General features: G+C 43.4%; 33 protein-coding genes and 1 pseudogene. 22 read left to right on the forward strand and 12 right to left on the reverse strand.

Going from position 1 to position 43,695, the window contains the following annotated elements:
• The 12 genes from AWV70_RS12635 to AWV70_RS12690 form a co-directional block, all read left to right on the forward strand.
• Positions 1-789, forward strand: a 789-nt coding sequence (locus tag AWV70_RS12635; RefSeq protein WP_235588649.1) for an ABC transporter permease, incomplete at its 5' end; no start/stop codon positions are given.
• A gap of 27 nt (positions 790-816) precedes the next feature.
• Positions 817-1,869, forward strand: a complete 1,053-nt coding sequence (locus tag AWV70_RS12640) for an ABC transporter ATP-binding protein (RefSeq protein WP_060207593.1) — start codon at positions 817-819, stop codon at positions 1,867-1,869.
• The gene (locus tag AWV70_RS12645; protein ID WP_060207595.1) at positions 1,814-2,845 is read left to right on the forward strand and encodes an ABC transporter ATP-binding protein; all 1,032 of its coding nucleotides are present in this window, start codon (positions 1,814-1,816) and stop codon (positions 2,843-2,845) included. The genes AWV70_RS12640 and AWV70_RS12645 overlap by 56 nt, the downstream gene beginning before the upstream one ends.
• Positions 2,846-3,134: 289 nt before the next feature.
• Positions 3,135-8,426: a SpaA isopeptide-forming pilin-related protein gene (locus tag AWV70_RS12650; RefSeq protein WP_060207598.1), complete on the forward strand. Its 5,292-nt coding sequence runs from the start codon at positions 3,135-3,137 to the stop codon at positions 8,424-8,426.
• 15 nt (positions 8,427-8,441) lie between these two features.
• A complete protein-coding gene (locus tag AWV70_RS12655) occupies positions 8,442-9,053 on the forward strand; it encodes a class D sortase (RefSeq protein ID WP_060207601.1) in 612 nt (203 codons plus the stop codon).
• A 165-nt stretch (positions 9,054-9,218) separates the two neighbouring features.
• A complete protein-coding gene (locus AWV70_RS23455; RefSeq protein WP_060207602.1) occupies positions 9,219-10,313 on the forward strand; it encodes a glycosyl hydrolase family 8 in 1,095 nt (364 codons plus the stop codon).
• Positions 10,294-11,157, forward strand: coding sequence for a GGDEF domain-containing protein (locus AWV70_RS12665; protein ID WP_060207605.1), 864 nt, complete (start codon positions 10,294-10,296; stop codon positions 11,155-11,157). Before AWV70_RS23455 ends, AWV70_RS12665 begins: the two co-directional genes overlap by 20 nt.
• Before the next feature lie 46 nt (positions 11,158-11,203).
• A complete protein-coding gene (locus AWV70_RS12670; protein WP_060207608.1) occupies positions 11,204-12,856 on the forward strand; it encodes a DUF2334 domain-containing protein in 1,653 nt (550 codons plus the stop codon).
• Positions 12,849-14,117, forward strand: coding sequence for a glycosyltransferase family 2 protein (locus tag AWV70_RS12675; RefSeq protein WP_060207611.1), 1,269 nt, complete (start codon positions 12,849-12,851; stop codon positions 14,115-14,117). Before AWV70_RS12670 ends, AWV70_RS12675 begins: the two co-directional genes overlap by 8 nt.
• The gene (locus AWV70_RS12680; RefSeq protein ID WP_060207614.1) at positions 14,114-16,234 is read left to right on the forward strand and encodes a cellulose biosynthesis cyclic di-GMP-binding regulatory protein BcsB; all 2,121 of its coding nucleotides are present in this window, start codon (positions 14,114-14,116) and stop codon (positions 16,232-16,234) included. The genes AWV70_RS12675 and AWV70_RS12680 overlap by 4 nt, the downstream gene beginning before the upstream one ends.
• Before the next feature lie 90 nt (positions 16,235-16,324).
• On the forward strand, positions 16,325-17,236 hold the full coding sequence (locus AWV70_RS12685; protein ID WP_060207617.1) for a sensor domain-containing diguanylate cyclase: 912 nt from the start codon (positions 16,325-16,327) through the stop codon (positions 17,234-17,236).
• A 1-nt stretch (position 17,237) separates the two neighbouring features.
• Positions 17,238-20,294 carry a hybrid sensor histidine kinase/response regulator gene (locus tag AWV70_RS12690; protein ID WP_060207619.1) on the forward strand — a complete coding sequence of 1,019 codons (3,057 nt, stop codon included), beginning with the start codon at positions 17,238-17,240 and terminating at the stop codon, positions 20,292-20,294.
• Between the two features lie 45 nt (positions 20,295-20,339).
• Here the strand turns inward: AWV70_RS12690 and AWV70_RS12695 are convergent, their stop codons facing one another.
• The 3 genes from AWV70_RS12695 to AWV70_RS12705 all read right to left on the reverse strand — a co-directional run bounded on the left by AWV70_RS12695 (position 20,340) and on the right by AWV70_RS12705 (position 24,755).
• The gene (locus tag AWV70_RS12695; RefSeq protein WP_060207621.1) at positions 20,340-21,467 is read right to left on the reverse strand and encodes a response regulator; all 1,128 of its coding nucleotides are present in this window, start codon (positions 21,465-21,467) and stop codon (positions 20,340-20,342) included.
• Positions 21,468-21,666: 199 nt separating this feature from the next.
• Complete coding sequence (locus tag AWV70_RS12700) at positions 21,667-23,445, reverse strand: methyl-accepting chemotaxis protein (protein WP_060207624.1); 1,779 nt, start codon at positions 23,443-23,445, stop codon at positions 21,667-21,669.
• A 299-nt stretch (positions 23,446-23,744) separates the two neighbouring features.
• Positions 23,745-24,755: a hypothetical protein gene (locus tag AWV70_RS12705; RefSeq protein ID WP_060207627.1), complete on the reverse strand. Its 1,011-nt coding sequence runs from the start codon at positions 24,753-24,755 to the stop codon at positions 23,745-23,747.
• 280 nt (positions 24,756-25,035) lie between these two features.
• Between AWV70_RS12705 and AWV70_RS12710 the strand changes: the two genes are divergently transcribed.
• Positions 25,036-25,755, forward strand: coding sequence for a GDSL-type esterase/lipase family protein (locus AWV70_RS12710; RefSeq protein WP_235588652.1), 720 nt, complete (start codon positions 25,036-25,038; stop codon positions 25,753-25,755).
• Between the two features lie 42 nt (positions 25,756-25,797).
• Here AWV70_RS12710 and AWV70_RS12715 read toward each other — a convergent pair whose 3' ends face one another.
• Positions 25,798-26,853 carry an acyltransferase family protein gene (locus AWV70_RS12715; protein WP_060207630.1) on the reverse strand — a complete coding sequence of 352 codons (1,056 nt, stop codon included), beginning with the start codon at positions 26,851-26,853 and terminating at the stop codon, positions 25,798-25,800.
• Positions 26,854-27,141: 288 nt separating this feature from the next.
• A complete protein-coding gene (locus tag AWV70_RS12720; RefSeq protein WP_235588653.1) occupies positions 27,142-29,100 on the reverse strand; it encodes a methyl-accepting chemotaxis protein in 1,959 nt (652 codons plus the stop codon).
• A gap of 263 nt (positions 29,101-29,363) precedes the next feature.
• Between AWV70_RS12720 and AWV70_RS12725 the strand changes: the two genes are divergently transcribed.
• Both AWV70_RS12725 and AWV70_RS12730 read left to right on the forward strand, forming a co-directional pair.
• Entirely contained in the window at positions 29,364-30,770 is a 1,407-nt protein-coding gene (locus tag AWV70_RS12725) for an alanine/glycine:cation symporter family protein (protein ID WP_060207633.1), read from the forward strand.
• 11 nt (positions 30,771-30,781) lie between these two features.
• Positions 30,782-31,843: an alanine/ornithine racemase family PLP-dependent enzyme gene (locus tag AWV70_RS12730; protein ID WP_082713609.1), complete on the forward strand. Its 1,062-nt coding sequence runs from the start codon at positions 30,782-30,784 to the stop codon at positions 31,841-31,843.
• A 290-nt stretch (positions 31,844-32,133) separates the two neighbouring features.
• On the opposite strand, the gene AWV70_RS12735 is transcribed toward AWV70_RS12730, so the two are convergent.
• Both AWV70_RS12735 and AWV70_RS24580 read right to left on the reverse strand, forming a co-directional pair.
• Positions 32,134-33,297, reverse strand: a complete 1,164-nt coding sequence (locus AWV70_RS12735; protein WP_060207637.1) for a hypothetical protein — start codon at positions 33,295-33,297, stop codon at positions 32,134-32,136.
• 505 nt (positions 33,298-33,802) lie between these two features.
• A complete protein-coding gene (locus AWV70_RS24580) occupies positions 33,803-34,222 on the reverse strand; it encodes a hypothetical protein (protein ID WP_235588654.1) in 420 nt (139 codons plus the stop codon).
• Between the two features lie 409 nt (positions 34,223-34,631).
• Here AWV70_RS24580 and AWV70_RS12745 point away from each other — a divergent pair, with 409 nt between their 5' ends.
• The 4 genes from AWV70_RS12745 (at position 34,632) to AWV70_RS12755 (ending at position 38,489) form a co-directional block, all read left to right on the forward strand.
• Positions 34,632-35,915 carry a helix-turn-helix domain-containing protein gene (locus AWV70_RS12745; RefSeq protein WP_060207640.1) on the forward strand — a complete coding sequence of 428 codons (1,284 nt, stop codon included), beginning with the start codon at positions 34,632-34,634 and terminating at the stop codon, positions 35,913-35,915.
• Complete coding sequence (locus tag AWV70_RS25110; RefSeq protein WP_268777842.1) at positions 35,912-36,046, forward strand: hypothetical protein; 135 nt, start codon at positions 35,912-35,914, stop codon at positions 36,044-36,046. Before AWV70_RS12745 ends, AWV70_RS25110 begins: the two co-directional genes overlap by 4 nt.
• A 228-nt stretch (positions 36,047-36,274) precedes the next feature.
• Complete coding sequence (locus AWV70_RS12750) at positions 36,275-37,090, forward strand: zinc ribbon domain-containing protein (RefSeq protein ID WP_060207643.1); 816 nt, start codon at positions 36,275-36,277, stop codon at positions 37,088-37,090.
• Between the two features lie 187 nt (positions 37,091-37,277).
• Positions 37,278-38,489, forward strand: a complete 1,212-nt coding sequence (locus AWV70_RS12755) for an acetyl-CoA C-acyltransferase (RefSeq protein ID WP_060207647.1) — start codon at positions 37,278-37,280, stop codon at positions 38,487-38,489.
• Positions 38,490-38,534: 45 nt separating this feature from the next.
• Here the strand turns inward: AWV70_RS12755 and AWV70_RS25115 are convergent, their stop codons facing one another.
• Together AWV70_RS25115 and AWV70_RS12760 are read right to left on the reverse strand one after the other, a co-directional pair.
• Complete coding sequence (locus AWV70_RS25115; RefSeq protein WP_268777845.1) at positions 38,535-38,669, reverse strand: hypothetical protein; 135 nt, start codon at positions 38,667-38,669, stop codon at positions 38,535-38,537.
• Positions 38,669-39,964, reverse strand: coding sequence for a tetratricopeptide repeat protein (locus AWV70_RS12760; protein WP_060207649.1), 1,296 nt, complete (start codon positions 39,962-39,964; stop codon positions 38,669-38,671). The genes AWV70_RS25115 and AWV70_RS12760 overlap by 1 nt, the downstream gene beginning before the upstream one ends.
• Before the next feature lie 226 nt (positions 39,965-40,190).
• Between AWV70_RS12760 and AWV70_RS23855 the strand changes: the two genes are divergently transcribed.
• Positions 40,191-40,355 (forward strand): hypothetical protein, encoded by a 165-nt coding sequence (locus AWV70_RS23855; RefSeq protein ID WP_160327660.1) that lies wholly within the window; start codon positions 40,191-40,193, stop codon positions 40,353-40,355.
• Positions 40,356-40,462: 107 nt separating this feature from the next.
• Here the strand turns inward: AWV70_RS23855 and AWV70_RS12765 are convergent, their stop codons facing one another.
• From AWV70_RS12765 to AWV70_RS12775, 3 genes are all read right to left on the reverse strand, one after another.
• Entirely contained in the window at positions 40,463-41,008 is a 546-nt protein-coding gene (locus tag AWV70_RS12765) for a manganese efflux pump MntP family protein (protein WP_060207653.1), read from the reverse strand.
• 112 nt (positions 41,009-41,120) lie between these two features.
• Complete coding sequence (locus tag AWV70_RS12770; protein ID WP_060207655.1) at positions 41,121-41,306, reverse strand: hypothetical protein; 186 nt, start codon at positions 41,304-41,306, stop codon at positions 41,121-41,123.
• A 290-nt stretch (positions 41,307-41,596) separates the two neighbouring features.
• A complete protein-coding gene (locus AWV70_RS12775) occupies positions 41,597-42,139 on the reverse strand; it encodes a GbsR/MarR family transcriptional regulator (RefSeq protein WP_060207658.1) in 543 nt (180 codons plus the stop codon).
• A 205-nt stretch (positions 42,140-42,344) separates the two neighbouring features.
• Between AWV70_RS12775 and AWV70_RS12780 the strand changes: the two genes are divergently transcribed.
• A complete protein-coding gene (locus tag AWV70_RS12780) occupies positions 42,345-43,613 on the forward strand; it encodes a quaternary amine ABC transporter ATP-binding protein (RefSeq protein ID WP_060207661.1) in 1,269 nt (422 codons plus the stop codon).
• Positions 43,606-43,695: pseudogene (locus AWV70_RS24585) on the forward strand (glycine/betaine ABC transporter); the annotation flags it as partial. The gene AWV70_RS12780 and the pseudogene AWV70_RS24585, both read left to right, overlap by 8 nt.

The following is a 43,695-nucleotide window of genomic DNA, read 5'->3' on the forward strand; positions in this document are numbered from 1 at the left end:
CGGGAGAAGCTTGGCTTGAATGAACCGGCGCCTGTGCAATACCTCAGTTATATGAAGAATGTTCTTCAGGGCGATCTTGGAAATTCGGTTCGCAGCGGCCGTGCCGTCACGGATGAAATAAAGGCACGGTTTTGGACAACTGTGGAGCTGTCCTTTTATGCAACGGTCCTCGCCGTGTTCCTTGGATTGATTGCCGGCATCATTTCGGCTGTCCGGCATTATACATGGTCCGACGTTTCAATAATGATTGTCGCGCTTTTCGGCTTATCGATGCCGAATTTCTGGTTTGGACTCATGCTCATCCAATGGTTCGCGATCGGTCCGGATTGGATGCCGGACTTCATGAAAATGCGTCCGTCCGGCTGGGGGGATGATTGGCGACAGTTGTTTCTGCCCGTCATCACGCTTGGAACTGGAGGGGCCGCGATCATTGCGCGGATGACGCGTTCATCGATGTTGGAAGTTATAGGACAGGACTACATTCGGACGGCAAGGGCGAAAGGGATGGGGGAGCGTGTCGTCATTTATCGCCATGCGCTGAAAAACGCAATGATTCCCGTCATTACGGTTGTCGGGCTTGAGTTCGGCGGTTTTCTTGGCGGAGCCGTATTGACGGAATCGGTTTTTGCAATAAACGGCATGGGGCAACTGACAATCAATGCAATCCGGACGAGGGACTTTCCGATCGTTCAGGGGGCTGTCCTCGTCATTTCCTTCCTGTTCGTGTTTGTGAATTTGCTCGTCGATATATCGTACCGCATGCTGAACAAGCGGATTGATTTGAACTGATTCCTGGTTGAAAGGGAGGTGTCCTGAATGAAAACGGAATTACTGGAAGTGCGGGATCTCCGCACATCTTTTTATACGGATGACGGTGAAGTGAAGGCGGTTGATGGCGTGAGTTTCACCCTTCCAGAAGGGAAGACGCTTGGAATTGTCGGAGAGTCGGGTTCAGGGAAGAGCATTACCGCACTTTCGATTTTGAAGCTTCTTGCGACGAATGGAAAAATAATAGGGGGAGAAGTCAGATTCAAAGGGGAGGATCTTCTTTCTTTCTCTGATAAGAAAATGCGGGATATCCGGGGAAATGCGATTTCAATGATCTTCCAGGAACCGATGACGTCGTTGAATCCTGTGTTCACGGTCGGCCAGCAGATCAGCGAGTCGCTAATGGAGCATCAGGATTTGTCGAAGAAAGCGGCATATGTGAAATCCGTCGAATTGTTGAAGCTCGTCGGAATTCCCTCACCGGACAAGCGCGTGAAGCAATATCCATACGAATTATCGGGTGGGATGCGGCAACGTGTCATGATTGCGATGGCGCTTGCCTGCAATCCGGAAATTTTGATTGCTGATGAGCCGACGACTGCGCTTGACGTCACGATCCAGGCACAAATCCTTAGGCTTATCCGCGATTTGCAGAAGCGACTCGGCATGTCAGTCATCATGATTACGCATGACCTCGGCGTCGTGGCGGAAACATGTGAAGAGGTCGTCGTCATGTATGCGGGGCAGGTCGTCGAATATTCGGATGTCGTGACTCTTTTCCAGAAGCCGAAGCATCCGTATACAATCGGTTTGATGAATTCATTGCCAAGACACGATGTAGAGCTTGAAAAACTGGAGTCAATCAGCGGGAACGTGCCAAATCCGAAAGAGATGCCGATTGGGTGTAGATTTGCCCCGAGGTGTCCTGTTGCGACTGATTTATGCAGAAATGTCATGCCGGATTTGCTGAAGGATGAGGAAGGAAACGATGTGCGCTGCTGGATTTATTCTGAAAAATGGGAAGGCGAATCGGAGGTGATTGTCTATGGCGAAAAAAGAATTGCTCAAAGTCGAGGGACTGAAACAATACTTTCCGATTAAAGGCGGAATGATGGGACGCACGATCAACCACGTAAAAGCGGTCGATGATATTAGTTTTACGATTTATGAAGGGGAAACGGTCAGCATTGTCGGGGAGTCCGGCTGTGGGAAATCGACGACGGGCCGTGCGATCCTCCGTCTGGAAGAGCCGACGGAAGGAGCCGTTACGTTTAACGGCCTGGAACTGACATCATTGTCGAAGCGGGAGATGCGGAAGCAGCGCAAGGATTTACAGATCATCTTCCAAGATCCATATGCGTCCATCAACCCGCGCCAAACTGTGGCGGATATCCTTGATGAAGCGATGGCGATCCAGAAAGTGTTGCCCCCGAAGGAAAGAAGAACCCGCATAATTGAACTGCTGGAAACAGTCGGGTTGAATGAATACCAAGCGGACCGGTACCCGCACGAATTTTCCGGCGGTCAGCGGCAGCGTATCGGTATTGCCCGGGCGTTGTCGGTCAATCCGAAGCTTATCATATGCGATGAGGCAGTTTCCGCACTCGACGTCTCCATTCAAGCGCAAGTGCTGAACTTATTGAAGGATTTGCAAAAGGAATTCAAATTGACCTATTTATTCATATCACATGACTTAGGCGTCGTCCGTCATATTTCGGACCGGGTCATCGTCATGTATGTCGGAAAGATTGTCGAAATCGGCGATAAATATTCGATTTTCGAAAATCCGAAGCATCCATACACGAAGGCGCTGCTTTCCGCTATCCCAGTCCCGGATCCGACACGCGAAAAAAAGCATATCGTCCTCACGGGGGATGTCCCTTCGCCGATCGACCCGCCGACAGGGTGCCGTTTCCATACACGCTGCCCGTTCGCACAGGAAAAGTGCAAAATCGACGTGCCGGCATTGCGTACGCATGAATCGATGATCGACGGGCATAAAGCCGCCTGCCATTATGTCGAGGAAATTGAAAATGGCGAGCTGCGAGTGAAAGGGTTTGAGGAAGCTGTGTTTTAAACTGAATTGGCCTGAAAATTATAAGCGATTTACTGAATATTGCAAAATGTGCCCTGTAGAAAGAATTCTTTCTGCGGGGCTTTTTGTCGTTTCAAAAAAGTAGTTTAAGAAAAGTGTAAGAATCCATTTAGTGATATGTAAGAGCAGTTCACTACGATGGGATTGGTGAAAAATAAAGTCGAAGGGGATGGATAAGTTACGGTCATCTCAAAATAAATGACGTTTGTCAATGTCGAAGCCACGTGAAAGACTATCAACTGTAATGCAAGAAATAGGGAAGGAGTACCGTATGAAAAAAGTATATGTATTTATGTTAATGCTGTTGCTAATTGGGCAGACAATCTTGGGGCCGATGGCGACGGTTAGTGCGAGTGAGATTGATCCGCCGATCACTAGTTCAGATGAAGATAATAATGAAAATCCAGTTGATGATGGAGATCCAGAATCCGAAATCACTGAAAAGCCCTTGAGGGACGCGTGCGGTGAAGAACAGCAGGGTGGTGGAGAAATTGTGAGCAGTGGAGATACTGCTGGAATTGAAATTGATGGTGATGAGCTGGTTGAGGGAGTGGAGGATTGTGAACAACCGACTTCTTTAATAATGATGTCGGATAATGATCCTGTGGTAGATCCTTCAGTTATTCACACAATAACTCCGTCCATAAATCTATCAGATCCGAGTTACCGTCCGAAAATGGGTGATGAACTTTCATTAGAACTACAATTCACTTTACCAAGCAATCATAATTATGGAGAAGGTTCCACATTAACTTACGAGTTGCCTGAACCGCTGAAGGCTGTGAGTGGATCAGGCGATTTATACAATGGAGAGTTTCCTCCTGTTACGTATGCATCATTTGTTGTAAGTAACGGGCAAGTAGTCATCACATTTAATGATGAAATTCGTTTCCAAGGTAAAGAGGGCTCCGGTGGAATTGAAACAACTGGATACTTTAACATTCAAGCGAAGTTTGAGTCGGATAATAAAGAATTAGAGCAAGACCTAATATTGCCTAATAATGGTGTTAACGAAACAAAAAAATTACACTTCCAACCAACTGGAGGGGCGAAAGTTAAAAAAAGCTCTTCAGCTGATAATGGTGGCGCTAACAGTCGATTTATAAAATGGACAGTGGAAGTTAATACGGTAATGGACGACCTTGGAACGGGTGTCGAATTCACAGATACTCTTAGAGGGAAACATAAATATGACCCAACATCACTTAAAGTTACGCAAAAAACATTAGGTACCGACGGATCAGTAATTGGTGCAGAAACAGATGTTACGAGTGATTTTTCACCACTAAATGCTGAATCCAATGACTTCACATTGAGCCTAACAGGTAAATATGCTTATACAATTGAATATCAAACGATTCCCGACGACTCGGATGAAGCAGAAGAAACCTTAGGGAATACAGGCAACTTTAATGGAGCATCAGATCCACAATCAACAACAATCAAGTATGGTTCTCCTTTATCAAAGTCCGTTAGTAAAAGTGGCGAAAAAGCAAATTGGACGATAAAAGTAAATGAGAATCGTAGACCATTGGAGGCAGGTCTGACGATTACAGATACTTGGAAAACCAATGCGGATAAGCATGAACTTGTTGGAAATATCAATGTCAGTGACCTTACTCTCAATACTGATTATGAGGTGACTACTTCGGAAACAGGTTTCGTTCTAAAACTATTAAAATCTGTTTCAGATGAATTCACCATTACGTATACGACTAAACCGAAAGATTTGGTAACAGGAGATATTCCGATTAAAAATGAGGTTGTTCGCAGTGATCGGCAAAATGATAAAAAAAATGCAACAGCTTCTTACAGCCAGAATGTAATAACCAAGTCCAACTCAAACATCAATTATCAAAGCAAAACAGTAGATTGGACAATAGTATTGAACAGTGCTAGATACACAATGAGTAACATTGTTTTAGATGATGTTTTTGAAAAGCAAAATCTGAAGATTGTAGACGGCACATTTAAAGTAATGATTAATGGTTCAGAGCTTCCGTATGAGTTTACGGATGTGGATGGGACTACGTCTGGTGATAAAAAAGGTGGATTCAAACTTGAAATCGATGGGCCGATTTCTGATCCTATTACAATTACGTATACAACTGAATATGTTGTTCGAGGTGCAACTAACCTTGATACGTATACAAATGTCGGTAACCTCAAATGGGAAGCAGGCAGCAAAACCTATAATGTAAATGATATAACAAGCACCGTAGACATTAATAACCAGCAAAAAGGCAAAGGTTATAAAACAGGTAACTACAACTATGAGCATAAAAAATTCGAATGGAGTGTAGGAATTAACTACAACTTTGATGAAATTACAAATGCCATATTTACAGACACATTATCAGATTCCCAAGTAGTAGATCGTGATTCGATTAAAGTATACAAGCTGGATTTAACATCTGGCGGTGATGGAGTACCAGATGAAGAGAATCCTCTAAGTGAGGGCGCAGACTATACATTAACACCAGGTTCATTAGAAAACTCTTTCACAATTACATTCAATAAAGAAATTGTTGATGCATACCTCATAGTTTATGAATCTAGAAATAAACATGATTTCTATGCGCCAAACCCTAATAAGGAAACTGTGAAAAATAATGCGGAGCTTACAGGTACAACCCCGACAGGATCTTATTCAGGGAAATGGAATAGAGAGGTAACTGTTGAACACACAGAAAAACTAATTACTAAAAATGCATCACAAGTCAGTGGTTCCGCAAGGTTTAATTGGACGATGAATCTAAACTGGGGACAATCGACTCTGAAAAATGCGGTGATTACAGATACGATAGGTAACGATGATGAGGGGAATCCGAACCAAATAGTTAATAAAGATTCCTTCCAAATCTGCGAAATGAATTTCAAAGGTACAAATTCAGCGCCAAATCTAGGGACATGTCATGAACCAGGCACAGGCCTTTATGATATCTCTTTTGAAAATCTTAATGATCCAAATGCAACATTTGAAATTAATTTTAATCAAGAAGAACTAACAAAAGCGTATGTTGTAAAATACGAAACCTATTTCTTAGGTGCATCAGGCGAGACAGTTGTAAACAAGGCACATCTATCCTATGGATCGAATGATGAAACTAGTGTTACTGAAGATGAATCAAACTTTAGTAAATCATTCAACTTTTCAGGAGGTGCTGATGCAAAAAAAGGTCAGCTTGTAATCACAAAAGTTGACAAAGATAATGAAGAATTAAAGTTATCAGGTGCCGAATTTGAACTGTGGAGCGCAGAAACTGACGGATTTTTAATCGAACGAGTGTCCACCGACGCAGATGGTGTTTATACATTCCAAACTAAAGTCGGACAAGGTAACTATTATTTAGTCGAAACACAAGCACCAAGTGACTATAATTTGGAGGTATCAGAATATAAAAATCGGAAATTGGTCCCCATTAAAGACAATGGTGATCCGAAAACGCCAAATTATGTTGAATATTTAACTGTTAAGAATGAAAAAATTGAACAGTCATTTGAATTAGTTAAAACTGATTCAGATGGTAACCCGCTTGAAGGTGTTGAATTCGAACTTCGAATGAAAGATGCCAATGGACAATATATCATCGTAGACGAGCATAAGTCATTACTGTCAAATGACGAAGGTGAAATTTACATCGATGGCCTTGAACCTGGCGACTATCAGCTTATCGAAATAAAAACTAAAGATGATAGCTACTGGTTAGATAAAACACCGATTGAATTTACCATTGTAAAAGATCAGATGGCAATCAAAAAATTAACAATGAAGAACTATAAACAAGGCGAGTTAATAGTTGAAAAAGTCGATGCGGCCGATTCAACCATCTTCCTCAAAGGTGCTGTATTTGAATTAGTGAATAAAGAGGGTAATCAAATCTCTTATACTGCAACGACAGGTGATGACGGGATTGCCAAATTTACAGGTGTCAAATACGGATCTTATATTCTGAAAGAAATAACCCCTCCTCAGGAGTATGTCGGCATATCCGAAGACATTGAAATTGAAATCGATTCGCCGACAAAAGATTATGGTGCAATCCGCAACGAAAAAATCCATCAGGCTGTCAAATTGGTGAAAGTGGATGGCGTCAGCAATGAAACGTTAAAAGGTGCAGAGTTCGTACTATACGATGCTGCTGACGACAGCATTGTAACAGACAAAGAAGGAAATGAAATTCGCCGAACAACAGATGATCATGGTGAAATTACCGTAAATAACCTAGAGCCAGGAGAATATTACTTCCTTGAAACGAGAGCACCGGAACATTATTTCTTGGATACCGATGAAGAAAACCGAAAAACAGCAGCCTTTACGATCAACAAAGATCAGACGAAATTTACTGACGTGACGATGGACAACAAACGTGGCAAGGGTAGTCTCATCATTAGTAAGGAAGATGCTGCTGACGGCGCTAAACTATCCGGCACCGAATTCGAATTGACGAACAGCAGTGGCGATGTAGTTGGAGGTAGAAGGATAACCGATTCCAACGGGCAAATAGAATATACCGATTTACCTTACGACATATACAAGCTGAAAGAAACAAAGGCAAAAGCGGGTTATGTAATTGATGAGAAAGAACATACGATTGTTGTAAGTGATGCTGCTGAAGACGGCAAAGCATTCAGCAAAACGATCACGAACAAAAAGATTACTCATTCCGTACATCTTACAAAATACAATGCAGATAAGTTGTTGGTCCTTCCAAATGCAGTATTTGAGTTGCGTATGATGAATGAAAGCTTGCCTGAAGGGTATGAAGTTGTAACTACGATTGATCCTGAGAAACTCGTAACAGATGAAAATGGAAAGATTTATCTGGACGAGCTCGATCCGGGAGACTATCAATTCGTAGAGACAAAAGCTCCTTCTGGTTATTATGTGAATAAAGAACCGGTAAGCTTTACGATAACAGAGAACCAGACGGAAACAGTGGGTGTTGAAAAAACAAACACTCTAATTCCAGATCCGGTTTGGCCAGTAGAACCAGGTAAACCTGTGGACCCTGAAGATCCAGGCAAACCGGTAGACCCGACTGAACCTGGCGAACCAAACAGACCGGGTGAAGATCCAACCAACCCAGGCAAAGATCCAAGCAAACCGGTAGATCCGGATAAACCCGGCGAGCCGAATAGACCAGGTGAAGACCCAAAAAATCCAGATAAAGAGGATCCAACCGATTCCGAAAAACCGGGTAAACCAGGGGAAGAGAATCCATCAAATGTTCCAAATGATGAAGATCCTATAACAGAAGAAAAACCAATAACGCCAGGAAAGCCTAGCGACAAGGACGATTCCAACAATGGCCCAGCAGACAACCATAACGGCAATGTCAACAATGGAACGACAGACGGCCAACCTGATTCTTCCACGACAGGTACAGGAGACGTCGAAAGTGACGACGGTTCTAAAGTGGACGGTCAAAACGTGAATGCATCTGGAAAGGACACCCTCCCACAAACAGGCGAACAGCATTTGCTGTACATGATTATCCTTGGATTCGCCTTAATGGTAATCGGTGGTTTCATGGTCGTTCGTCGCAAGTCAGTTGAATAAGTAAAGGAAGAGAGGATGAGAACCTTGAAAAACAAAAAAGCGGTAGTTGGTATTTTGTTTTTGCTAGCGGGGCTCGTCCTCGTTTCTTTTCCGCTTTATGTGGAGTGGAACCAATCCAAAGAAGTGAAGGCAATGGAACAAGCCTTGTCGCTCATCGCTGAATGGGATGGAGTGGAGCCGGTTCCATTGCAGCAAATTGAACATCTAACGTTGACACAAGAGCAGTTGGACAATGTTATGGAACTTGAGATTCCCTTCATTCATATGAAACAGCATATTTTGAACGAAACGACCGATGAGAATCTCAACATCGCTCTTACGCAAATTAAACCCGATCAACAGCCGGGGGTAGGGAATTTCACGATCGCAGGCCACCGAGGGTATCGGGATGGACGTCATTTCAGCAATCTATCAAAGGTCCCGATTGGTGAAAAGATCCAGCTTCATGCAGGCGATAAGACGTATGTCTATGAGATTACGAGCAAAGAAGTCATTCAACCGACCTTCGTCGAAGTGCTGGATGATTCGGAAGGTAAAAATGAAATCACCTTAATAACTTGTACAGTTTCCGGCAAAGAGCGGGTTGCTGTGAAAGGCGAGTTGGTAGAGAGTATGGAGCGGAAATAGGAAAAAACTTAGGTGGGTCATTCCTTGTAAAGGGGATGGCTCATTTTTATTCTCAACTTATCGCCTTTGCTGATTGCTGAGTTGACGTTTTTTTAAGAGTCTTATAAGAAAGGACCTATATAATTGCATATACAAAGTATCGCAGCATGAGAAAGGAACTAGCGTATGGGTTTTCGTAATACTTGCATCTTGATTATCTCACTGCTCCTCATTATTGGAGTTGCTTCGAAAGTCACTTCAATGAAAAAGCAGGAAGGGGCGTTTGCAAAAAGTCAGTTGTCTGCTGAACAGTTTATTTTGGAACATTTTATGAAGAAGGATGGAAGAATCCAGACGGACCTGTTGGGACAGAGTGATGTCTATTTGTCTGAAACGGTCGGGTTATGGATGGAATACTTGCTTGCGAAAGATGATGTAAAACAGTTTGATCAGCAAGTACATGTGTTGGAAGAACACTTTTTAACGAAGGATTATTTAGTCACTTGGGAAGTAAGGGGAATGGCTTCAGCACCTGCCAATGCGTCCATTGATGATTTGAGGATCATGAATGCGTTATTCGAGGCGGGGAGGAAATGGAATAAGACCGCTTACACGAAGTTGGCTTTGAAGATGGGTGAAGGATTGGGCAACTATCAAATTAATGGGGGCTTGATGGTGGATTATATCGATTTGAAGTCGAAGTACCAGGGGACGACAATCACGCTTAGTTATATCATCCCCTCGGCGTTTGATTTTCTGAAGGAGAACAATTTCATTCCGCAACGGATATATGACGATACAGTCTCCTTGCTGGTGGAAATACCTTACACTTCCCTCGGTTTTTTCCCGAAAGCATATGATATAAAGACGAAACATTTTTCTTATGACGAAGAAGTGAACTTAATCGACCAATATTATATTGGTTATCACAGAGCACAGTGGGGAGGGGATGTAATGCCCTTGCTCGACTTTACAAAAGAGGCATTTTCAAAAGGGAATGGGAAGTTGTACGGCAGATATGATTCGAAGACGGGGACCCCCCTAGTCGATTACGAAGCACCTGCTGTGTATGCACTAGCCATATTAATGTGTTTGGAAATAGGAGAGGCAGATATGGCAAGGGCGTTATTGGCTCAGATGCAGACGTTGCAACAGATGGATGAAACAGAAGAGTACTACGGAGGCTATATTGACGTGCCAACTCTCGATACACACACGTTCGACAATCTACTGGCTTTGCTTGCGGAGAGGAAAGGAATCGATGAAGAAGTTTTCAGATAAGGGCAAGGGCGTGCTTGTCTCACTTGTTTTCTTGTTAATAGTCGTTCAGGTTCCGGCCTATTTGTTATCGCCATATGGCACGGTTGGTTTGTTTTTGATTGGCTTTTCCCTTCTCTTATTAGCTGTTGCCATAAGTAAAGGCCCGGTAACGGCATTATTCTGGTGTTTGCCCTATTTATTTTTACTTGGCACTATTTTGTTTTATAGTCATCTGTCAATCAACCGATTGCCGATTGCGCCAATCGGTATTCCATTACCTTTTTTCTTGGTATATGGACTATTGCTCATCGTTCTCATCATTATTGCAGGCAAAGTGCATGAGCAGTTTATGAATCAGCAAAAGCAGATTGTGCAGCTGCGCGAAAAGATCCGTCAATTCGTGGCTGTCGATCCGGAAACGGGTTTTGACAATCGTGAACGGATGAAGTTGGAAGTGACTTCCGAAATGAAGCGCATTGACCGATATGGCGGCGCATTTGTCCTCCTCTTCCTCCAAGTTGAGCATTATGAAGAGTTCGGCAAACTGTATGGCGAAAAAGAAAGGGTTCATGTGCTTTCGTCAATTGCTCAAGTCTTGCAGGAAATGTTGAGGATGACAGATCGGAAGTTTCGGTATGCCCGCGATTGCTTCGCCGTTGAATTAACGAATACGACCGATGCGTCATTGGAAACGGTTATCGAAAAATTACGCGAACGACTTAAAACCCACCAATTGCTGAACGGAAAGTATATTGATCTTTCCTTCCATATCGGATTTGTCTTATATGACGGGAGTTCCTTCAACGTCGAATACGAAGAGCTGTTGGAGAAAGTCGAAAGCGAGATGATCGCCCATGCAATTTAGAAAGTGGATACTGATTGGCTTTCTTCTCGTTTCAAGTTGGGGGGTTATGCAATCCCGATCAGATGCAGCAAGCGATAGCCTAAAACTGTTGCTCATCTATGCTGCCGAAGAGAATCGGGTGGATGAAAATGTGCATATGATTGATGCTACTTTTTCCGCCTTCACAACTGAACAGCGAGTCGTTTCCGTACAGGAATTTCAACCTGAACTTCTGACGGGGACGGATGCAGTTGTCCTTGTTGGAGATGCAAAGATGGACTTGCCAGCACCACTCATTAAAGCACTGGACGGGTACAAGGGGGATATGATTGCATTCGGATACAACGCAGACCAACTTCGGACATTCAAAGGGTGGGACTACCGGGGAGAGGTTGAATTGAGGTCGCTTGATGGTCACTCGCTAACTAAATCCATCTCTGCCGTGCAAGTTATCCCGCCTCAAGGAAGCGAGATTATCGTAAGTGGCAATAGTTTGAATGAAACGATCCCTTTCATTATCAAAAATGGACGGCTTTCCTATATAGCAGCAACTTCTTTTGCCACGGATGAAAAGATGCAGATATCGAAAGCGATGTATCCAATATTAGGGATAGACCCGCCTGATGTACATCCTGCCTATCTTCGGTTAGAGGACATTTCACCTGTTTCGGACCATCAGTTGGTGAAAGAGACTGGAGACTATTTGGCGGATCGGGGCATTCCGTTCTATATGGCAGTTATTCCGGTTTATGTGAACAATGAAACGGGCGAACAGATGCGGTTGTCTGCAAACCGAAAGCTTGTCGATGTGCTTAGGCATTTACAGGACCGCGGCGGCATCATTATTGCGCATGGCTATACGCATTCTTATCGGTACGAGGAAACCGGGGAAGGATTCGAGTTTTGGGACGATCAATTAAATCAAAAAATCACAACGGAGCGTACGGACAAGTTGCCGGCACCTTTACCTTCCCGTGAGTCCTTCCGTTCGCAAGATGAGTTTGATTCGTTCATGAACGAAGTTGACTTGATTGAGAAACGGTATATCGAACGTAAACACCGGAAAGCGATTGAAGATTTGGTCGATCTCGGCTTAATTCCGCTTGCGTTCGAAGCGCCGCACTACACAATGAGTTCGACAGGATACGGGATTACCTCGGATTACTTCACATCGATTTTCGGGCAAGTGCAATTAAGTGATGATAATTGGGGAGTGATGGATGCCCCGCTTTTTATTTCAACGCCTCAAATCTTATCTGGCATGACACTTTATCCTGAAACGATCGGTTATGCGGACCCGACAATGGCAGACCCTCTTCAAGGAGCAAGGGAATCCGTTAAACAATTGAAGGAAATTCCAGGCTCTGTAGTTGGCGGGTTTTATCATCCGTATTTAGGTCTTGAGTATTTGCCGGAGATGCTGGAGCTCATTTATTCGGTAGGGCCGATTGAATGGTTGGATTTGCGTACAGAGGAGCAGATCGTGAAGACGGACGATATACTCATCCATCAACAAGAGAATGGTGGTTTGAAGGTCCAATCCGAAAGGAACTACTGGAATCGGTTGGTTGAACGGTCGAAAGAGCATCCGCTGGAGGGGGCTTTATGGTTGATGGCCGTTGTAGTAGCGCTATTCCTAACTGCCTTCTTCATTTATATTGCAAGTTTACGTGTCGGATTGAAAAAAAGGCTGTTCAGAGAGAGGGAATCTATTGGCTAATATACTTTTTTACACGGCGCTCGTTCTGATCTGGGTCATGCTGTTATACCATATGTTTCTCATGCAAGGCGGCTACCGCCATTTCAAGACGTATGAACGTGTAATACCGAGATGGAAGGAAAAGATGACCGATCTGCCGACAGTCAGCATTTTTATCCCGGCACACAATGAAGAGGTTGTTATTGAACAAACTTTGAAGGCGATGTCCAGGCTTTATTACCCGAAAGACAAATTAGAGGTCATTGTCATTAATGATAATTCATCGGATCGGACGGGGGAAATCGCTGCATCATTTACAGTGAAATTTCCATTCATTAAAGTGATTGAAACGAAGCCGCCGAACAAGGGGATAGGAAAGTCCTCGGCGTTGAATGAAGCGTTGAGGCAAACATCCAGCGAAGTCATCGTTGTGTACGATGCAGATAATACGCCTGAGCGGATGGCGGTTTGGTATTTGGTCATGGGTTTGTTGAATGATAAAGAAGCCGCAGCTGTCGTCGGGAAGTTCCGTGTCACAAATGCAAAAAACACATGGCTTACAAGATTCATTAATATCGAAACGATCTGCTTCCAATGGATGGCGCAAGGGGGACGATGGAAATGGTTCAAAGTTGCGACGATACCCGGTACGAACTTTGCAATCCGACGGTCCGTGATGGAGGAATTGGGTGGCTGGGATGTGAAAGCACTGGCGGAAGATACGGAATTGACGGTGCGCGTCTATAATCTCGGGTATCGGATCCGTTTTTTCCCGGCCGCGATTACTTGGGAGCAGGAACCGGAAACACTGAAAGTTTGGTGGCGGCAGAGGACAAGATGGGCAAGGGGCAATCAATATGTCGTCCTAAAGTTCCTAAGCCAATTTTTTAAGCTAAAACGGAAGCGGATCATCTTTGACTTGTTCTATTTCTTTTTCACTTATTTCCTGTTCTTTTTCGGGGTCATCGTATCGAACGCCCTGTTTATCGTCAATATTTTCTACGATTTACATTTATCTGTCGGAAATGTGGCGCTCGTCCTTTGGGGGCTTGCCCTCCTGCTGTTTCTAGCAGAAGTCATGATTACGCTAAGTATCGAGAAGACAGAAATGAACCGCTCAAATTTTTTTTATGTCATTTTCATGTATTTCACGTATTCACAAATGTGGATCGTTCTAGTCGTCTATTCGCTAGGTTTGGAATTGAAACGGGTCTTTCTGCGACAGGAAGTTCGCTGGTACAAGACAGAACGATTCGAACAAAAACGGGGAGATGTCCAATGAATAAACGCACTATAAAATTGCTTCTACTTACGATTTGCCTACTAGGCAGCACAATGTTTCTCGGTCGTATAGCAAAGGCTGGATATGAGATCCAGTTGGATGAGCTGTCGATTGCTTCCACCGAAGAATCACGTAAAAATCGGCAAGTACTAACGAATATGCCGATCGAGTTGTACGGTCCTGTTGAGGAAAAGACTTTTTTCTACGAAGTCCGATCCGATATCGCTCCTGCCGGGAATGAAATCGTCCTGCATTTGAAACATTCGGAGCTACTGATCGAACCATCCGCAGTCACTATCAGTATTGACGAGGAAAATGTCCGCTCTATCCCTTTGAACAGTGAAACACTTACGAACAGAATTGTCATTCCGTTGACCGGCGATGCCCTTGCTAAAGGGTTTCATAGTGTGAAAGTGACATTTAACGGCGTCATTAAAGAAGGGGTTTGCGTCGATCAGGAAACGCCAGGGAACTGGCTCACAATCGGCATCGATTCTTCCTTGCGATTAAACGAACAAACATCGGAAAGTCCGTCGTTGTCGGAGTATCCAGCCTTATTCACCGAACAAGAAGGACAGCAAGTCACAATTGTCCTTCCGGATAATGCTTCGTTGCAAACTAGAGGTGCCGGAGCGGCGATCGGAGCGTATTTAAAGGGGAAGTCGGTAGGTGCAAATGGCATCAAGATCCTTCGGGAATCAAAAATCGGAACCATTACTGGAAATTTTATCGTCATCGGCACTCCATCTGAATTCACTTCTCAAACGATGAAAAGCTTATTTGCCAAAGGGGAAGTGGAGGTTCAAAAAGAAGGTTTGTCCCTGTCAAGGCACCGCGTTGCTAATAAAGGCGGGACGGTCGAGTCGTTGATCATTACAGCGCAGTCGCCTGACCAAATTGGGAGCCGGATCAGCATTTTATTGCAAGATCGATATAGTAAACAATTAGTGGGACAGAAGATGACTATCACGTCCATTCCTGAAAATGTGAGCGAAAGTGGAACAATCACTTTGAAAAAGTTTGGCATCGGGAATTTGACGTTCGATCAATCCACAAGTAAAAGTGACACATATTTTGGCTATGCTCCTCCACGAATGGATGCGAATCCTGCAATGGAGCTTCGTTTGCGTCGCTCTGATACGCTCAAGTATACATCGCAGGAAATTGAAAGCAGTCTTGTCGGCGAAGCGGTCGAGATGGTGATCTATGTAAATGATGTACCTTATCCAATCGATGTACGTTCCCTCGGTGAGGAGGACAATGGAATCTATTCCGTTCACGTGCCGATTCAAGAGGGAACCATCAAGGCGAACCGTTTGATTTCCCTCCGATTTGAAGTGAATGGATTGAAGAGAAAGAATCCGTGTCTCAGCAACAATGAAAATCGATGGGTCTATTTGTCGGAAGACAGTTACTTCACCTTTCAAGAAGGGGAGTCGATGAATGAGGAAACATTAGCTAGTTATCCATATCCGTTCAGCGATCCTTCTGAACAAACGCAAATCGTTTTACCGGCCGGAAAGAAAGTCGGGGATGATGAATTGATGACATTATTTGGTTCATTGACCGCTTTCGGGGGGGTGCCTGCCATCGAGTTAGTGGATGGTGGCCGATTCGACGGTAAGAAAGCGAGTCACAACCATTTGATTTTCATTGGAGGGCCGTCTTTCCATCCTTCATTGCGCGAGGTGGAAAAGGATCTCCTTGTTGGCATGGAAGAAGAGATTCCCACTTTTGAATCATTCGGTTTTCTTCAAGAAGCTGTCAAGCAGTACAGTTGGATGCAAGGAAATCCGTGGAGTGATAAAAAGTATGCAATGATCATTTTCAGTGGAGTAGGAGAAAATATGTCGCTTGTCGACGGTCACTTCCTTGAATCGTTAAGCAACTTGGAGGAACCTTCAACTGTCGCTATCCAGACAAAAGAACAGCATCTTTATACGAATGCAATCCAATTCCAAGAAGTGAAGGATGCTGTAAAATCGGTGAAAGCGGAAGAAAACGTAGATGTTTTAACGAAATGGTGGTTGATCGGCTTCGCGAGTATACTTCTTCTTGCGGTGGTTGTTTATGTAATCATGAAGAGAAAAGCACGGAAAAATAACCTTGAATTGTGAGTGAAGAACATCCTCCCTCAGTAAAAGTTTAAGTAATTTATAAGAACTTACACCTATAGTAATAGGTAGTCAATTACAGAGGTGAGTCGAATGTATAAAGAATTCATGTATGATAAAAGAACTATTCGGACAGTTCAACACGTCTTGAATCAAACATTTATGATTGTCCAACTGACAAGTGAAGCAAAAATTACGGATGTAAACGAGCTTTTCCTTGATAAGTTTCACTATACAGCGGATGAATTGGAAATGAGCAATTATTGGGATTTGGTAAATGATGAGAAAGCTGACTGGCCTGGGATCTGGAATGAAATTCAGCAAGGCAGCCAGTGGAACGGGGAGAGTTGTCTTGTTACAAAGTACGGCAAGTTCAAGTGGCTTGAATCGACGTTCATCCCAATTTTTTCTAACGGGGTTATCCAACAAGTACTTACATTGCATATCGATAAAACCGATCAAAAAAATGCGGAAAATTGGAAGCAACTTGCCTTTAGGCATGAATTGACACAACTGCCGAATCGAAGGAAATTGCTTATTTCAATTGATGAGTATATTTGCAGAGCGGAGCAGCACGGTACAAAATTTGTAGTGCTTTTCATAGATGTGAATCATTTCAAATTGGTGAATGATAGGTACGGTCATGCTATCGGAGATTTGCTATTAATCGAGATTGGGAAACGGTTCGTTCAACTGCCGTTTCTCGATGAGTGTCTATTCCATGTAGGTGGGGATGAATTTATTGTTCTACTCGAAGATCCCATTAATGTGGATTGTGTAATAGAAAGTATTTTTGTCGAATTCAACAAGGAATTCGAATTGGAAGGGCATGGTATTGAAGTTAGCGTCAGTATCGGGGCAAGTATGTACCCTAATGACAGTACGGATGCCCGGCGATTGCTAGAACTTGCAGATGATGCCATGTATGAGGCGAAAGGAAAAGTCGGAAATGCTTTTGAATGCTATAAGGACAGTTCTTTAGTGAATGAAGGAAATTTGAAGTGACATGTCGAATTTATTGAGCATGAAGAGAAAGAAAATCCTCATTCTGACAACAAGTTTTTTACTTGCCTTGGTGGGGCTTCGATTCCTATGGGCCAACCTTTACTACGATACGAATCTTCCGCAAGCTGAGGGAGGGGTGCTTGATCTACGCGGAGTTGACTTTGCGGATGATTCGATTCAGTTAGTCGGAGAATGGATGTTTTACCCATGGAGTCTTGAAAATAAGGAGCAGCCGGATAATGTGCCGGTATACATAACCGTGCCAGGTAAATGGCAAGAATCGCTCACCGATCCACCAACCGGGGAGGATAGGTCGTTTTTATATGGCACATATCGCCTTAGGATTGTAGTCGATAAGGTTAGAACGAATGAACCATATACGTTATATATAAAAGATATACGTTCCGCATCGACCGTTTTTATTAATGGAGAAAAGGTGATGGAGCAGGGAAAGGTTGCGACGAATGAAAGAGATTATATTCAACAAGTCCGACCTTTTAAAGTAACTTTCGATAGCGAAGTCGACGTTATTGATTTATCCATCCAAGTTGCCGACAATGGTCCGTCGACAAGAAGCGGGATGCAGATACCGATACAATTCGGGTATGCGTCCGCGGTTGAAAAAAGCCACACCGTCGCACTCATGTCTCAAATTTTATCCGTGAGCATCTTACTGTTGCATTTTGTTTTCGCCATCATTATTTACATCGGTTTTTCAAGAAGAAGCGAGTTATTGTATTTAGCCATTGTGTTTGGAAGCGCGGCGATGTCGATCCTTATGGATGATGATCGGATTTTACTTTATTTATTCCCATCCATTCATCCGTTTTGGTGGATGAAGCTCGTGTATTTCTTTTATGCAACAAGTATTTTATTCCTTGTACTTTTCTTCAAAAAGTTGCTTGAAGATGAGTTGAAAGCAACATCATTGCTTTCCCGTTTATATAGATTGTTGATTTTCCTCTATTCATCGTTTGTTTTCGTTCTTCTACTGGATATCAAGCCTGTCTCGGAAAAACTGTTTATATTATTCTATTTTGTGGGACCAATCCTCATTCCAATCAGTTTATTGAAAATCGTTTCGAAGGGGACGAGCGGTTCCATCTATTTGTTATTTGCAACGATTAGCATTGCGGTCAATGTAGTCTGTGCATATTTCAATACGATTGGATTGGTTGTTCTCCCTTATTATCCATTCAATATGATCATTGCTGTTATCTGTTTTGCTGTTTTTTGGTTCAAACAATTTTTTCAAACGGCCGAGGAAAGTAAGGCACTCGCGGCAAGGCTTCTGCGAGTGAATCAAAAGAAAGATGAATTCCTAGCCAACACATCACATGAATTACGCAATCCGTTACATGGAATTATCAATATATCCCAAACAATTTATGAGACGGAAAGCGAGCATTTATCCGACGAAAGCAAGAGGAATATGGAGACGCTTATTTCCGTCAGTAAGAGGATGTCCTATATCTTGAATGACCTATTCGATATACAGCAGTTGAAAGAAGGGGACATTCAGCTTACTGTCACGGACGTTGATCTTTCCTCCGTCGTTGCCAGCGTCGTGGACATGATGCGACTTATGACGGAGGGGAAGGATATTTCATTCAACATTCACATCAATGATGACTTTCCTTACGTAAAGGCGGATGAAAATCGGCTGTTTCAAATTGTGTTTAACCTTATTCATAATGCGGTGAAATATTCAGAATGCGGAGAAATTACGATTTCCGCCGAAATGGAAGGGGAGATGGCGAGGGTCAGCGTGAAAGATACGGGGATCGGGATCGACAAGGAAACGTTGAAATCGATATTCCTTCCGTATGAGCAGGCTGATTCCAGTATGACGGCTATGGGCGGGGGGATTGGTCTTGGACTAAGTATTTGCGAGCAGCTCGTTCGTCTTCATGGCGGCAAGTTGGATGTGCAATCGACTGTTGCCGAGGGATCAACTTTTTCATTTGTGATTCCTTTAGGGGATGAAAGGAAGGGATTGATTCCGAAACTTCCGGGGCTGTATCAGGTACCTGCCAAAAGTTTGGAATTGACTACAGGATTACAAATGGAAGGGCTGCCAAGGATTCTTGTTGTCGATGATGACCCACTCAATTTAACGATTGTTCAGCGCATTTTGATGGCATCTCAATTTGAGGTCTCGACATGCACGAGCGGGATGGCTGCCTTGAATTTGCTGAGTAAAGGCAAATGGGATCTCGTCTTGACAGATGTAATGATGCCTAAGATGTCAGGTTATGAATTAACGGAGAAAATTCGAGAACGATACAGTATGGCGGAACTGCCCATCATGATGCTGACCGCGCGCAGCCAGTTGGAGGATATTCAAACAGGATTTTATTACGGAGCAAACGATTATATTATCAAGCCGGTAGATAAGGTTGAATTGGTTGTGCGGGTGAGGGCATTGACAGATCTCGGAAAATCGATGTCGGACCGGGTGATGATGGAAGCGGCATGGCTGCAGGCACAAATTCAACCACATTTCCTTTATAATACGTTGAACACGATTGCGGCACTGAGTGAAGAGGACCCAGAGAAGATGGTGAAATTGATTAATGAATTCGGTAATTACTTGAATGCGAGCTTCACAACGAGGAACTTGAAAAAGCTCGTGCCATTGAAGAATGAGCTGGATCTCGTCCGGTCGTATGTATTTATCGAAGAGGAACGGTTTGGCGATAGATTGGAAGTCGAATGGCAGTTGGCAGTGGATGTCAACGTGCTTGTTCCTCCGTTTGCCATTCAGACATTAGTAGAAAATGCCATTAACCACGGGGTTCTGCGCCTGCCGCATGGTGGAGCTGTGAAAATTTCAGTTAACGAGAAAGATGGATCAGTTGTAGTCTCGATTGCGGATGACGGCGTAGGCATGGAGCAGGAGAAATTCCGGGAACTATTAGAGAAAACGGAGAGGCGAAGTAAAGGAATTGGTTTATTGAATACCGATAAACGACTGCAGCAACTATTCGGCAAAGGATTGACGATCACGAGCGAGCCCGGTGTCGGGACAACCGTCTCATTTACTGTTCCGGTATGAAGTAAGGTGCCATGTCTGACTTAACAGGTCAATGGCACCTTTTATCTATCCCTTCAAGATAGAATCGTACAGCTCGGTCGTCGATTGGTCCGGTAAAATGCCGAGATCCTCGTTGAGAAGGTCTTTCATTTCATGAAAAACTTTTACAGCCTCTCCGCGATTGCCGGCCTCCATATAAAAACGCATCAGTTGTTGGACGGCATGCTCTGAATAGGGATTCAGGGAGACAAGAAGTTGTAAATACTGCTGTTTTTTATTCAATAAATCTCGATCGGAGAAGAAATCAATCATCATTTGAAGAAGATGCAACAGTTTATGACGGATTGCATGTGCCTTCACAAGCGCCCACTCATATCCGTTGTTCTCCAAATAATCACCGTTATAATGTAGAACAATGTCTTCGAACATATCTATATTGCGATCTGTTATTTGCGGGTGGTTTGTTATGATTTGCTCGAATTGGTGTGCATCGCATTGGAAATTTTTGATTTCCAATACATAGCTTCCGTTTGAAAAAGTAATGGCATTCGGATAACCCATTGAATCCAATGTTTTTCGCAAGTATGATATTGAAGTATGCAATTGAATTTTTGCTTTCTGGTATTCCACGTCATGCCATAATGTTTCAATGATAGTATCCCTGTGGATAGGCTCTTGGAGGTTTGTTATGAAAAAGGCGAAAAGTTCCTTCACCTTTCCAGTTTTCCACTTCACGGGGGTGTTGTGATAGTATACGGCAAATTCTTTGAAGCAGATAATTTTCAAGGCATTGGAAGTAAGTGGCGCGTCTGTCTTTTGTAGGGATTGCATCTCTAGCTGTTCTTGGATCCGAAATATCGTTTTCTCCAGCCGTTCGGACATGATCGGTTTCAATAAATAATCAATGGAATGCAGTTCAAACGCCTGCACCGCATAATCCCTGTAAGCCGTGACGAAAACGATGAAAATATCCTTGTTCCAGTCGTTGATTAAGTCCGCCAAATCCAGCCCGCTTAACCCTGGCATCTCAATATCCAAGAATACAACATTGAAATCAAGATTATTCATTTCCTTCAGTACATCACGCGCATTCAAAAATGAACCGACAACTTCAACCGTCATAATCGATTGCAGCTTCTTCACCATATGACGTAAAGCGAGTTGCTCATCATCCACTACAATTGCCCGGATCATTATGAATCACCCCCATCATTCAAATAGGCAAGCAATATATTCCAATCATTATCTCAATTTTTTAAAGGCTATGCAAGGAGCAATGCCAAGGATTGGCACCAGGTAAACACTGTGCCAGTGGATCATTGAGTTTGAAAAATATCTGACGTACGGCTTTTCTTGAAAAAACACCGCCTATCATTTGACAGGCGGTGTTGCTTTATTTCACGGATGGTTCATCTTCCGGCATTTCCTCTTCATTCTGAATATCTTCACCCATCGTCTCATTCTGACCTTCATCATCTGGAACTTCATCATCCACTCTGAATTTACTAATTTCCATTTTCAATTCATATGCCAAATCGTGTAATGTATCCGTTGTTGCGACCATTTCTTCCATTGATGCAAGCTGCTCTTCCATGGAAGCTGCGATATTTTGTGTATGTCCGGACGAGATTTCCAATGAGTGGACGGTATCGTGTGTTGAAGCTAAAATCTGTTCGGAACCGGCTGAAATTTCTTGGACCGTTGATGAAACAGATTGAACATTATCCGAGATATTTGTGATTTTTGATAGGATGCTGCTAAATGTTTTTCCTGCATCATTGACGATGACCGTTTCACGTTCGACGTCGGAATACACTTTCGCCATTGCTTCTACAGATTGACGAGAGCCGTTTTGCATTTCAGTGATGAGCGCCCGGATCTGATTCGCCGAAGAGGCAGATTGCTCAGCCAAATTGCGCACTTCGCTCGCGACAACACTGAACCCTTTACCGGCATCACCGGCACGAGCTGCTTCGATTGCAGCATTCAAGGCAAGTAGGTTGATTTGATCGGAAATGTCGGTGATCATCCCGATGATCTTCTCGATTTCAGATGAACGGATATGCATCGTTTCCGTAATTTTCATCGATGCCTGAACGGATTCGTTGATGGTATGGATTCCCTCAATCGAGTCGGTGATTAACTGGCTGCCTTGTTCTGCTGCTTCAGATACTTCCAACGTCTCTTCCGCCACTTTTGAAGAAGAGTTCGCGATGTCCTGAATTCCCGCTGTAATCTGCTCGAGTGCTGTCAGATTTTGATTGGAAGCTGCGGAAAGCGATTCACTGGCCGATGATACTTCCTGCGCTGCAACTGTTGACTGGTTTACGACTTCACTCATCTGTTCGGCGCTGGACGCCAGTTCACTGGACGAATTTACGACATTGTCCGCCGCCTCATTTACATGCTTGATCATGCTGCTCAATTCATTTTTCATATGATCGAAACTATGGGCAAGCCGCCCGATTTCATCCTTGCTCTTCAATTGGATCTTTTGCGTCAAGTCGCCCCGCGCAATGACCTCAGTGAACCGAACCAATTCTTGAAGCGGTTTCGTAAGCTGTCTAGAAATAATGGAAGGAATTGCGACTCCAAGAATGCTGCCGAGTACAACAAGAGAAATACTCACGATGATGATGGTACGTTGTAGATCAGTGATTGACGAAGCATCCTGGCTCACAACGATGATCGAATCCGACTCCGGAATCGGATAATAAAGGGACTTATGTACACCATGTTCATCTTTGTAGACGCCGCTGAACAACGCCTCGCCCTTATCCAAGGCTCTATCATGATTCTCATTGAACGGCTGCTCCACTAAATAATCGGTCGAATCCGCGAAGGCAAGGAGCATATCTTCGCCGTCCACCTTACTGTGTATGGAAATGTTCTCCACACCATCCTTTTTCTTCACGCCATTAATGATATGTAAAAGCTGATTATGCGCATTCTTATCTTGCAAGGCGCGATTGACAAGTCGTCCCGTCACTTTCTCTTTCACATCATCCATCGCCGAGCTCAACGATTTCTCAAACTCCGGCATAACATTCACATCCACAATGCGCATCGACGTGTAATAAAACACAAAGCCGAACAGTATCGTGAGGAGATAAATAGGAATCAAAGTCCCTAGAACAATTTTCTTTCGAACGCTACCTTTTTGCCTAAACAAAGAAGTTCCCCCTGACTAAATCCAAAGTAGTGAAAACATAAAGAATAGTACTTCCCCCATTATACCTACAATAATATGAAAATACTATCACTAAAGAGACTTTTATGACGTAATTCAGAACCCTACGCAGAGTGTATTCAGATTATTTCCGGTGCCTGTGCAGCGCACAATTCAGATAATACGTTACAATTGCATAAGTAAAAATGAAGAGCCAATCAAATCAATATTTGATCAGCTCTTCTTCGTGTTTTTACTCAAGTTGTTGAATTGTCATAATTGCATCATGCACAGGCACCGGTTCAATTCTCATCGTCAGTATAATCGCCATGTAGCTGTCTTCTGTTTTTCTCAAGCAATTGTTCGAAGTAAGATTTTGGTTTTTCGGTGTTTTGTTCAAGTTGAGACTCGACTTTCTTGATTTCCGAGGTTTCCTCTAAAGCATTCTCCTCATGTAAATGGAGTGAATATTGGTTCGTGGCAACTTCCACTGTAATTTGCGTCTTCTCTGTCGTTACATCCGTATCAGAAGATTCTACATGGACAGAAGGCGTTATTGGTTCAATCGGAGGCTCGACATGATGAGCTACAGCATTTTGCTTCTCAATAATACCTTTCAACTTTGTAAACCAATACTGTCGCTCTTTGAAATAGGCTTCATATTCTGGTGAATCTTTTCGTATCCGAAGGTGCGGCGCATGATAAAACCGAATTAGATGTTTTGGCTTCGCACTGTCGTCAACGATGATTTCAAGATCCAAGGAACTGATTTTATCGATGGATGGTTTCTCTGCATTGCTTATTGTGAATTCTTCCTGCTTTAGCTTATTCAGTAAGAATTGGGTGAAGTGTGTGTCTCTTTGCACAGAGTCGCTTTGGTAATTATCCTCTATGAGATTGATCGCTAAAATGTCGGAATAGCTATAGGTGTTGATTATGTAAGACATGCCGGCATATGCTTTTGTGACGTATCCTTGCTTTTTCAAGTCGGGAGTCCATAAATAGACATTCTCTTGCTGTTCATCAATTGCAATTTTCGCTAATAAATCATAAGAAGGAAAAGATTTATGTCTATGGAAATCAAATTGGGCAGGTTGAAAGGTATTTAGAAATTCCAGTTGTTTTGCTTTTTGCTTTTCCTCGATAAAACTGGCACTTCCTAATAAAGCAAGCCCCACCACAATGGACACGATTACAGCGACAGCGCCGAACATAAACGACCGATTAAAGAAAAAATAACCAAGTAAAACAAAACCGAAAATCGGCAACAGACATCCCATGCCGAAAAATAAATTTGATAGTTTAGACGACATAGCTGAACCCCCCTGTAAACAACCATTGTATATGTTTACGACCAATTGCGAAAGAAGTTTCATTTTTTACGGTGCCTGTGCAGCACACTACTCCGTCAATTCACTACAATTGTATAAGCGAGAATGAGAAGTCAATCAAATCAATGGTTGAACAGTTAGTTTTCGTGTTTTTATTCAGGAAGTTGAATTGTCATAATTGCACCATGCACAGGCACCGAAACAATTTCCTGTTATTTCTCGTGAGAATGGGGGTATAGCAAGTTTTATTGGAGGAACAGGAGTGTCTGTATTGGAAAAAGGAACTGTTTTGTTGGTTATATCATTACTTTTAAATGTCCTGTTGATCGGAACAGGCAGTTATGTTGTGAATAAGATTGGTGGAATCGAATTTGTGAAGACAAAAATGCAATCTGCGCCTTCCGTAAAGAGGGATTCGGCTTATTATTTTACGAAGAAAAGTGTCTTCGAATATTCTGCAGCGAGTGATGTGGATAAGGTGTTCATCGGGGATAGCATTACCGATTACGGGGAGTTTCAAGAGTATTTTCCAGATGAAGTCGTACTGAATCGGGGAATTCGGAATGATGTGGCAAAGGGTGTGTTGGACAGGATTGGGGAAGTCGCGGACCGGAATCCGAAAGAGGCGTATGTAATGATCGGGGTCAATGATATCCGGTATGGAACAGATGCCAAGGATTTTGAAAGCCGAGTCAATGCCATTGTCGATTCTTTCGATGGGAAGGATACCCGGCTTTTTATTCAATCAATTCTGCCGGTGAATAATGGTCTTTTTGGGAATGAAATATCCAATGAAAAAGTAAAACAATTCAACGCCATTTTGCGACGGATTGCGGATGTAAATGGAGTTGGGTATATCGATCTGCATTCGAATTTTACTAATAAGAGCGGCCAACTGGACAAGAAGTTCACGGTTGATGGTCTGCATTTGAATGGGGAAGGGTACAAAATGTGGGTGAACAGGCTTCATACTAGAAGGTGATATACGTAAAAAAGCTGAACCTCCGCGGAGGTCCAGCTTTTTTCACGTTGGAATTGGCTCCGATTTTTTCTTCGGAGAAAATCCACCAAGCAGAAGTTTTCCATGTGGCAGCAATTTTTTGATTAAAATTGAAACGATAATGGGAATGAAAACCCCGATGGCTGTGAATCCGATGATGCCGTATGTGAAATAATCGTTCAAAATGATATCTGCAAAGATGTGCAAATACATGATGGATAGCGAATGCTGTTCGATTTTCCGCAGCCAGTTGAGCGACAAACGTGCTGTGATGAACTGGAATGCACCTACCAAAAGGATCGTAAATGAAATGGGGATGGCCAAATCCAATATGAAATGGTCATACCTCAAAAACTTCATGCTAAGCCGGTAGTCGATGATATGCAAACTATCGAGAGAAACAGCAGTCGCACTCACAAGCAATGCCGCAATCATCCATCGCTTCGAAATATCCATCCAAAGATCTTTCATATAATAGCCGATGGCGAAATAGACAATCGCCATGAGCGCGACATCGATGTTCCAAATCATCGGAATGGATTGCGCCGCATCGGATGGTTTTCCGCCGATGACATGCATGGCGAAGATGCTTTCAAAATGGGCAATTATATAGAAGATGCCAAGAATAATGAACTGCTTCGTTCGATTGAAATATTTCGTGAGCCCTAAGAAAAATAAATAGGTGAAAAATAACGTTGTGACAAACCAGAAGACTCCGTACGCTCCGCGAATAAAACGTCCGCCTACGGCAAGCGTCCATAAATCATTGAGATACCATGATAAATCCCGATTACCTGAACCGATTTCCATTCCATAACGGATCAGCGTAATGCTGACAAGGAAAAACAGGTAAGGGACAATTAACTGCATAAACCGCTTGTGTATGGTCGGTTTCATCAGTCCTTTCTCCAGAACCGGCTTGAAAAATAACCCGCTTAAAATGAAAAACGCCGGCATATGGAACCAGTAAATATACTTCGCAAGCGGAAAATCGAGCTCCCCCGGATAATGCCCGATGACGACCAGAATCATCAAAAACCCTTTCGTGACATCCACCCACGTCAACCTTTTCTTTTTCATGTATATGCACCTCTAAAAAATAATTTTGCTGCTATTGTATACCCCCTTTCCTCGTTTTTATCGATTTGTAACTGTATTGATATGTAAATGAAAAGAGATTGGTAAAAAACGGTGCCTGTGCAGCATACTATTCAGATAATACACTACAATTGCATAAAATAAATGAAGAAGCCGACCAGATCAATCCTTGGCCGACTTCTTTTTGCATTTATATAAATAGTAGTGAATTGTCATAAGTATGTGCTGCACAGGCACCGAAAGAGAGACGCCGATAAGGCAAGCTTCAACTTAATGCTTAAAGTTTGAGATTAATTCTTGCAGTTCCTCTGCCATATGGGAGAGGGTTTTGGCGGATGCTGTGATTTCTTCCATGGATGCGAGCTGCTCTTCGGTGGAGGCGGCTACTTCTTCGGAGGAAGAGGCGTTGCTTTTTGCCATGTTTTCGAGTTCGTTTGCTGTGTCGTTCACTTCTTGGATTGCCGATTGAACGGTTTGCGCCGTTTCGGAAATGGCATCCATTTGTGGTGCGGCGCCTTGAGTGCTGTCCAATATTTGCTGGAACTTTTCAATTGCCTCATTTGAGACGGCCATTCCTTCTTTGACGTCCTCCGTCACTTTCGCCATGATGTTGACGGAGCTTTCAGTATCCTGCTGGATGCCTTGGATAATGTTGTGGATTTCCGAGGCGGATTGCTGTGATTGCTCTGCAAGTTTCCGCACTTCATCGGCGACGACTGCAAATCCTTTTCCGTGTTCGCCTGCTCGTGCCGCTTCGATGGCGGCGTTCAAGGAGAGTAGATTCGTCTGTTCCGCAATGCCGGTGATGACGTTCAAAATGGTACCCACTTCTTTGGACCGTTCTGATAAAGAGCTGATCATCCTGTTTGACTCGAATACGGAAGATTGGATGGAAGACATCTGATTCACTGTATCGGACACCGCTTGGCCGCCGATTTCAGCCTGTGTAATTGTGTGGATTGCGAGTTCTGATACTTTCAACGAGCGCTCGGCGATATGTGCAATCCCTTCCGTCACTTGTTCGATCAGCTGGACGTTCTTTTCGATGCTATTCATCTGATTTTCCGCGTTGCCCGCAACTTCTTGTATGGCTGCCGCAACATGTTCAGTAGCGTAAGTCGTCTGTTCTGCGCTTGCCGTCAATTGTTCAGATGAAGCTGCAACGAACTCCGTGTTCTTCTCGATATTCCCAATTAAGTTCTTCAGGCTATCCTGCATATCTCGGAATGCGTGCCCTAACTGTCCGATTTCGTCTTTCGACCGGATGACGATTTCCTCGGTCAAATCTCCATTGCTGATTGTGATCGCTTTATTCCTCAAATCCTTGATCGGTCGAAGGACGGACCGTATGACGAAATAAACGATGAAGACACCGACAATCAATGCTAAGACAATAACAATCATTGTCGTCTTCAGAATGGGAGCGGCAGCATCTTCCATCTCCGACTCATAGAGCGTTCCCCCGATTTTCCAGCCGGACAGTTCATTCGTCACAAACGTCATGAACTTCTTATTGCCCTGTAAAAGATAATCAAAATGTCCACTTTCCTTCTCATACATCTTCTGATAGAAATCTTCCTCTGCAAAAGTGCCTGCCTCGCTCGTCGGATGGGAAATGAAATTCATATCTTCATCCAACAACATCGTATATCCATCTTTGCCGATATGCACTTGACGGGCAATCTGATCAAGCAAATCCAATGTAATATCAACACTAATGACGCCGGAATTATCCTTCGTCGTTTTTGAAATTGTAACAACCATGGCATCTTCAGTAGCATCCTCATAAGGTTTCGAAATATGGACTTCACCTTTATGCTCCATGGACTGCTTGTACCAATCCCGCGTTCGAGGATCATAGGAAGTCGTGTCGTTAATGATCGGCTCTTGAACGAAGTTTCCTTTCTCCGTCCCGACATAAATGCTCAAAATTTCAGGATGTAATTCCGCATATTGAGCCAGTTTCCTGCGCAGTTCCATGCTTTCCTTTCCATCATACTGACCTGCTGTTATTTGCTCGCTCAACGTTTCAATATCATTGATCTTCGGGGTAAGTGTATTGTTGATCGTTGTATTTAAAATACCGATGTTATTGGTGGATTCCCCCATTATTTGATTTTCTACTGCGTTTTTCGCACTATTGTACGATAAGAAACCAATGCTCACCGCGGGGATGATTAAAATTAAAGTAAACGCTGAAATGAGCTTTGTACGAATATTAGTAAACACTATCGTTCTTCCTCTCCAATGATTATTGTAGTAACTCTCTTTTACTACTCTATACTTCGTCAAAAATCAATTCATTTTAATATCAAGATAAAAGTATTTTTCACCGAGAATTTATGATAAAAAAGCTACATCTTACATTTATTAACATTGAATATTCGACAAAAAAGCTATATTGTAATAGAATACGAAAAGTATATGACAGCTTTTTGAAATGAAAGCGGATTCATGAAAATATCAAAATTTCACGAGAGGAAGTGTATCACATGGAATTATATAATAATTTAATTGATAGCTTTAGTACGTGGTTATATAGCTATATACTTATTATTCTTTTGATTGTTGCTGGTCTTTATTTCACCATCCGTACGAAGTTTGTCCAATTCAGGCTATTCAAGGAATCCGTTAAACTTGTAACGGAACCGAAAGAAGATAAAAATTCGATCTCCGCTTTCGAAGCATTGATGGTCTCGACCGCATCCCGTGTCGGTGTCGGAAATATTGCCGGAGTTTCGACGGCAATTGTACTCGGTGGGGCAGGTTCTGTCTTTTGGATGTGGGTCATCGCGATCATAGGAGGCGCTTCCGCGTTCATCGAGAGTACACTCGCACAGATCTATAAAAAGCGGGACAAGGAAGGCGGCTCTTACGGGGGGCCAGCCTACTACATCCAAGCGGCGCTGAAAAGCAGATTTCTAGGTGTCGTTTTCGCTGTGGCCCTCATTTTAACGTATATGGGCGGATTCAATATGGTTGCTTCCTTCAACATCGCATCAGCATTTGAGGGATACTCATTTTACAATTCATCGACACCGCTCATCGTAGGTGCGATTTTGGCGCTTCTAACAGGCTTGAGTATTTTCAGAGGCGGGAAAACATTAAGCAAAATTACAAGTATCATCGTTCCAGTCATGGCGATTGCCTACATTGGCGTAGCTCTAATTATGGTTATCATGCATTTGGACCTTGTGCCAGGTATGTTCGTAGACATCTTTACACAGGCATTTGATTTCAAATCGGCATTCGGCGGTTTTGCCGGTTCCGTCATCATGTACGGTATTAAACGCGGTCTTTATTCCAACGAAGCGGGTGTCGGTTCTGCACCAAACGCCGCTGCAGCTGCTAGCGTTTCCCATCCTGCGAAGCAAGGACTTGTACAAATGCTGTCCGTGTTCATCGATACGCTACTTATCTGTTCGGCAACGGCGTTCATGCTGTTGAGCTCTGGCGTTGTACCTACTGAAGACATGGCGGGCGTTCCGTACGCACAAGCGGCCCTGTCATCGACATTCGGGGAATTTGGTGTTTGGTTCATCACGTTTGCATTGTTCTGCTTTGCGTTTACATCTCTTATCGGGAACTTCTTCTATGCAGAATCGAATCTTAAGTATTTGAATAAAAAAGATGTCGGCAAAACAGGTCTGACAATCTTCAGACTGTCTGCCGTCGTCATCGTCTTCTTCGGCGCTCAACTTGATTTCTCGGTCGCTTGGAACACTGCAGATGTCCTGATGGGCATCATGGCATTGATTAACATTCCGATCATCTTACTTCTTGGAGGGACAGCGTTTAAATGTCTCGATGATTTTACAAGACAGAAGAAGGAAGGGAAGAACCCTGTCTTCAAAGCAAAATCGATCGGCCTTAAAGAGAAAACAGATTTCTGGAATTAAGAGGGGGCAGCATGTATCCATTAGTTCGTGTCAATAAAAAACATTTGCTGGAAAATGTCCGTACCGTCACGGAGCTATGCGCGGCAAGGAATATGGCTGTAACAGGTGTGACGAAAGTGTTCGGTGGGGATCCTGAAATTGCAGCTGTATATGTTGCGGGCGGTATTACGAGGCTTGGTGACTCGAGGGTCGAGAACTTAAAGCTATTGAAAGGGCTTGCTGCGGAGAAGTGGCTCATCCGCCCGCCTATGATGAGCGAAGTGGACGATCTTGTAACGTACGCGGATGCTTCGCTCAATTCGGAGCTTGCGACGATCCAGGCGATTAATGGCGCCGCGATTGCAAAAGGAAAAGTCCATAAAGTGATTTTGATGGTAGATCTCGGTGATATCCGTGAAGGGTTTATCGATCATGACGAGCTTGTTGGTGCCGCACTCGAAACCGAGAAAATGAAGGGTGTCCATTTGTATGGAATCGGGGTTAACTTGACGTGCTTTTCATTCATCCAATCCGATTCGGAGAAGATGACGGCGCTTATGGAGCTATCTAAAACGATTGGCGAGACGATAGGCAGGGAATTGGAAGTCGTCAGCGGCGGAAACTCCGCGACGCTTGACTTGATGATGAAAGGCGGCATCAGTGAAGGCGTCAACAACTTGCGCCTAGGCGAATCGCTGCTGTTCGGCAAGGAACGCGCGAATTACACATTCTTACCGGGAACGCATAAAGACGTGTTCACATTGGAATGCGAAATTGTCGAACTGAAAGAGAAGCCATCCGTGCCGTGGGGGACTGTCGGCGTCGATTCGTACGGCAAAAGTCCGGCATTTACGGATCGGGGCACGCGGCTGAAGGTGATCTGCGCACTCGGGAAACAAGATTTCGACGTCGAAACATCAACACCTGTAGACAAAGACATCATCATCCTCGGCGCCAGTTCCGACCATCTCATGCTCGACGTTACCGACAGCAACAAGTCATATAAAGTCGGCGACACCGTTGAACTGCAGCTCGGCTACTTCTCCACCATGCGCGCCTTCACCTCCCGGTACGTCCGGAAGGTTTACGTCTAATCGGTGCCTGTGCACGGCACATTTATGACAATTCGATTTTTATTATATGTATACAGCGAGAGGCTATCTGAAGATTGAATCGGATGGTCTCTCGTATTTTTTTATGCAATTGTAGTGCATAATCAGAATTGTGTCGGTGCCTGTGCAAGATGCAATTATTATTATTATTATTCGGTTTGTTGGATAATCACGCGTGAAAAATCCAATTACCCCTGGCGCGATTGGACTTGAAACTATCTATATGCAATTGTGATGTATAATCTGAATTGTTTGCTGCACAGGCACCGCTTTCACCTTACTATAAAATCATAAGGGGAAACTCGCTTTTTCTTTTGTTGCACGTAGTCGAACATGGTGTCGAGACCTGTAAGCGAAAGTTCATTCAGCAGTTTTCCAGTCCGCAAGTCGTATGTATCGATTGCGTGTGTTGCGGACGATTGATTGTAGCGGAAAAAGTGAAGTTTTCCGTCTTGGAAATACGTTTGCTCGGACATTTTCATTTGTCCTTGACTTGCCCCTTCAAGAGTGAATGCGAGACGGACTTCACCAGTTTTCGAATCGAACGCATGCACATCGCCGATCCCGTCCACATAATACAGGTTCCCATCATAGACTGCCGCTGCGTTTCGGAGGTTATAGGGAATGCGGACGATATAATCTTCAATGTCCTTATAATTGAATAAAGGAAACGTTTCGATTTCCTCCGTCTTTTCATGAATACGATACACGTCACATGTCATTTTTTCTGTGTCGGCAATCACTAGATAATAGTAGTCGTTTTCCTTTAGGATCGATGCCATCCCGATTCGTTCGCCGATCGGTCCGAGCGATACGATTTTTTGAAGTTTGCCGTCTTTTTGTAGGGGCATTTTTTGCAATGACAGTCCATCATCGTCTTCAATCACCATGAGCAAGTTTCCGTCAGCCTTGCCGGACATTTGCATATAGTGGGGGATGTGAATCGTTTCAAATCCGTTTTCATTTCCGAATCTGATATTCGAAGCATAGCCGCCATCCTCTGTGAAGCCGGAATTATAGACACTGTAAAAACGGCCATCATCCTCATTATAATCGGTCACTTCGCCCGTATGTTCCTCTGTGGGCATGGCAAAGGTTTTGGTCTCGTCAGAATGGACCACATACACATGGCCTCGGTCCTCCAAAAAGATCGAATCCTCCAAGACGAAAACTGTCCCAAGCTCCAAGCCATCCATTTCCCATAGCTTCGTATTCCCATCAGAATCGACAAAAACAGCAAAGCTAAGACCATCCCGATTCATGTCCTGATCCGCTGTCGTTGAGAAATATAGGATAGCTGCAACATCCGTCAATAAAATAGGGTCATCCTTCGAAAGGAAATCGGCCGACTGCTGGCGGCTAAAAGTGTAATAAGTCTTTCCTGCAACTGCGATAAACAAGGCCATGATGCCAATTACTAACCATTTCTTATCCATCCATCGAAACCTCCCGTAGCTAAATAAGGAGCTGACCTCGGATGGACAGCCCCTTTTTTGCTCTAGTCTTCTGGCGCCAGAAGCTCGGGGCAAAGTCAAAGTTGCCCTGCAGCAAAAAACGCCACGCTGCGTCTTTGATTTATGCCTGTCGCTCCTAGGCAGGTGCCCGCTTTTGAGAGTTAGATTTGTCGTAGGAAACTTGTCTGAGTGTCGTCGCGGACATCCCGAGGATAGACTCCGAAACCTTTGTCTACATCCAAGTCAAGTCCGCCATGCAATTGGAAAGCCGACCAAATGAGTTTAGAGCGGTTTTCCGCGCCCGAATGTCCCGTGTTCCGGTAGTTCGCGAAGTTCAATGAGTACGGCTGTCCGATTTGGGTATACGACCAGGTAGTTGCATTGGTTTTGTTCGTACTCGAAGTTGAAATGGATTTCACGACAGCACCTATGTCCACCGTCCTGACGTTAGCGGAATCGCTGCGGACTCCGGAAGGGTAGATTGATTTTACAATCGTGCCGCTTGAATAGTATAATCCGACTTGACCGTGATTGATGTAGGCGGTGGCGGACGGCGTATAGTAGAAATCGCCGCGAGCGCTAGCCCGACGATATACAATGCGGATCCTCCACCTTGGGGGGCTGCCTCGTCAGTTTCGCCGAATTGTTCAGCTAACTGCTCCGCCTCTTCATTAGCCAACCGGTTTTGCTCTTCCATCTCCTTGTACATTTGCTCATAAATCTCATTCTCGCTCATGCCAGTGGAAAAGACTAGCTCCTCGATAAGCTTCTGTAGTTCATCTGCAGAGACACCTGGCTGCATCGTCAAAATCTCATTTTTAAGTTGCTGGACGGTTGAAGCTTGGGCAGGGGACTGGATACCGATAACGAGAATTCCTACGACTGCAAGTGAGACGAATCTTTTCACGTTACTCGCTCCTTTTGTGAAGACAACTGGCCAGTTTGCCTTCAAATTGTATGTTGTCCAACATATTTAAACTATAGCATGTTTGGTGTAATAGTTAAAATTTTGCGATAACAATAGTTTCACGATGTATCTTTCCGTTTTATTGAACGAAAAGCCGGAATTCTTTTGTACATACACAAAAATTGATGCTGCTTACTAGGTAAATAGGTGGTCGTCTTAATGAAATGATAAAAAAGTTAATAGAACAAAATGCATAGTGGATTTTCCCTATAGATATGGAAGAATCATTTGCCTATCTTCAAAACAAGTTCAAAAGAATGAAAATTGGGAATAGGTAGAATATATATTGAATGAATCTAATAAATTGCCTATAATGATAAGAAGAAAGAAAAGAAGGAGGGATGTCCAAATGCATATTGGCAGTCGATTACGGAGACTTCGGGAGAGTAACAGTTTCACGCAAAAGGAAGTGAGCTCCGGAATCATTTCCACTTCCCACTATAGCAATATTGAAAGTGGCCGTTTTGAACCATCCAGCGATGTACTTGCCTTACTTGCAAACAGGCTTGAAGTGCCAATAGCATATTTCCAAAAAATACATGAAGACGATGCAAGTCTCCAAAAACGATTGTTGGAATATGAAGAGCTGCTATCGGATATGAACGGGATCCCTGAGTTTTTTAACAAGCATGGCTCGCAATTTGCATATATCTCCTCCATCAATCAGGAAATAATGTTCAATTTATTGAAATACATCGAACTAGTTAAAGTAGGCCGTATCCCCGAAGCTCAAGTCCATTACTCTGTAGAAATCGCCTACATCCCACAAAAATTCTTCGAAAACGCCAGCAGGTCTCTCTTTGAAAAATATACGTATACATCAGCGCTGTTTTACTATTTCAAAAAAGATTACGAGGCGAGCATCTCCCATTTCGAAGACGCCTTATACTTGACGCGGGAGAAATCCCTTTCAGCGAAAATAAATTATAATATTTCCTTGGCACTCTTTCAGCTCTATGATTATGGGACAGCACTTATCTATGCAAAACGTGCAAAACGGCAATACATGCACTTGCATAACTGGGCGAAGTCGGGGGATTGCTATAACCTGATTGCGTCACTTTACCTCGAACAGCATAAGACGAAAGAAGCGAAACGGTATATTGACAAGGGACTAAGTGTTTTGGGGAATTCAGTGATGGAGACGCATGGACGGCTTTATCATAATTTAGCTTTCACTCTGATGGAAGAAAAAGAATTTACGGATGCGCTGAAAATGATTAATACATGCATTGAAGTGAAAAAACAGTTGAAGAGCAAAAATCTGTTTGATTCAGAACAACTGAGATTAAGGATTTTATTCCACCTCGGTGACCTGCTGGCAGTGCGGGAAAGTATGAATCGACTGCAAGGTTCCATCCAGAATGAATTAGAGAAGGCTCGCCTTGACTATTTCGAGGCAAAGCTCTACCATATCCTTCACGAATACGATTTGTATGAACAGAAGATGAAAAACAGTATCCGCCATCTACATGCAAATGAAGACTGGAAAGCATTGAAGGACGCCGTCCGCCACATCTCCCTCCACTATGAAGCCAACAAGAAATACAAAAATGCATACAAATACCAAGAGCTTTGCATCCACGCATACAAGCGGTTAACGATGGAGGTGAAAGGAGGTGAAGAACTGTGAAGAAGAAATTACTGATGATCTGCCTCGTCCTCGGTTTTGCGGCATTTGCGCCATCCATGGGCACGGCAAGCGCCAGCAATTTCGTCACTATCATCGGACCAGATGTTGGCCCGCCGCATGGCAAGGGATAAGCACGGTAATTGTCCTGAAATCAAACGATCATATAAAGAAATCCATCGCTTCAATCAATGAGCATGTAAATCATCAATACGATCTGCGTGCTTTTTTTTGTGCCCAATTTCTGAAAATCTGTCGTAACTAGTAGGCCGTCGTAATAGAGTAGCTATAGGACGCTAGTAATCTGGATCGGTTACCGTAACCTTGGATGAAGTACCGACAAATAAACAGGAGGAGAAAAATTGATATGCACGAATTGCGGGAATGAGCATGCGAATGGACGGTTTTGCGGAAACTGCGGCATAAGGATGACTGAGCCAGTGGACGGCTATCCAGATCAATTGCCACATCACCATGGACAGACGGCAGTTGAAGCGACTATTGTGAAGTCGGAATCGAATGTTCATCTTGAGAATGTGAGCAATTTGACGAAAGCGTACTGGTCCTATTTTGTTAAACATGTGAAACATCCTTCGATCAGCCTTACGAAACAGGATGATGAATTCAGGAACGGCTTCATTTCATTGTTTCTATATGCAATCCTTTTTGGTCTGTCATTTTTTTCGATACTTAAGGGATTAACACTTGAACCAGCTGGGTTTGTGAGTCTCACTGACGGTGATGGCGGCCCTTCATTCTCATCGGTTTTCCTAAATGTGGCGGGGTTTGTGGCAGTGTGCATCGCAATCGTCTCATTCGGACTTTTCATTATCGGAAAGAACTTTGGCCCAGCCTATCCATTTAAACAAACGTTGGCATTGTATGGTGCGCATTCCTTACCAGCAATCGTTATCGGCCTCGTTGCCCTATTTTTGCTGCTAATGAAATCTTATTGGTACGGAATTTTTCTGTTGATCGTTAGTTTCATCTATGTCCTTATGCTTTCACCGGGGTATGTAATCAGCGTACTCCTATCCAAAAAGCCAAAAGGAATCGACCCACTGCACGGTTACGCAGCCTACACAGTCCTTGTCATCATCCTATTCGGCCTCCTCCTCAAACTCCTCAACGACACATCCGTCGTAACATACTTGGCGGAGCTAAAAGGGCTGCTGTAAATTGTACGGGAATTGTTTGGGTGCCTGTGCAAGGTCCATTTATGACAATTCGATTTTAGTTATATTAATACTGAGAGGGGTCATCCAAAGATTGATATGGATGGCTTCTCAACATTTTTTATGCAATTGTAGTGCATAATCAGAATAGTTTGCTGTACAGGCACCTAAAAAGTAAAGGGGTGTAAAAATGGTTAGGGAAGTGTTTATGATCGATGCGGTTCGGACTCCGATCGGAAGATATAAAGGGCAATTGAAGGATGTCCGTCCCGATGATTTAGGGGCAATTGTGCTAAAGGGATTGGCCGAAAGGAATCCGGATTTGCCATTGGAATTGGTCGATGACGTTATATTTGGAAATGCGAACGGGGCGGGGGAGGAGAATCGGAATGTGGCAAGGATGTCCCTGTTGCTTGCGGGCTTCCCGAATAGTGTCAGCGGCACGACCGTCAACAGGCTCTGTGGCTCGAGTTTGGATGCGGTCAGTTTGGCAGCCCGTTCCATTTTATCAGGGGAGTGCGAGGCCGTCATTGCCGGCGGTGTCGAAAGCATGACAAGAGCCCCTTTCGTGATGAAAAAACCTGAAACGGAATTTCCTCGAGGTGACATGAAAATGCACGATACAACGCTCGGTTGGAGATTCATTAATCCAGATATGGATCGTTTATATGGCACGGAGCCGATGCCGATGACGGCTGAAAATGTCGCATTACGTTTTGGGGTGATGCGGGAAGAGCAAGATGACTTTGCGTATAACAGCCAGCAAAAGGCGAAAAAGGCGATTGAGGATGGGAAATTCCTGGATGAAATCATTTCGGTCACTATCACGGATAGGAAAGGGAAAGTACATGTCATAGATAAGGATGAACATCCGAGATCCGATACAACAAAAGAAAAACTATCCGTATTATCCCCAATCTACCAAGGAGGAACAGTCACCGCTGGAAATTCAACTGGCGTGAACGACGGAGCGTCTGCCTTGCTGCTCGTAAGCGGCGAGTTTGCCCGGAAACACGGCTTGAAGCCTCTCGTGAAATACGTAGGCTCCGCAACAGCCGGGTTGGAACCATCCATCATGGGGCTGGGTCCGATTTATTCAACAAAAAAATTGATGAAGAAACACAATTGGGGACCAGCTGATTTTGATCTCATCGAAATAAATGAAGCATTTGCCTCCCAATCATTGGTGTGTGTAAAACAACTTGAACTGGATATCGATAAAGTCAATGTCAACGGCGGAGCCATTGCTTTGGGACATCCACTCGGAGCAAGCGGGGCTCGTATTTTGACAACTTTGATTCATGAAATGAAAAGAAGAAAGTCCAGAAGGGGATTAGCGACGATGTGTATCGGAGTGGGGCAGGGGATATCGGTTGTGGTGGAGAATGTTCATGGGTGCTGAAATAAAAGCAAAAGGAATGCGTCCATAACGGAGCATTCCTTTTGATCATTTTTGGATTGTGTAAGAGAAAGCTTTCATAACCTTTGGAACTTGGTCAGCACTACTGGCTGAAGCTGTATTATTTTGAGCTGTCATACCTAAAATAATAACTAGTAAAAGAATCGATACAACTTTTTTCATTATATATCCTCCCATTTGTCTATTTTTCTATCAATATAGCCATACTTATTCCCTTCCCGATAGAAGGTAGATGCAAGCTTATATTTCCTATTATTATAGTACCATTCTGCCAGAGAAATGCAATATTTGTGAATATACCTGAAGTTTTGAATGTCTTTAAAATGTTGAATTGTTGCCTCTGCAATATCTACAGACAATCCTTCTTTACTATGCAGCGATTTATATAGACTGAAATGATGGAAGTAAGAAACTTCGTTTTCATCTTTTAACTGATGATACAATGCAATCCCTTTATCTGCCCATTCGCTAACAAGACTCTGTTCATTCATTTTTGAATATTCCTCAATTAAGCATAGAATCGTAATCGGCTTTTCAGAAGGATCTATTTTATAGTCGATGCTCTTTTTATAATATTCGATGGCTTGTTCCCTATTTCCCATACTACTATTCAAGGTGCCTAGATTATGATAAATAATCCCTTTTTCGCTATGTAAATTAAATTCTTCGCTAATTTGCATAGCCTTTGAATATGCTTCCAATGCGTCTTGGAACTTATCGCTTCTTTTATAAGAAATCCCGATAAGAATATAGCAGTCTAACACTCTACTCATCAATAGATGTTCTCGGAAAAAATTAAGTGCAAGTCTAGCATGATCAATTGAATTGAATGTATGCCCATCGGATGCATAAAATACAGCAATTATATAATTAAATTCAGCTTTTTCCCATTCTCCAATAGGTAACGACTCCAGCTTATGGAGTAGTAACTCATAATAATGTATGGCCATTTTTACGTTGCCAGTATTATAACAGAATAACCCTTTGTTTAAATGAAACAAATAAAGTTGGTATACATCAAAATTATCAATCGATTCTTCAAGTAAATTAATTTCTTGTTTGAGTTTTTCTGAATCAATTCTTACTATCATATTAAATCGGAAAGTAATAAGCGAATAAGTAAAATGTAAAGAATCGTTTTCAAATAGGGGGACGTTTAGCTCAAGATACTCTAATTTTTCTCTTGTGAAATTTAAATCTCTCGCTGTCATAACCTCACGATACGTCTTCAACAACATCTTCTCAAACTCGCGTTCCATTTCCTCATCATTTTCCTGCAACTTCCCCGGGTCCATCCCCAGCCGCTTCATCAGCATCTCTGTAATGTCTTCACTCGGTTCAATCTGATTCCGTTCGATTTTTGATAAATAAGATGGCGTACAAATTCCTTTGGCCAGGACAATTTGCTTCATATCTTGCCGTACGCGTTCAGCACGTATCAAATGACCTATTTTCATTTGCCGATCCCTCTCTTTATCTATCTTATCTTAATTTACAGTATAAAGCATAAACATGCAAAGTGAGAAACTTTTCTTGAAAAAGCGAAAAAAAACGCCGATTTTGAAAAAAATGTCCCAACCGGTTATACTTCTTTAGAAGGACACCACGTGATATATTATAGTTAATAGTCCCAAGCCATGGTGATTCATCTAACTATAACAGGACAAAAGGAGTGTGAAGGGGATGACGATAGCAAAAACAGAGGTAAAATGCGAAAAGGAATTCCTGGACATCGAGATCATGAAGATGAAGATGGAACTCTTACAATTTGTGAAGAAGATGCAATCCAATGGTTTATTGAAAACTGTTGATTACGATGAACTGACAAATACGCTTAACGCAAAGTGAATATTTTTGGAAGTGAAGGTGACTGATATTGCAGTCATCTTTTTTGTTTATATACAAATAAAAGCGCCGCATTGTGCATAAATGTCCTGACACGGGCCACAGTGCTCCTAGATGAATATCTCAATTACACCAATTATCATTAGGAGCATGCCGCCGATGCGCTCTGCCTGTTGTCCCAGCCAGCTTGTACCGATATGTTCGCCGAGCCGAACGCCAAGTATTATGGAAATGAATGAAAATATGCCGATTGCAAGTGCTGTCGAGTACGGTTCTATACCAGTGACGCCTGCACTAAAACCGATGGAAAGGCAATTTAAGGCCAAGATGAAGCCTAGAACGATCGACTCTTTCCAATTGATGAAGTCCATTTTTCGGGTATCGTCCTTTGAAGGGCTTGCTGTTTTCTTTACAACCCAAAGACCGAGCCCGATTAGCAGAATACCTCCAATCAAGTTGGAGGTGGACCTGGATAGGATATCGGATAGCATGCTTCCGGCAAATATGGAAACGAATGCACATACCGTCGAAATGAGTGAAATTATCAAGTTATATCGGAACGGAATCCGGTTGGCTCGTAAACCGTATGCCATACTAATTCCCAAGTTATCGATATTTGCTGCTACTGCAATGATCAAAATGGTAATCAATTTCATGAATAAGCCCCCCATGCCAACGTCTATCCCTTATGTATATGACTAGTGGGAGGGGCAAAATGGGCGGTTGAAAAAAGCCGTTCCGAAGTGGATTCCAACTTCGAAACAGCCATTATGAGCCTCTTGTTTTTTTGACGCCTATAATCATGAGGCTGACCGCGCTTGTGACATTGAGCAGGACGCCCAAAATCAGCAAAATCCATTCAATCGTGTTCGGGAGTGATAGAGTCAAGGAAAAAACGAGTGACATTGAACCGATGATGAGCAGGAGCATCAATAGTGGTATTTTAGTTTTCATTCGAATGCCTCCTTTTTATATGCAGGCGCATCAGTAAATCTATTATAACTGTTTTACGAATGCAATGGGGATTCGTTTAAGGGTTTTATGCGCTTTTGCAGTCACTTATGCGTTTCTGCAACGGTTTATGCGCCGAAAACAACATTTATGCGCGATTTTCGTAAATTATGCGCATGTAAAGCGATTTATGCGTTTCTGCGATGTTTTATGCGTCAATAAAGAATTTCTGCAAATGAAAAAAGGTGGTCCCTATCATAATAAGGGGCCGCCTTTTTGTGTGGGGTCTTCTTTTATTCCCCATGCTCCTTCAAGGGGACGAGATCGAAAATGTCATGGTCTTCGAAGGCGTCGACGAGGCGATCCATCCATTCGAAGTAGTCACGGACGTATTCGAGCTTGCTGATGTCCATTTCGACGATTGTCCTAAGCTCTTCGCTGATGTCGGGATTGTTTTTCAACTGTTCCAGTTCGCGCAGCGATTTTCTGACGGCGACAGAATGGAGTGAAATGGATCTGCGCCATTTGATTGAAAATAGATTGATAAAGCTTTGGTACCAATCGTCTTTCACTTGATACAAGTCTTTACGGACACCGCGTATCCATGCCCGCTCAACCAACTTCAGTTCGGCCAGCGCTCTGACGGATGTGCTCATGCTTGTTTTGCTCATGCCAAGTTCTTCAGTCATGTCGTCCAATGTCATTGGCTCGTCGTGGAAGAACATTGTGCCGTACTGTCTGCCGGCAGAAGGTGTGAGACCGTATAGATGTATGTTTTGCGCGATTGTTTCAATGATCCGCTCGCGTGCTTTGTCGAGTGTTTCTTTACCGTCCATAATGCATTCCCTCCGCTGTCTGGGATTAATTTTCCCCAATCACTAACCTAAGCGTATTATACCCGCATTTCAAGTGTAACGATAAGTTTAAACTTTGTACAGTTTTTACCGTACAAACGATTTATTTCGAAATAACGGTTGTAAAGAGAAAATTTTATGCATATACTAGTAGACGACGAGTTTCGAAAGTTTAGGGAGTGTACACATGACAGAACTTAGAAAGAAAATCGAAGTGGTCAATACGACAAAAATCTTCGGTAAAAACAGTAAGCGCGCGGCGCAACTGTTGAATGAGGGGAAGTCGAAAAGTGAAATCCTCAAGTCTACGGGCGCGACAGTAGGCGTGAAAAACGCTACATTCGACGTATATGACGGAGAAATTTTTGTTATCATGGGTCTTTCAGGAAGTGGGAAATCCACATTGGTGCGGATGCTGAACCGGTTGATTGATCCGACGATGGGCTCAATCCGTATCGATGGAGAAGATATTGTCAGCATGAATAAAGAACAGCTTCGTCAAGTACGGCGGAAGAAAATCGGGATGGTGTTTCAGAACTTCGCCCTTTTCCCGCATAAGACGATTTTACAGAATACGGAATACGGCCTTGAGATCCAAGGAATCGTAAAAGCGGAACGCAAGGCGAAAGCTGTCGAGTCGTTACGGCTTGTCGGGCTTGCCGGGTACGAAGAGCAATATCCCAGCCAGCTGAGTGGCGGAATGCAACAGCGGGTCGGTTTGGCGCGGGCACTTGCCAATGATCCTGATGTGCTGTTGATGGACGAAGCTTTCAGTGCGCTTGATCCGTTGATCCGGAAAGATATGCAGGATGAGCTTCTTCAGCTTCACCATGACATGGGGAAAACGATTATTTTCATTACCCATGACTTGGACGAGGCGCTCCGGATCGGCGATCGCATTGCGTTAATGAAAGACGGCGATATCGTCCAAATTGGAACGCCGGAAGAGATTTTGATGAATCCTTCGAATGAATATGTCGAGCGTTTTGTCGAAGATGTCGACCTTTCAAAAGTGTTGACAGCGGGCCATATTATGAAAAAAGCGGATATGATACAAATCGACAGAGGGGCCCGTGTTGCATTGCGCCTCATGAAGCGGCAAGGGATTTCCTCCATTTATGTTGTGGATAAAGGAAATCGACTGCTCGGAGCCGTCACAGCGCAAGATGCGAGCGACGCAACAAAGTCCGAGAAGTCATTGGAGGACGTCTTGATCAAGGACATTCCGACAATTTCACCGGACACCGTATTAACCGATCTGTTCGATACCGTATCGACAACAACGATTCCGGTGGCAGTCGTCAATGACGAGCATCATCTGGAAGGCATTATTATCCGTGGTGCATTGATCGGCGCATTGGCGGGCGACGGTCAATTCATCAATAGCGATCGTATGGTGGAAACAACAGCGGATATTGAAGACTTGATGGAAGTGGAGGTGAGCAGTCATGGATAATCTTTTACCACGCTTGCCGTTTGCCAGTTGGATCGATACAGGTGTCGACTGGCTTGCCACCCATTTCGGCTCTGTCTTCGAC

The organism is Sporosarcina koreensis, from assembly GCF_001531445.1.
GTDB classification, from domain to species: domain Bacteria; phylum Bacillota; class Bacilli; order Bacillales_A; family Planococcaceae; genus Sporosarcina; species Sporosarcina koreensis_C.

Coding starts and splice junctions, on each gene's coding strand:
- AWV70_RS12640 (WP_060207593.1), top strand. CDS start 817: ATGAAAACGGAATTACTGGAAGTGCGGGATCTCCGCACATCTTTTTAT.
- AWV70_RS12645 (WP_060207595.1), top strand. CDS start 1,814: ATGGCGAAAAAAGAATTGCTCAAAGTCGAGGGACTGAAACAATACTTT.
- AWV70_RS12650 (WP_060207598.1), top strand. CDS start 3,135: ATGAAAAAAGTATATGTATTTATGTTAATGCTGTTGCTAATTGGGCAG.
- AWV70_RS12655 (WP_060207601.1), top strand. CDS start 8,442: ATGAGAACCTTGAAAAACAAAAAAGCGGTAGTTGGTATTTTGTTTTTG.
- AWV70_RS23455 (WP_060207602.1), top strand. CDS start 9,219: ATGGGTTTTCGTAATACTTGCATCTTGATTATCTCACTGCTCCTCATT.
- AWV70_RS12665 (WP_060207605.1), top strand. CDS start 10,294: ATGAAGAAGTTTTCAGATAAGGGCAAGGGCGTGCTTGTCTCACTTGTT.
- AWV70_RS12670 (WP_060207608.1), top strand. CDS start 11,204: ATGCAATCCCGATCAGATGCAGCAAGCGATAGCCTAAAACTGTTGCTC.
- AWV70_RS12680 (WP_060207614.1), top strand. CDS start 14,114: ATGAATAAACGCACTATAAAATTGCTTCTACTTACGATTTGCCTACTA.
- AWV70_RS12685 (WP_060207617.1), top strand. CDS start 16,325: ATGTATAAAGAATTCATGTATGATAAAAGAACTATTCGGACAGTTCAA.
- AWV70_RS12690 (WP_060207619.1), top strand. CDS start 17,238: ATGTCGAATTTATTGAGCATGAAGAGAAAGAAAATCCTCATTCTGACA.
- AWV70_RS12695 (WP_060207621.1), bottom strand. CDS start 21,467: ATGATCCGGGCAATTGTAGTGGATGATGAGCAACTCGCTTTACGTCAT.
- AWV70_RS12705 (WP_060207627.1), bottom strand. CDS start 24,755: ATGTCGTCTAAACTATCAAATTTATTTTTCGGCATGGGATGTCTGTTG.
- AWV70_RS12715 (WP_060207630.1), bottom strand. CDS start 26,853: ATGAAAAAGAAAAGGTTGACGTGGGTGGATGTCACGAAAGGGTTTTTG.
- AWV70_RS12725 (WP_060207633.1), top strand. CDS start 29,364: ATGGAATTATATAATAATTTAATTGATAGCTTTAGTACGTGGTTATAT.
- AWV70_RS12730 (WP_082713609.1), top strand. CDS start 30,782: ATGTATCCATTAGTTCGTGTCAATAAAAAACATTTGCTGGAAAATGTC.
- AWV70_RS12735 (WP_060207637.1), bottom strand. CDS start 33,297: ATGGATAAGAAATGGTTAGTAATTGGCATCATGGCCTTGTTTATCGCA.
- AWV70_RS12745 (WP_060207640.1), top strand. CDS start 34,632: ATGCATATTGGCAGTCGATTACGGAGACTTCGGGAGAGTAACAGTTTC.
- AWV70_RS12755 (WP_060207647.1), top strand. CDS start 37,278: ATGGTTAGGGAAGTGTTTATGATCGATGCGGTTCGGACTCCGATCGGA.
- AWV70_RS25115 (WP_268777845.1), bottom strand. CDS start 38,669: ATGAAAAAAGTTGTATCGATTCTTTTACTAGTTATTATTTTAGGTATG.
- AWV70_RS12760 (WP_060207649.1), bottom strand. CDS start 39,964: ATGAAAATAGGTCATTTGATACGTGCTGAACGCGTACGGCAAGATATG.
- AWV70_RS23855 (WP_160327660.1), top strand. CDS start 40,191: ATGACGATAGCAAAAACAGAGGTAAAATGCGAAAAGGAATTCCTGGAC.
- AWV70_RS12765 (WP_060207653.1), bottom strand. CDS start 41,008: ATGAAATTGATTACCATTTTGATCATTGCAGTAGCAGCAAATATCGAT.
- AWV70_RS12770 (WP_060207655.1), bottom strand. CDS start 41,306: ATGAAAACTAAAATACCACTATTGATGCTCCTGCTCATCATCGGTTCA.
- AWV70_RS12775 (WP_060207658.1), bottom strand. CDS start 42,139: ATGGACGGTAAAGAAACACTCGACAAAGCACGCGAGCGGATCATTGAA.
- AWV70_RS12780 (WP_060207661.1), top strand. CDS start 42,345: ATGACAGAACTTAGAAAGAAAATCGAAGTGGTCAATACGACAAAAATC.